This is a genomic window from Paenibacillus sp. P3E (genome assembly GCF_001909045.1).
Lineage (GTDB): Bacteria > Bacillota > Bacilli > Paenibacillales > Paenibacillaceae > Paenibacillus_AQ > Paenibacillus_AQ helianthi.
Genome location: NZ_LVWH01000180.1, coordinates 1 through 53,522, shown reverse-complemented (window position 1 = coordinate 53,522; position 53,522 = coordinate 1). Strand labels below are relative to the sequence as shown.

Below are 53,522 nucleotides of genomic sequence, written 5' to 3'. Positions count from 1 at the left end.
CATATAACAAGTAGAATATTCCATAGATTCCACAACTATCAAAAACATAAATTTACATGATTACTATTTTTATTAGCAAAGTTGTAAAAATAGCCTCTGATTTACCTTTCTTTATGAGGAAAAATAAGGTTGGGTATGTCGAAATTACACTTATTGGAGGCGATAACTTGAAGGACTATTTTACACCGGAGATCATCAATACCATTCTTACCGTACTGGTTATTCCACTGCTGGGTCTAATGGCGAAATCTATTATTGCGTATACCAAACGGGAAATTGCCCACTTGGAAGATAGGATAGGCGACGAGGCTGTGAACAAGCTTCTGAACCGGGCTTCAGATGCCATTGAATCTGCGGTAATTGCGGTGAACCAGACGTTCGTGGAAGGGCTGAAACAGCAGGGCTCTTTCGACGCAGCGGCGATGGAGAAATCGTTCAATCTTGCCAAAGAGAGGGCTGTAGCCATATTGGGGGAAGCCGCCAAAGAGGAGCTGAGTCTTGCAATCGGTGACCTCGAAGCCTGGATTGAAACGAAAATAGAAGTTTATGTGAACCGCAATAAACAGTTGTAAAAACCTGCTCTGATTTCCCTTTGTTAAGTAAAGGAGGAGCAAGGTTTCGCCATAATCGATACGCTTATCACTAAAAAAGTTAGGGGATGCATGATGAAACATTCGAAAAGAAGAGGAAAGCATGTACAGCAAAGAAGGCTAGGCATCATCACTAAATGGTTATGCCTCACGCTCCTGATCCTGATGCTGGCTCCCGGCGCTGTGTTTGGATCGGAGAAAATGTTCTCCACTAGCCCGCAGGATGCGGGAGCAGGCAAAGCATATGGGGCAGTGTATGGTACAGAGCCTCCCGCTGAACAGACAGGAAATGTCTTGTCAGTCAGGGATTCCGTCTACCAATCCGTATATGATTCGGTGTATGGGCTAGACCCAACACTCGGGGTTATCTTACATCATGGAGCCTATCAGATGAGTCTGCTCGCTGTGAGCAACGTGGAAGGGTCGATGACCGCAGCATCACCCCTGCTGCAGCAAATGAAGCTGTCGCAGGCTTCGGGTGTCATTCCCGGCGGACGCGGATTTATGCTGCCACAGGTTGTTGCGGTCAAGGATCTGGCCGGCAACCCGCTTGCCGGGGTTCCGGTTACCTTCACTGCTTCTGAAGACAGTACGATCACCGCGGTAATGCGCGGACTGAACAGTACCGGAATCACGGTTGTTACGGATGCGAATGGGTATGCTTCTGCGGCTAACACCTACACAAGTTACGCGGGAGAAGGGTACCAGGTCTATTCCAAGAGCACCGGGGTGATCAAGACGATGGAGGTCAAAGCCACGGTTCCGGGCCTTAAACCGGTCACCTTCCGCGTGGAGGTCGGGGCTGTGGGGTCAAACCTGATCGACACCACACCGCCGGCGATTACGGCATCTGCACTAACCGATGCGGGAGCGCCTTACATTGCCGGAACATGGACCAATCATTCGGTGACTGTTCACTACACGGCAATCGATACGCTGTCGGCGATCAGATCACTGACTTCGGACCAGAACTTTACCGCTGAAGGTGCGGGTCAGATCGCTACCGGTAAGGCGGTCGACAGCTCAGCTGCCAGTGATGAGGATAAGAACCATTATTCCATCGCCACTTTTGGTCCCATTAACATTGATAAAACAGCCCCGGTTACGACCGTAACTGCAGCAGGTGCGGAATCCGGCAGCTGGAGCCACGATAAGGTCACACTTCACTTTACCGCAGAAGATCCATATTCGGGTGTCCATTCCATCTACTATAAGCTGGGTGAAAATGATGCGGTGAAAACGGCGGGCGTAAGTGCGGATACTGAGATCAGCAAGGAAGGAACAACTACAGTCACCTATTGGTCTGTGGACAAAACCGGGAATACCGAGGCTGTCAAAACCGTAACAGTCAAAATTGACAAAAGCGGTCCGGTAATTGCCAGCATAATAAGCCCTGAGCCGAATACAAAAGGCTGGAATAGCGCCAATGTCACAGTCGCTCTCACCGCTTCCGATGTGAACTCAGGGGTCAAGGAAATTCATTATGCTCTGGGTGCATCCGGAGAAGAGAAGGTTGTAGCCGGAACAACGGCAACTTTTGCCGTTCAGACTGAGGGTGTCACACCGCTCGCGTTCTGGGCTGTAGACCAGGCGGGGAACAGTACTCCCGTGCAGAAAACTGAAGTGAAAATAGACAAAACGATTCCGGTGCTTACCGTACCGGCAGATATCAATACGGAGGCAACGGCAGTCCGTACACCTGTCGAAATTGGTAAAGCCTCCGTACAAGATGTATCCATCCCGGATGTCATCGTGACGAACGATGCCCCGGCCGATTTTCCCATAGGAACGACAACCGTGAAATGGACCGCTGTGGACCCGGTAGGGAACATCTCTTCACAAGTGCAGAAAGTAACGGTAAAAGATACAACCAAACCTGTACTCACTGTACAAGGGGATATCGTAGTCGAAGCGACCGCTGTAAAAACACCGGCTATCGTCAGCGGTGCATCGGCAAAGGATATTTTTCCGGTTATTGTAGTTAACAATGCTCCAAAGGAATTTCCCATGGGTACGACCAAGGTCACATGGACGGCTACGGATGCGAACAGCAACGTGATTACCGCGGCACAAAATGTTATCGTGGTTGACACGATCAAGCCGGTGCTTACCGTACCTGCAAACATCACGAAAGAAGCTTCGGGCAGAAGAACTCCGCTTTCTGTGGGTACGGCAACAGCGGAAGACATTTTCAAAGTGAATATTACAAATAATGCGCCAGCGGATTTCCCGGTGGGGACCACCAAGGTGATCTGGAGAGCTGAGGACGAGAATGGGAATGTCACGACAGCGGAACAGCTGATTACGATAACGGACATAACCAAGCCTGTATTGTCGCTTCCGCAGGATATCCGTATTGAAGCAACCGACACGCGGATGAAGCTGGAGGTTGGAGCGGCTAAGGCCACAGATTTGTTCGACGTTCTGTTAGTCAATGATGCCCCGGAATATTTTACGGTAGGGGTTACCAAGGTCACCTGGACAGCGACAGATGAGCATGGCAATGTAACGAAAGCCGTTCAGAATGTAACCGTTACGGATACCACCGTTCCGGTGCTGACGGTACCCAAGGATATTTCAGCAGAAGCCACCGGAATCAAGACGCCGGTAGCGCTCGGGCAGGCGTCTGCCACGGATATTTTCAAGGTCGTGATTACCAGCAATGCCCCGGATAGCTATACTGTCGGTAAAACACTGGTCACCTGGACAGCCACCGATGAGAATGGCAACAGCACCAAGGGGACACAGACGGTTACGATCACAGATACCACCAAGCCGCTAGTTACGCTGCCAGGTGATAAGACAGCAGAAGCGGCCGGAGAAAGAACGAAGGTAGACATCGGCGAACCGATAGTTACCGAGATTTTCCCGGTGACTATTACCAATAATGCACCCGTTGATTTCCCGCTGGGAACGACCGAGGTTACCTGGACAGTTACCGATGAGCACGGTAATGCAACCATAGGCACTCAAAAGATTAAGGTCGTGGATACGACCAAACCTGTTCTAGGCGTACCTGCAGATCTTACAGTTGAAGCGACGGCGGTCAGATCTATAGTCTCCCTCGGTCAGCCCACTGTAACTGATTTATTCAAAACTACTGTGATTAACGATGCGCCAGTTGATTTTGCGGTAGGCACCACCAAGGTGACATGGATGGCTACGGATGCGAGCGGTAATGTAGCCATAGGCACACAGAATGTAAAAGTTATGGATACTACAGATCCAGAAATTCATATCCCTGCAGATGTCCGGGTTGAAGCCACAGCAGTAAGATCACAGGTTCAGATTGGCATCGCCACGGCCACAGATATTTTTCCGGTTACGGTAACCAACAATGCTCCGGAAGATTATCCAGTGGGTACTACCGAGGTCACTTGGACGGCCAAGGATACCCACGGAAACCTAACTACAGGCAAACAAAAAGTGACGGTAGAAGATACAACACTTCCTGTTCTGAAAGTACCCGCAGATATCAGCAAAGAGGCTACAGCGGTAAATACACCGGTCAACATAGGACAAGCGACGGCAACGGATTTGTTTGCGGTAGAGATCGTAAGCAATGCTCCGGCAAGCTATCCGCTGGGGAAAACCATTGTGACCTGGAAAGCCACCGATGCCAATGGCAATATCAGCAGCGGAACACAGACCATTACCATAGTAGATACAACCGTACCTTCCATTGCCGAAGCAGCGGATCTGACGGTGGAAGCAACCAGCCGGGAAACTCAGGTTCAGCTGGCGGTGCCGGCGGTGACAGATATTTTTGGGATTGCATCGGTTACCCATAATGCTCCGTCTGCATTTCCAATTGGAGTTACCGAGGTACTCTGGACGGCCAAGGATAAGAACGGCAATCTGTCCACCCGTAAACAAAAGGTTACGGTAGTGGATACAACGAAGCCGGTGCTCAGCGTGCCTAAGGAGGTTCAGGTAGAGGCTTCGGCATTACAGACACCTGTGGAGATCGGGATGGCAACAGCTACAGATATTTTTAACGTTACTGTCAAAAGCAATGCCCCGGCAACCTTTCCTATTGGTGTAACAGAAGTCACCTGGACGGCTACGGATGAGCATGGCAATCTGTCCACCGGGGTGCAGAAAATTACTGTCGTAGATACAACAAAGCCGGTTCTGATTGTGCCGAAGGATCTGACGGTGGAAGCCACCGCAGTGAAAACCCCTGTAGAGATCGGGCAGGCGACAGGGACGGACATCTATAAAGTTACGATAACCAATAACGCACCTGATTCCTATCCATTAGGCGTAACTGAGGTTATTTGGACAGCAACAGATGCAAACGGCAATGTAACCACGCAGGTGCAAAAGATCACGGTGGTGGATACGACCCGTCCGGTGCTCAGCGTACCTGAGGATCAGACCGTTGAAGCGACTGCGGTGAAAACTGCGGTGAAGATCGGACTGGCAACAGCGTCAGATATTTTCAAATATACGATGGTAAGCAATGCTCCGGCAGACTATCCGCTGGGTACCACTGAGGTGACCTGGACCGTAACCGATGAGAACGGCAATGTCGCCACGAAGGTGCAAAAGATCACGGTGGTGGATACGACCCGTCCGGTGCTCAGCGTACCTAAGGATCAAACCGTGGAAGCCACGGCAGTGAAGACACCTGTGGAGATCGGGCAGGCAACGGCGTCAGATATTTTCAAATATACGATGGTAAGCAATGCCCCGGCAGACTATCCGCTGGGTACCACCGAGGTGACCTGGACTGCCACGGATGCGAACGGCAATGTGTCCACGGGTGTCCAAAAGATTACCGTAGTAGACACGACGAAGCCTACGCTTAGCGTACCTGAGGATCAGACGGTAGAAGCGACAGCGATTCGAACCACCGTCGAAATAGGGCAAGCCGCGGGACAAGACATTTTCCCCGTAACTGTGACATCGGATGCTCCGGCGGACTACCCGCTGGGCACTACGACAGTCACCTGGACGGCCAAGGACAAGAACGGTAATGAAGTCAGAGGCGTGCAGAAAATAACCGTAGTGGATACCACGCAGCCTGTGCTGAAATTCAAAGGATCTTTGCATCTGACCAAGGAAGCATCTGCGCTGGCAACGCCGGTGGAGCTGGAAGTGCCTGAGGTGCTGGAGCTGTTTCCGGTTATTTTAACTACGGATGCCCCGGGGTTTGGCAGTCAGGACCCGATCACTTCAGGGGAGAGCATTACTGCGAAATTCCCGCTGGGAACCACTAAAGTGACATGGACCGCTAAGGATGCGAACGGAAACGCGATGATCGGGATTGTAACAGTGACCATCACGGATACGGTCAAACCCGTACTCAAACTGCCGGCAGACATTGCTCTGGAAGCAACAGCGGTTCGAACTCCGGTTGAAATTGGACTGGCTACGGCAACGGATATCTATGATGTGACCGTGACCAGTAACGCTCCGGCGGATTACTCCCTGGGAACAACAGAAGTCACCTGGACCGCAAAAGATGCGAACGGCAATGTGACCACAGGTATACAGAAGATTACGGTAGTGGATACAACCAAACCGGATCTGATCTTGCCAGTCGACAAGACAGTCGAAGCGACCGCGCTGAAGACGCCAGTCGATATTGGTCAGGCAAAGGGCACAGATATTTACAAAGTAACCGTGATATCGGATGCCCCAACGGATTATGCACTGGGCACGACCGAAGTGAAATGGACGGCTACGGACGAGAATGGCAATGTAACTACGGGTGTCCAAAAGATTACGGTGGTGGATACGACGAAACCTGCTCTGACACTGCCAGCCGACAAGACAGTCGAAGCGACCGCGCTGAAGACGCCAGTTGATATTGGACTAGCCACAGGCACAGATATTTACAAAGTGAGTGTAATATCGGATGCCCCAACGGATTACGCACTGGGCACGACCGAAGTGAAATGGACGGCTACGGACGAGAATGGCAATGTAACTACCGGTATACAAAAGATTACCGTGGTGGATACGACGAAGCCCGCTCTGAAGCTGCCAGCCGATAAGACAGTCGAAGCAACTGCGCTGAAGACTCCGGTAGAGATTGGACTAGCCACAGGCACAGATATTTACAAAGTAACTGTAATATCGGATGCCCCAACGGATTATGCGCTAGGCACGACCGAAGTGAAATGGACGGTTACGGACGAGAACGGCAATGTAACTACCGGTATACAAAAGATTACAGTAGTGGATACGACGAAGCCCGCTCTGAAGCTGCCAGCCGATAAGACAGTCGAAGCAACTGCGCTGAAGACTCCGGTAGAGATCGGCATAGCCACAGGCTCGGATATTTACAAAGTAACTGTAATATCGGATGCCCCAACGGATTATGCATTGGGCACGACTGAAGTGAAATGGACGGCTACGGACGAGAACGGCAACGTAACTACCGGTATACAAAAGATTACGGTAGTGGATACGACGAAGCCTGCTCTGAAACTGCCAGCTGACAAGACAGTCGAAGCGACCGCATTAAAGACTCCGGTAGAGGCGGGACAAGCGACAGGCACAGATATTTACAAGGTAACTGTGACCAGCAACGCTCCGGCAGATTATGCGCTTGGCGTAACTGAAGTGAAATGGACGGCTACGGACGAGAACGGCAATGTAACTACCGGTGTGCAGAAGATTACCGTGGTAGATACGACGAAGCCTGTTCTGAAACTGCCAGCCGACAAGACGGTCGAAGCGACCGCATTGAAGACGCTGGTAGAGATCGGACAAGCGACAGGCACGGATATTTACAAGGTAACCGTAACCAGCAACGCTCCGGCAGATTATGCGCTGGGCACTACTGAAGTGAAATGGACGGCTACGGACGAGAACGGAAATGTGACCACAGGTATTCAGAAGATCACAGTGAAGGATACGACGAAGCCTGTGTTGAAAGCACCAACAGATGTATCCGTCATAGCTACAGGCGTCAAAACACAAGTGACCCTGGGCCAGGCTACAGTGAATGATATTTTCGGATACACGTTGAAAAATGATGCTCCTGCCGATGGATTTCCGGTAGGCAAGACAGCTGTCACCTGGACCGCTACCGATGCGAACGGGAATGTATCCACCGCTGTCCAGTATGTAACCGTTACTCAGTTATTTAAAGTCCAATCGTACAACGGTACTAGAACAAGCATCACGAATACGATTGCTCCGAGAATATCCTTTGAGAACACTAGCAGCAGCACCATTCAGCTCTCAAACATTAAGCTTAGATACTACTACACCATTGATGGAGAGAAACCTCAGGGCTTCTATGCTGATTACTCCCGGGTATCGGGTTCCAGCAGCAGCATTCAGTCCTATATCACAGGAAGCTTCCAAAAGACCACTAGCAAGACCGGTAGCGATTATTATCTGGAGATCAGCTTTTCCAGCGGTGCCGGAAGTCTGAAGCCGGGTGAAAAAGTAGAAATCCAATGCAGGTTCTGGAAATTGAATTATTCCAACTACACGCAGACTAATGACTATTCCTTCAATGCACCGGCAACAGATTATACAGATACCAATAAAATTACGGTCTACGCCTCCGGCAATCTGATTGCTGGTATGGAACCGTAAGCAAGTGAGAAGTAAGTAATTCATTGTAACAGCTTCCAGGCTGACGTCCGGTATGAATGGCTGCAGCCTGGAGTTATATCTATTAATGAGAGATTAACCAGCTCCATTCCGGGGGTACGATATGCCAGACGACATGAATGAAATTCTGCAAAGGTTGACCCGCGTAGAAACGAAGCTCGATATTATGAACAGCGCAAGGGATATTGCACTTGAGGCTATGCAGAGCAGCAAATCGGCACATCTGCGGATGGATGAAATACGGGATGAGCTGTCCAGATTGAAGGTCAGGCAAGGAGAAAGCCAACGGTGGCTGGTGGGAACCATCATCAGCAGCGCGGGGCTGTTTATTGCGGCAGTAGGGCTTTTGCTGAAGCTAGTGATCGGGTAGCAGAATAACAGCAGAAGAAGATTTTTAAAGAAGGAGGAGATGGATAATGGCCAAAGGGTTTGATTGCGCGGCACCGCTGACGAAGGCGTTAGCGAAGAAGTTCCGTGAGGACGGTTATGAATTCGTATGCCGGTACCTCGTACCATCTGGCTGGAAAAGACTCACAAAGACAGAGGCAGCAGCTATCAGCGCAGCCGGTCTGCAAATTGTCTCTGTATATGAAACCACTGCCAGCCGTGCATTGGGCGGGCGCGCTGCGGGACTGGCGGATGGAGCGATTGCTGCGCAAACGGCGTTAGCTGTTGGACAGCCGGCAGGAAGCCGGATTTACTTCGCAGTGGATTTCGACGCATCAGCAAGCCAGATGGACACAGTAATCCAGTATATCAAGGCTGCAGGTGAGGCTTCCTCGAAGTTCCGAACGGGTGTATACGGGAGCGCAGCAGTCGTTGAAGCGGCGATGGCAGCCAAGGCCTGCACAGGCTTTTGGCAGACCTATGCCTGGAGCAGAGGCCGGAAAGCAGAAGGAATACACCTCTATCAGTACGACAATGGTCCCAAAGGGCTGGGACAGCCGATCCATGGCGTGAATGTGGATATAAATCTGTCCAGCGGTGATGCGGGATGGTGGAACACGCTGGCAGCCGTTCCTTCAACGCCAACCCATTCGGACGGGGAGGTGAAGGAATACATGCTGAACCAAGAGGACGCGAAGAAGATCATCGCCTTCATTCAAGCCGCCTATATGGCGGCAGGAAGCCCGGAATCCAGAGAGGAGTTCCACCGTCTGGCAGATGAAATACGCAAAGCATCGGGTCAACCGGTGGAGGAGGAAAAGTAGGACCACCCACAAATAATATAGACTTGGCAAAAATGCTGTTAACGGCCACCTTTGGGTGGCTTTTTTACTTTAATTTTGAGGGGAATTGATACTTTTTCTTTTATCCGCCCCCCTTTTTTATGAATTGTTACAATAAGTGGATTTATTTTCCCGTTCGGCTGTAAAAAACGCTATGGATTTTACTTAATCTATAGAACCGATTTTTTACAGAAGGGGGAATCCGCTTGCAGACCCATGCAACCGTAAGCAAGGAAAAAGAGAAAACATCGGGTAGCCATCAACCATATAGCAATTCATTGGCTTTTGTGAAGCCAGCAGCAACCAAGCTGCCGGACCCGGTGGAGATCATCAGGCGTATCCGGCAGAATCCGGCTTCCTTAAGCCGGGAAGACAAGCTGGCGCTCCAGCGTACCCTGGGCAACCGGGCCGTGGTTCAGTTGTTATCCAGTTTGAAGGATAGCAAGGAAAGTAAGCAGACAAGTGAGGCGGGAGCGGCGAAGCGGGGTGAGCAAGGGGAGGGGATTGCGGGGGATTCCCAGGTTGAACAGGAGCCTGCTCTTGCGGCACCTGTTCAAGAGACACCGTCAGCCACCAAGGAGCCGTCAGTAAGTGAGCAGAAGCAACCTCAAGAGCAGAAACTGGAACGGGTACAAAGCGAGGTACAACAAGTCAGCGTTCAGACTGAACCGAAGGCGCAGCAGAATGAACAGTCCGGCAATAAGACAAAGGGCAACTTTGCATTCAAAAAGTGGGGCAAACCCCGGGCGAAGAGTTTTCCTTCCGCTACTGAAGAGAACAAGGGAACAGCAGATGGAGGGCAACTGGACGGGAAAGAGGAGGCAGCCGCTCCGCAGCCAGCCGAAGGCGAAGCAACGGGTTCGAAGGCTAACGAGACTGGGAAAGAACAGCCGGTGGAAGCTAAGGACACCAAGGACGCCAAGGACGGCAAGGACGCCAAGGACGCCAAGGACGCTAAGGACACCAAGGAAGGCAAAGATTCAAAGGAAGGCAAAGATTCCAAGGCAGATGTGGAATCGCAGTCGGGAAAGGAAGCGAAGGAAGCCCAAGGGGAACCCGCGCAAAAGGGAGCAGCGAAGGAACCTTCACTCGGAGATGCTCTAGGGGCTTTAGCCGGGGAGGGTAAGGAAGCACCCGCTAAAACCAAGAAGGTAAACATCCACGGCGAAGATCCGGGGCAAATCCTTGATCAGCTGACCCGGATTCAGCCGACAGAGATGGGAGACGCCTATGCCCAGGCGGTGGATGGTTCCGCAGAGGCTTTTGCGAAGCAGAAGCAGAAGACCCGGCAGGGGCTTCCGGTAATTCCTGCACCGACGGGACTGAAAGGCAAAGTCTTTCAAGCCCGTAAAAAGCCAGCGCCACTGAAACACTCTGCACCGGAGGGGTACAGAAGCGAGCGCACCGGCGGGACCGCGACTACGGGGAACCTGGAGCGAATGAACATCGGATCTTCCGGATCGGAAGGTAACCCTGAGGCTATGTTGGGCGAAATCCGTTCCGCTGTGGCTCAGCCGCCGGGCATCAGCATGACCGGCGAGGCGGATCCATCCCAGATCGAAGGCTTCAATCAGGAGGCCTCCCAGCAGGTAGGAGCAGCCAAGCAGGCGGAGATAGGCCAGATCCACACTCCGTTTGGTGAGAATGACATCTATCCCGAGCCGGACGGTTCTACGTTGAAGGCTTCCGCAGAGCTGCAAGGCGGAAATGCACCCGGAGCCAAAAAACTGCCTGTACTGGGAGTGCCTGCGGACATGACTGCCGGACTCAATCGCAGCCTTGCCCCAGAAATGAAGAAGCAGCTTGGCGCCAAGCAGGCTGAATATAGTAAAGAAAAAGCGAAGTTCGACAGCAAGGTGCTGATCTCCAAAGCAGACAGCCATGCGCAAATCCAGCAGGCGGAAGCTGATGCCAAGAACAAGCAGCTCAGCCAGCAGGCCGGGGCCAAGGCGGAAGTCGACAACCTTCGCGGCGAATGGAAAAACGAGCTGGATGCAGCCGAAGCCGACTATGCCGGACAGGCAGGAGCGGCTGCGCAGCAGAAAAAAGGCGAGATCAACAGCGTCCGGACCGAAAAAGAACGCGAAGCACAGAAAAAGCAGTCCGAAGCGGAGCGGGAAGCCACCCAGGCCTACAGCAAAGCCAAGAAGGATGCGGACGGGAAGCATGCAGAGGAAAAGGCAAAGGAAGAGAAAAAAGGCGGCTTCCTCGGCTGGGTGAAGGATAAGCTCGAAGCGGTGGTTGAGGTCGTTAAGAAGGCCGTCAACTTTATTTTCGAAGGCCTCCGCAAAGCGGTGAAGTTCATTTTTGAAAAAGCCAAACAAGCCGTGCTGGGCATTATTGAACTGGGCCGCAAGCTGATCACCACCCTCATCAAGGGACTGGGCACGCTGCTCAAAAAGCTGGTCTCCGTGGTATTTGCCAAATTTCCGGGCATCGCCGCCAAAATATGCAGCAAAATTGACGGAGTCGTCAACAAGGCCCTTAAGGCCGTCAACCAGCTGGCACAGAAGCTCAAAACCAAAGTCACACAGGTCATGGACTTCCTGGCTGCGAAAGTGGACCAGGCGCTGGCTGCGGTGCAGAACTTCTATACCAAGTTAATCTCAACCCTGGGGAATCTTCTCATTGCTACGTTTCTGGATGTGCTGGCCCGGATGGGAGCGCTCGGTAAGGCGGCGAAGCGTTCGCTCAGCCATTTGGAAGGCAAGATGTGGGAGTATCTGCTAGGAGTAGACATCTCCAAGCCGATGGGAGCAGGGGCGGCAGAAGGCGGAGCAGCGGAGCATACGCAGGACACCGGTCAGCCCCAAGCGGACGAGAAGCTCACCACAGACGACATCGAAATGGAGTCGGTCGAAGCGGGTGAGATGGACCCGGCACTGGTGCAGGAAGCAAACCTCAAGGACGGGGAGAGCAAGCAGGTGTCAGGCAGCCGCGATCCGGCCACCATGGACAGCATCATGGCGGAATTTGATACCGGAAAGGCGGATCAAAGCCTGGGTGGCAAAATTGCCGACGGCGCGAAGCTCCGTGCGGGCAATGCGAAAATGCTGTTTGACCAGATTAAATCATATGTAATAAAATGGATGAAGAGTAATGGATTGAAGCTTTTGGCTGCCATTGCAGGCATCTTGGTTGGCGTCGTGGCTGCAGAGATCATCACAGGCGGGGCTATTACCGCTGCACTCCCGATGATCATCAACCTGATCACGGTGTATCTGCAAGCAGATGCGATTAAATCCGTCGCCCAGACCCTAGTCCAAGCCTCGGGCTACATCGGCACCTATCTGAGCCAAGGCTGGCAGAAGATGATCGAGCCGGCCGCCATTGCGCTGGCAACCGCACTCGCGATGGGACTCGTGGAGCTGGCGATGGAGCTTGGCTTCAAAGCGATCGGCAAAGGGCTGAACAAAGCCGGACAAGCCGTGAAGAAAGGCGTTGGAGCTGCAGCCACTGGTGCGAAGACCTTAGCGGGTGCAGGAGTCAAGGGCATCAAGAGCTTGCTGAAAACCGGAGCCAAGCTTGCGTCCAAGAGCGGCAGCATGATCATACGCAATGGCAAAATCGTGATCAAGAGCCTGCAAAAGGGGCTCATGAAGGGGGCCAAAAAGCTCCAGGGTCTGGTGGACCGGATTCTGCAGAAGTTTAAGTTCAAGCGGTTCAAGCTTGAGCGCAAGGGTAAGCATATCCGTCTGTATGGCGAGGTTAATCCTTGGGTGCTGCTCATTGATGGGGAATTGCGGGACATCAAGGAGCAGAATCTCGAAACGGAATTAAAGAAACTAGAACTCGATGGCAAGAAACCGATCAAGCTCAGCGATGCGGAATATAGTAAACTTAGTAAACTAGAAGATACAGAACTAAATAATATCTCTAAGAATGCAGATGGAGATAAAAGTAAGATTGATTTTAATAGCGTTAAGGGAACGGATAAAATTCCTAAAGTAACAAAAGGTTATGATGTAACACCTTTGAAGAGCACTTATAAAGAAAGGTTGAATCAAACTCCCGTAAGTAATGGTAAATGGACTGGTGAAAGAGGTGAATCAACTTTTATTTCCGATAGTCCCGAAGTAAAACCATATTTTAATGATGCTGGCGTTCAAGGTGTAGAATATAAGAATGCAGTACCAGATTTATCTCCGTTTTCTAAGGCGGAATTTGAGATTACGGGTATGTCTGGTTCAAGAACTTCTAATTTTTCAAAAGCTGACGAATTGCTCGCAGAGCAGTGGTCAACACCAGAGAAGCAGTGGACAAAGGCTGAAGTGGCAAAATGGAGAACACAAAACAAGTACACTTGGCATGAACTTAATAATGGGAAAACCATACAATTGATTCCAAGTAGTATTAATTCTAAATTTGGTCACCTTGGTGGAGTAAGTGAAGTTAAATGAGAAAGGACGATACTCTGAAAATGGAAAAGGATGAGTTGTTTGGAGAAATTGTATATGAAGATTTGTGGATCGGTACAACTGAGATAACCATGTTTGGAGAAAATCAAAAAATACTTTTGAATATCTATGGTGAAGAGAATGAGGAAATTACGCCGAACCAACGGGACGCTTTTTCTCAATTCAAAGCAAAAATGCTTGACATAGTAAAGGAGAGCGAAGATAAGATTCTTGAGTATTATTTAGATAATTGTGAAGATTATCGAGCAATGCAAAGTAATAGTGAAGAACTTGAAAAAATTGCTCCAAAGATTTCATCACTAGACGAGTTGGGGAAACTTGTTACGCCTACAAGTTTGCTAATAAGATATGATTTCGAAGATGGTATTAGACGAGTAGGAATATTATGTGATTGTACATGGGAACGAGAACATGGATTGGGTATTAGTGTTGAAAATGAAGAAGTAGTAGAAATAGGTCTTCAAGATATTGTTCTTTAGCCTTAGGATATGTCAAGGTTTTGTGTAACCTCACTTTGAGGGATACAAATTGAATTACGAAAAGTTAAGGAGATTTTAATAAAAAGAATTCTGATGAAGGAATAATTATGGTTCATTTTCTATGATTTTTTATTCAATAGACTCAGTGATGCTAAAGCGAACTGGGAAGAAAAACTAGTGCTTTGAACAGATGGGGTTTCAGTATTCAAAACTCTAGCTTGCCACGTGCCTGCTAAGTGGTTCCTTAAAAGAGGCGGTTGAGGCAATAAATTGTCATTATACTGAGTTCAATCTCAGTGATTTCCACCGTTTCAATGCTTTAGGGGAGGTATTTCCACCGTTTCGACTCAGGGTAATGGACTTCCAGCATTCTCTGGATCTCCTACCCAGGCGAATCTGGTGTGTCATCCGTAGCGACCCTCTACATGGAACAGAACCTCGTATTTTTTGTTTATTTGCTAGTCCTCCTGAATATTTCCTAATAGGGAGGTGGTGAAATCTGAATAGGTCAAGGCTAACCAGTTAGCCCCACCCGGGTGTAAACGCACCCGGGTGTTTTGTTTTTTGACTTATTCCTAAATAGTAACTCTCCTCAAAAATCCCCTCTCTCACACAGTTGTTATGAAGCCTCAAACAGCCCTCTTCTTGGTGTCAAAGTGTGAGTTATTTGACGCTTACGGTCTCCGTGGTGTTTGCCAAATTCCCGGGCATCGCTGCCAAAATATGCAGCAAAATTGACGGAGTCGTCAATAAGGCCGTGAAGGCCGTCAACCAGCTGGCAGAGAAGCTCAAAACCAAAGTCACACAGGTCATGGACTTCCTGCCGCCAAGGTGGATCAGGCGCTGGCTGCGATACAGAACTTCTATACCAAGTTAATCTCAACCCTGGGCAACCTGCTCATTGCTACGTTTCTGGATGTGCTTGCCCGGATGGGAGCGCTCGGCAAGGCGGCGAAGCGTTCGCTCAGTCATTTGGAAGGCAAGATGTGGGAATATCTGCTCGGAGTAGACATCTCCAAGCCTATGGGGGCAGGAGCGGCAGAAGGCGGAGCAGCGGAGCATACGCAGGACACCGGTCAGCCACAAGCGGACGAGAAGCTCACCGCAGGCTACTTTTTGCTTTCTTACACAAACTTCTTGACGCTACCTTATAACCAGAGTTGGCCTTTATTTACTTCCATTTTTGATTATCAATTTTAATAAATACTGTAAAATGGATGAAGAGTGATAGGTTGAATCTTATGGATTAGACTCGTGGAGCTGGCGATGGAGCTTGGCTTCAAAGCGATCGGCAAAGGGCTGAATAAAGCCGGACAAGCCGTGAAGAAAGGCGTTGGAGCTGCGGCCAAAGGTGCTAAAAAGGTAGCGGGAGCAGGAGTCAAGGGCATCAAGAGCTTACTGAAATCCGGAGCCAAGCTCGCATCCAAAAGCGGCAGCATGATCATCCGTAATGGCAAAATCGTGATCAAGAGCCTGCAAAAGGGGCTCATGAAGGGGGCCAAAAAGCTCCAGGGTTTGGTGGACCGGATTCTGCAGAAGTTTAAGTTCAAGTGGTTCAAGCTGGAGCGCAAGGGCAAGCATATCCGTCTGTATGGGGCTGCTAATAAATCTTATTCAGCAGCCCAATCACTTCATCAAGGGTGAGGCCAAAGGACTTGTAGTAGGATGTATCGCCCTCCATTTGCTTTAGGACCATTTCGTTACGTATCCGCAGCATCTCGTCGGGCGAGAATTCGGCTACGAAACATCCTTTACCCGTTACCGTATTGATCAAACCGCTCCGCTCAAGTTCCTCCCAAGCTTTCTTAACGGTAATGACACTAACATGAAGCTCCAGGGCTGCCTGACGAATGGGTGGTAGACAATAGCCGCTTTCTAGCTCGCCTTTCAGGATTTGTGCGCTGATCTGTTCGTAAAGCTGCTGATAAATCGGTTTCTCGGAAGTATTCGAAATCGTTACGTTCATATTATCTCCACTCTTTGGAATCTCTTTACCGCAATCCGATAGGCAATCAGGGTGAATGCAATGAAAATTACGAGGCCCGCCATCAGAATAGATAGTTGAAGCGCGATATTATCCGTCCCTGAGCCATAGAAAATGTCGTTTACCCAAGGACTTTGGATTCCGGCCCATTGGGCAACTCCGGCAAATAGTATAGCGGCCGTAGTGGATGCGGTCGTTGCCGCGCCATACTTATACGCTGTCTTGTAGTACATGGATATAAATACGATGTTGAAGATCGCCAGCATGATGAAACATAATCCCCAAAAACCCATATGCGGCGGATAGAAAATGTAAGTCAGATGAGGATACAAACGAAAAGTAAATATACTGAAGATCATTGCAACGAGAAGATGCATGAGTTCAAGAATGACAATAACGGTTATCCTGGACTTCACGATGTCTGTTTTGGTCACAGGCATCATCGTACTAAACATCAAATCATTCTGGCTTTTAAATCCGCTAAACATATTCGGTATCGTTATGAAGCAGAAATATAGCGGTACAATAAAGTAGACCCAGCCGGGAATAAGCATTAAGCAGCCAATAATTAAAGGTAATACGAAGAACCAAGGGTTTACTCCTAATTTCAAATCTTTCATCACCAAATTATACATATACATCCTCCTTTTTTTTCGCGAAGTAGATCATGATTTCATCGAGGCTCGGCGTGGTTCCCCTTAGGTTGGAGAGTGGATCAATGTCTTTGGCATGAATCAATCCGGTAAAGCCGAAAGAGTTGATTTTGTAGGAAATCAAATGTTCCTTCACTTCGCCCAATTGGGCTTCGCTGCCACTGAGTAAACGGTAGGACTCCTTAAACTCGTTTTTCTCGGAACTGGCAATGATTTGCCCGTGTTCAATGTAGGTTATAAAATCCGCACACCGCTCCAAGTCGGATGTAATATGAGTAGAGAAAAGAATGCTAATCTCGCCGCCAATAACGAGCTCCTGAAAGATATCCAGCAGATCGTCTCTTGAGACAGGATCGAGTCCGCTGGTCGGTTCATCTAGGATGAGCAGCTTGGCGCCATGCGATAAAGCAAGGGCTAAGTTGTACTTTACTTTCATGCCTGTAGACAGCTCTGCTATTTTTTTGTTTTCATCCAATTTGAATCTCTTCAGATAGTTGTAGTAGGCTTCATCGTTCCAATTCTTATAGAACTTCTTTGTAGCATTGGTCAGCGTTTTGAGCTTGCTGCGGGTATAGAAATCAATATCACCGAAGGCGCATCCGATTTCCTGCTTCAATTCGATTTCGTGTTCAGCGATGTTCTTGCCCAAAATGCATATTTCGCCACTATCGACTTGAACCATGTTCAAGATCGATTTGATCGTGGTCGTTTTTCCCGCGCCGTTGACCCCGATAAAACCCATAATATAGCCCTGCTCCAATTGAAAAGATACATCTTTGATCTGAAAATGGGGATATTTTTTATTTAAATTTCTAATATCTAATGCCAGCATACCCTACCTCCTCGAAAATTGTGTATTCCGTGTATGCACAATGTATCACGAGGCTTTTACGAAAGTCAATTAGTATTTCGCATACTCTTCCAAAATTTCCTACCCACCCAGTTGTAATTCCCCTCCCCAAACTTACTTTATATATGAACGAGAAAAATATAGAGTGAGGACAGAAACAGGCGATGAAATTCAAAAAATTGGCCAGAACCTTTCGTCAGGAAACACGGGAAGCCGAGTGTAGGGAACGAGAAGCTGCACCTGCTCTTAATCCGGCATCCGATTGTACTCTTGCTTCCGAAGCCATTCCCGAACCGGAGGACAATGAGGCTGCCCCACCCTACAGCTCCAACCACGAGTATCTGGCAGAGGAATTGCAGCGGCTGGAGCTTCGGCTCAAACTCAGGATGCTGGATGCGCCCCAGCTGGACTCCGGGTTGTCTCCAATGGACGAAGAGATCCACTATTTGCTGGATGTCCAGTCCACGGATGAAGACGACACAAATCTGCTAACAGCGAAGATTAATGAGTTAGAGCAACGTATCGCTTCCAGACTGAGGGCCAGTCATGGGCAAGAGGTCCGTCTGATCCTCCCGCAGGTGGCTTCTACGCTTAACCTGTCTTCTCTAGAGGTAAACATCGTTATTGCATGTCTGGCAGCTGAACTGGACCGCAAGTATGAACGGATCTACGCCTTTTTACAGAATGATATGACGGACAGGCGCCCTTCGGTTGAGTTTGTCCTGGGGTTGTTTACCGGGTCAGAGGAGGAGAGGGTTGCGGCCCGATTGCTGTTCGATGCCCATGCCCCTTTAATGAAATTTCTGCTGGAACGAAAAGGCGAATTCGGTGACAGCCGCACACCGCTGATCGCCAGACCGTTGAAGCTGGAGGATTGGGCGGTGAACCTGTTGCTCGGTTATGAGGTGCTGGACGAGCGGTTGACGAAGGCAGCAAGCCTGGACACTCTGGTCATTCCGCAGCGGACAGGATTCCCTGAAGAGCTGGAGCAGAACCTGCTGCGGTTTGTGAAGCATTACAGCAGCGGCGAGGAACGCAGGGCCGGCAGTCTCCTGTACTGCAGTGGTCCGGATGAAGCCGGGAAGCTTAGCGGCATTCGAGGTGTCTGCAGCAAGCTGGGATTATCTGTGTTGGTTGCCGATATGGACAAGCTGCTGCTTCCAGAGGTGGATTTCAGCGAAATGCTGAAGCTGCTCGGACGGCATGCGCTCCTGGAACATGCGGCTCTTTGCTTCACAGGCTTCGACAGCATGGTGACCGAAGACGACCGTTACCGCGTGAAGATCCGGCTTCTAGTGGAAATGCTCGATACTTATGCACCTCTGACTTTTATCCTTGGAGAAGCAGAGTGGGGTATAAGCTTAACCGGGGTTCAACTGAATTTCATGCAGATCGAATTCCCCTTTCCGGACGCAGCGGCCCGCAAGCAGGCTTGGACGAACTTTGGTCAGGACTACAGGCTGTCTCCGAAGATCGAGCTGGCGGATTTCAGCGGCAGCTTCCGATTCACTTCCGGACAGATCCGGGCCGCGCTGAACGGCGGCGAGAATATCGCCGTATGGAACGGTTCCAGCGGGGCTGAGGTAAGCGCCAAAGATCTGTACGAGGCTTGTTACTTCCAGTCCAGCCGCAAAATCCAGGCGCTGGCAACGAAGATCCGGGCCATGTATACATGGGACATGCTGGTGCTTCCTGGCGAACAGCTAAGCCAGCTGCGGGAAATTTGCCACCAGGTGAAGTACCGCTCGCTTGTCTATGGGGAGTGGGGCTTCGCGGGACGGCTGTCCCTGGGCAGAGGGCTCAACATTCTGTTTTCCGGCCCGCCGGGCTCCGGGAAGACGATGGCAGCTGAGGTGATCGCCACTGAGCTGAACCTGGAAATCTACAAAATCGATGTCTCGCAGATTGTAAGCAAGTACATCGGGGAGACAGAGAAGAATCTGTCGCGGATTTTTGATGAGGCAGAGACCTCCAATGCCATTCTCTTTTTTGATGAAGCGGATGCCTTGTTCGGCAAGCGTTCAGAGGTCAAGGATGCCCATGACCGGTATGCGAATGTGGAGATCAGCTATCTGCTGCAGAAGATGGAGGAGTATACCGGGATCGTGATCCTGGCTACCAATTTGAATCAGAACCTGGATGATGCCTTTGCGCGCAGGCTGCATTTCAAGCTGGAATTTCCTTTCCCGGAAGAAAATCAGCGTGCGCAGATCTGGCGGGGCATGTTCCCGGCGGGAGCGCCGCTTGATCCGGACATGGATTACGATTTCATGGCGGAGAAGTTCATTCTTGCCGGAGGCAATATCAAGAACATTGCCTTGAACGCTGCCTTTTATGCCGCACACGAGGGCTGTGCAATCGGGATGAAGCAGATCATGCTGGCAGCGAAGCGGGAATATCTCAAGCTGGGCAAAACCTTTTTGCAATCCGATTATGCTCCGTATCACAAACTGATCGAGGTGAAATAAGCATGGCTGTGGATACCGGTACAGTAATTAGAGATGTCAGCACCAGTCTGAAAGCACTGCTTAAGGCACAAGTGCCTGAGCTGAACGATGACAGCTTCATCAGCTTTGGCTCCCCAAGCGACATCGACAGCTCCACAATGAAGCTCTCGATGTGCCTATATTATTTGAGCCACAGTCCGAGCATGCGCAACAGTGAGAAGGAAGAGATCAGCGGCACGAACCAGTTCAATTATCCGCCCGCTTACCTCGATTTGTATTATCTGCTCACCCCGTATGCTAAGGACAGAGAAACGGAGCAGCTCATACTGGGCAGAATTTTTCAGCTGTTCCATGAGCACCCGGTGCTCAGCGGCACAGACCTCAGGGGAAACCTCGCCGCCTGCGGTAATGACAAGATCCGGATTTCGTACAACAATCTGACGATTCAGGATATCAAGCAGCTGTGGGAGGTTTTTCCCGGCAAGCCTGCCAAGGTAAGCCTGTCTTATCTGGTATCTCCGGTAAGGCTGCCTGCGGATAAGTCGATTACGATTCCTCGGGTACAGGTAAAGGATCTGGGCATTCACCCCATTTAAATAGACAGGTCCAGGCTTCTTCTTTGAAAGGAGTGATTCATGGAGGGAACCCGTTGCAAGTCAACCGGAAAAGCGGATTTTCCGCAAAATCCAGCACATGCTCAACAGGAGCATAGGCTAACAAAACTTAGGCGTATGCTTTCGAAGCGAGTTTTGTACGTAGCTCAGTCATTGGAGCATAGGCTAACAAAACTTTTAGGAGGGTAAAAGATGGCAAATTATTTATCGCCAGGTGTGTATGTAGAGGAAGTCTCAAGCGGTGTCAAACCGATTGCCGGCGTAGGCACATCTGTAGGGGCTTTTGTAGGGATTTCAGAGAAGGGCGTGATCGGCAAAGCAGTGCTGGTCACGAACTGGAGCCAATTCGTCAACGAATTCGGCCAATTTATTCCGAATGGCTATCTGGCTTATGCCGTGTATAATTTTTTCGCTGAAGGCGGTACCTCCTGCTATGTGGTAAGAGCGGCACCTACAGATATTCAGCCTGCCTCCCTTGCGATCAGAGACACCGATAACCTGGATCTGTTCAAGGTAGTAGCACGCTCGGAAGGGGTATGGGGCAACCGGATTTCGGTCAAGGTCAGCCAGTCCTCCAATAAGCAGCAATTCGGTTTCAAAATGGTCGTGCAATATTTGGAAGACAGTGATTTTAATGATGAATACAACGGGGAAGATGAAGCCGGCAAAATCGTCGAAATCTTCGACAATATGCTGCTGATCAATTTCGTGGAGAAGGTCAACGAGGTTTCTGCTTTTGTAAAAGTGAAGCCGCTGGTCGATCTGACCATCCTGGAGAACATGGAGAAAACCCCGGCCTTTAATGAAACGGCCTTGTCGCTCAGCGGCGGTGTGAACGGGATGTCTCCGATTGATTTCCTGGGAGATTCGGTTAGACGGGCCGGGATTCACGCCTTTGACACCATTGACGGCATCAATATTGTGGCTGCTCCAGACCTTGCGGATATGGCCTACAGCCGGGGCACGATCCTGGACATGCTCAATTATTGCAAGCTGCGAAAAGACTGCATCTTCATTGTTGACCCTCCACATGGGCTGACCCCGATGCAGGTCAAGGATTTCAAGGAAGGCGCAGGCAACTATTCAGGTAATTCGTTCAACACCTCCTATGGTGCCCTGTATTATCCTTGGGTCTACATTAACGATCCGCTCACAGGCAAGCAAAAGCTCGTACCGCCGTCAGGCGCGATTGCCGGAACCTATGCTTATGTGGATTCTGTTCGCGGTGTTCATAAAGCACCAGCCGGAACTACAGATGGCTATCTGGATACGGTTGTGGGCATTGAGAAGATCATCACCAAAGCAGAGCAGGAGCTGCTCAACCCGGAAGGCATCAACGTGATCCGTTCCCTGCCGGAAGGCATCTGTGTATGGGGGGCCAGAACCCTGTCCTCCGATTCCGAATGGAATTATGTCAACGTCCGGCGGCTGATGATGTACATTGAGGAATCCCTTGACGAGGGCAGCCAATGGGTGGTGTTTGAACCGAATGATCCAAGCCTCTGGGGCAAGGTGAAACGCAACCTGACAGCCTTCCTGACCCGGGTCTGGAGAGACGGCGCTTTGTACGGAACTACGCAGGAAGAGGCCTTTTTCGTTAAAGTGGACGAGGAGAATAATCCTCCGGCTGTACGGGATGCCGGCCAGCTGATTATCGAGGTCGGTGTGGCACCGGTCAAACCTGCTGAATTCGTAGTCATTCGGGTCAGCCAGAAAACCCTATCCAAATAAGAGATTGAGAGGAGATTTATCCTATGGCAACCGGCAAAAGAATGGACCCCTACCGCAATTACCGCTTCCGCGTCGTGATTGATGGTATTCAAACTGCAGCATTCGCTGATGCGACAATTCCAGATACCTCTACTGAGGCTGTGGATTACCGTGAGGGCATTGATGCTCCGCATGCACGCAAGCTTTCAGGGCTGACCAAATTCGGCAACATTACCTTGAAAAAAGGTCTGACCGACTCCCTGGAGCTCTACAACTGGCGCAAGTCGATTGAAGACAAGGGTGCCCTGAAGAACCGCAAGAGCTTGTCGATCATCCTGGTGGATGAAGAAGGCAATGACAAGGCGCAGTGGGATATCCTCGAAGCCTGGCCGATCAAGTATGATGTCAGTGCACTCAGCGCCAAAGGGAACGAAGTCTCCGTTGAATCCATGGAGCTGGTTCATGAAGGTGTACGCAGAGTGAAATAGCTTTTTGCTTTTTCCCCATCGTCACAAGGAATTTGATACGATACGCCAAAACATGAGATGGCCGGTATAGGGATCAAATTCACAGCCTGAGGATGCGGGCGAAGTGAAGGAACCAGAATTTTCTGAAGCGAGGGATAACACTTGGAACTATTGCAAACCGAATTCAGCTTCACATTGCCTAAGGGCTATGTGGATGAGGCAGGCACTCTCCATAAGCAGGGAACGATGCGCCTGGCCACCGCAGCGGATGAAATTACGCCGCTCCGGGATTCCCGGGTCCAGTCCAACCCGGCGTATTTGACGGTCATCCTGCTCTCCAGAGTGGTAACCAGCCTGGGCGGGCTTGGCATGATCACGCCGCGAGTGATTGAAGAATTGTATACTTCGGATTTTGCCTATCTGCAGGATATGTATAACCGGATTAACCAGAACGGCACCAATACCGTACATGCCAAATGCCCCAAATGCGAGCAGCCGTTTGAGATTGAACTGGAACCGCCGGGGGAATAATCGGCTACCCCCTTGACCGCCTCTATGAGGAGGTAGCCTTTCTAACCTACTATCTGCATTGGGACTATCCAGCCGTGCTGAACCTCGAACACGCTGAACGGGACCGCTGGTGCAGGGAAGTCAGCAAAATCAACCAAAAGCTGGGTGGCGGGGAAGAGAAGAAGAACTTCTTTGAGGCTTAGGAGGATAACATGAAGGCGAATATTTTGAATATCGGTGCAAAAAGCAATTGGGTGCCCGGGTATCGGGAGGATCCCTATCTTGCCTATAACTTCATCGTGGAGATTGACGGGATATCCGTCGCCGGTTTCTCCGATGTCTCAGGTCTCAGTATTGAGACACAGGTGGAACGGAAGAACTTCGGAGGCGAGAACCACAAGGAATTTGTCTTCCTCGGCCAGACGAAATATTCCGACCTGACGCTGAAAAATGGGGTCACGAACGACGAATTTCTATGGAACTGGTATCAGAATGTGATCAATGGAGTCGTGAAACGCCGCAACGGGTCTATCTGCCTGCTGGATCATTCCGGCACACCAAAGGTGTGGTGGAACTTCATCGAAGCCTGTCCCATCAAGTGGGAAGGACCGGCATTCAGCGCCAGCAGCAGTGCAGTGGCAGTGGAAAGTCTGGTGCTGACCCATAACGGGCTGTACAGGTACCGGTAAATGGATACAGTAACATCTGATCAGAAAAGGCAGGATTTCGTCCAGTCCATTCTGGGGAAGTATGGCATCACCAGATGGCGGAGCCGGTTTCAGAATCTGATCCTGCGGCAATTCCCTTTGCTGTTCACAGAGCCTGAGGTGGTGAAATCCGCAGGTGCAGTTATTCATCAGGTGAGCCTGATTCAGCACACGCATATCCATCAGTCAATCATCCATCCGCTGACACAGGTTATGCTGCAGCAGCAATCTCCAAATCGAAAGTTGCAGATCAGTACAGGCAGCAGTGGAGCTGCAAAGGGCATTCCTGATTCCTATCCGGGAAACCAGGGTAGCGAACAGAATACGCTTCACGGAGAGAACGGTAATCTGAACCTCATCCATGCCTTACAGGCGAGAGTCAGCAAGCAACAAAACAGGGATGTAATTCATGTAACAACGGCATATCGAACTATCGGGCTAGCTGAAAGTGAACCGGAACCTATAAGCCCGCAAGATACACGGGCTCTGAAGAGAACAGCTGAAACAAGGCAGTTGCACCTGTCACCCGTGCCGGAATCCCCGGCAGGCGGAACAGAGCAGGTAGAGCAGCACCAGGAAGATGGGATTGTACCGCATGCCCGGAAATCCCGGCAGCATGAATTCCTCAAGGACGATATCCCGCAGCCATTGCGGGCCGTCCATCAACAGTTGCATACGCTGCGGACCCACACCTTGTTCCATGCTGTTGACGCCTTGAACACTCAGCGTCATCGGTCGCTGAAACGGGATCTGGCGGCTAATCGGGATGTGCAGTCAGGGCAAGCTCCTGCAGGGGTGCTAAAGAATAGCATGGAGGTTGACTCCAGCTCTGGCGGGACCGCTGTGAATGCACAGCATAACTCTTCTCCATGGATCTTCATGCCAAGTCAGGATTTTCTCCCTTCCGCAAGCCCCGGTATTCATCTGGGCTTAGGCCCAGGGATTGCGGCAGTGCTGGAGAAAATGGAGAGCAGACAGGTTCCCCGGAATCCGCTGCCGCAGGAGTCTGCTTCACTTCTCAACAGGCTGCAGCCCTTGGCCGTCCAGCCCATTCTGCTTCTTGCCGCTCTGCGGCAGGCTTCAACCCTGCTCAGCAGCACTGCACGCCAAGGGAACGCTAAGGGCCTTCCGGCAAATGATCCGATCCCCGGCTTGATCCATATGGCTGAGGAGCTCGGAGTGCGTTCCGCACAGCGGAGGAGCGGACGCGGGAGCTGGTCTTACATTGCTGCTCCGTTGCTAGAGGAGATGCACCCGCCCGCAGGCAGACATTCCAGCCTGATTCTGCGGAAGCAGGAAGCACCCAAGGCTAGAGGGCAGGAGACGGTCCAGCAGCTGCAGGAGGTGATGCCCCAGGGGCAGGCCGCCCAGCAGATTAAGGCTCAGCCATCCCCCAGAGCGGCAGCCCCTGCCGCAAAGATGGACACTGCGGAACTGAATCAGCTGGCTGAACGGGTCTATCAGGTGCTGGAGAAGAAAATGGCGATCCGCAAGGATCGGAGGGGGCTTAGATAATGGCGGAAAAGGCAAAGATTATCCCCCTGGATATGGGCGGCGGAGCCATTGAGGTGATGTTCAACCCCAATGAGTACACCGTTTCCTTCGAAGGAAAATATACCGGGGAGAAGAACAACAAGCAATTTCAAATCACGGAGACACCGGAATTCAAGGTTTCTTTATTCTATGACACATATGAAAAACGCACGGATGTGCGCAAGAAAACCAGGCTGCTGACCTCGCTGCTTGATCCCAAGGTCAGCGGGAAAAGCACGAAAAAGCCGCCGGTCTGCATGTTCGTCTGGGGCGGCTTCACCTACCGGGGCCTCCTCAGCAAAATTGAGCAGAAGTTCACAATGTTCATGGAGAATGGCACACCGGTCCGCTCTCTGCTTGACGTTACCTTCATCACGGACGAGCCGGACAAAACCGTGGAGGACAGCCAGGGCCTGAATGCCTGCCGTAAGCTATGGGTGGTTAAAAGCGGTGACCGGCTGGACCTGATCGCGAATGAGGCGCTGAAGGAGCCGCTGGCATGGCGCAGGATTGCCGAGCTGAACCGGATTGTGAATCCCGTCGGCTTTCCTGGAAAAAACGATATCGGGAGGACCTTGGTCATCCCGGATTAAGGCGGGGGTTGCATGGGCACCAGTGTAGCGAATTATAAGATAGAGCTGAATGGAAGCAAGCTGTCCGCAGAGCTTACTGCCGCGGTCGAGGGAGTTACGCTGGAGGATGAGATCAATCTGCCGGCTTTATTTTCCATTCAGATGAATATGGTCAATTCCGGCAGCGGGATGTGGCGGGGAACTGATCTGAAGAGCATCAAGCCGGGGGACAAAGTGAAGCTGTCGCTTGGTCTCGACAAGCCCCAGCCGCTGATCAGCGGAGAGGTTACTTCGCTGGATCTGAATTTCTCGGAGCACTCTGTACTGGAGATTCGCGGGTATGACCTGCTGCACAGGCTTCGGATGGGGACGAGAAGCAAAGTGTTTGCGAAGAAAAAGCTCAGTGATATCGCCTCGGAAATCGCTAAGGAGCATGGCCTCACCCCAGTGGTTGATGATACGGGCACCGTCTATCCCTACCTGTTCCAGAACAATCAGAGCAACTACGAGTTTCTGCTGGAGCGGGCGGCCATGCTGGATTATGAGCTCTATGTAGACGACAAAAAGCTGTATTTTGTCAAGTCGCGGTCTGTGAAAGCTCCAGGGCTTCCCGAGATGACCTTCAAGAAGGATTTTGAACGACTGAACCTGGAGCTTCGGACACTTACGCGGGGGAGTAAGGTGAAGGTCAAGGGCTGGGACGTGAAGGAGAAAAAAGAGCTGGAAGCCGAAGCGAAAACCGGAGACGAGACGACCAAGATGGGCGGCACCGAATCTGGGTTCTCTATAAGCGCCAAAGCCATCCAGGAATCACCAATCTCCATCATGGCTGAAAATTTGCTCGATATGAGCGAGGCCAAAACACTGGCTTCTGCCGCCTATAACAGCCGTCTGCGCGATTTCATTGCCGGTGAGGGGATGTGCTGGGGGAATCCGCTGCTCCGGTCCGGCCAGACGGTGAAGCTGATGGGCATGGGCGACCGCTTCAGCGGTATTTACTATATTGTCTCTACGGTTCACAAGATTGACAGCAAGGGGTATACAACGACTTTTAAGGTGAAGAGGACTGGCCTATGAATGAGGGACCCGGAATTACCAGTTTTGTCGATAGCATCATCAGCGAAGGACGGCTCTTCGGGGTCATGGTGGGGATTGTGATCAACAATGACTCCGCGAACCATGCGGATAAACCGGGACCTGGACGGGTGAAGGTGAAGATCCCGCTGATGGGCATGCCGGAATCCAACTGGGCCCGGATGGCCTCATGGATGGCCGGGAAGGAGCGGGGGGCTTTTTACCTGCCTGAGGTGGAAGATGAGGTGCTGGTGGTCTTTGAGAACGGAGATGTTAACCGCCCCTATGTGATTGGGTCTCTGTGGAACGGGAAGGATGCTCCGCCGGAGACCAACAAGGACGGCAAGAATAATATCCGAATGTTCAAGTCACGCAGCGGACATATCCTGCAGTTTGCCGATACCGAGGGGAAAGAGAACATTACGCTCACTTCCTCCAAAGGTCATGTAATCAGGCTGGATGACAAAGGCGGCGCAGAGCAAATCCAGATCATGGATAAATCAGGAAAAAACAAAATCGTTTTTGACACCAAAGCCAATAAGATATCGGTCCTGTCGGGACAGGATATTGAAATTTCCGCCCCGAGCGGCAAACTGTCCCTCTCCGCCAAAACCATTGAAATGAAATCATCAGCGGACACCAAGATTGAAGCGTCGGCGGGCATGGATGTCAAAGCAGCGGCCAGTATGACGATCAAAGGGGCAACGGTCAACATCAATTAATAAGGAGGCTAAATGATGGGACAGCCTGCCGCGAAAAAAGGCGACCGCATTCTGGCCACCGATACGCATATCGTGATGCTTCCTGCCGGAGCTGCGCTTGTACCGACACCTCTGCCTCATCCGTTTACGGGGATTCTGGACGGTGCGCTCAGCACGAACGTCAAGATTATGGGCCAGCCGGCAGCTACAGTGGACTCCACGGCAACCAATACACCGGCACATGTCCCGCAGGGAGGCCCGTTTCAAAAACCTCCCAAAAATCAGGGGAAAATCATCGCCGGAAGCGCAACAGTAAAAATCAACGGGAAAATGGCCGCCAGAAACAGTGATCCGGCGCTGACGTGCAATGATCCGGCCGACCTGCCGGTAGGCAAGGTGGTTGCGGCGGGAACGGTCTTAATAGGAGGCTGAGTTATGGAAGTCGTAGATTTTTTGGGACGGGGCTGGAAGTATCCCTTCGCTGTCCAAAGAGGCAGAATCAACGCATCGGAGGGAGAAGACTCCATCCGGGAATCGGTCATTCTGATCCTTTCCACCGCCCGTGGCGAACGGGTAATGAGACCGGACTTTGGCTGCCGGCTGAACGAGCTGGTATTTGCGCCGAACACGATGAGCACTGCCACATTGTTAAGAAGTTTTATTGAAGAAGCACTGTTGAACTGGGAGCCGCGGATCGAAGTGGATGATATTACAGTCACACCGCGCTCCGACCAGTCTGAGCTGGAAGTGTCCATTGACTATACCATCAGGGCCAGCAACAGCAAATATAATCTCGTCTATCCATTCTTCCTTGAAAGCGTGGGGAAATAATGACAAACATTGTACCTACCATTGACAAGCGGAATCAGGAACAGCTGGTTCCAGAGCTGAGACGCTTAATCTACCAATACTGCAGCAGGGAATGGACAGATTTGACGGAGCTGGAAGCGGACAAGAAGGTGGACGCTCTGGTTCATATCTTTACCAATATGACGGGTAAGGTCATCGACCGGCTGAACAAGGCACCCGAGAAAAACTTCATCTCCTTTCTGAATCTGATCGGCATTCATCCTACACCGCCGAGAGCAGCCAAAGTACCGCTGCTGTTCAAGCAAAAGCCGGATGCGGACCCTATTAATACGATTCCGGCAGGGACCAAGGTATCGGCACAGCCTGAGAATCAGGCGGAGGTTATTTTTGAAACGGAAAAGGATCTGACGGTCATCCAGCCGCGGCTGGTGAGAGCCGTTAGCCTTGATCCAAAAGAGGACCAGTGGAGCAATCAGGATTACCTCTTCTCAGAGGAGCCTTCCGGCCAAAGCGCCAAATTGTTCCGAGGTGATTCGACGGTAATCCACAGGCTGTATCTGGGACAATCGGAGCTGCTGGGGTTCGGGGAAGAGAACAGCCGCTTGTCTGTGTACTTCAACAAGCCGGAAGCGGCATTGTCTATGGCTGTGCAGAATCAAGGTGTGACCGAAGCTCTGGTGCTGAATATGGATTGGTTCTGCTTCGATGAAGAGGGCAATACTGTTCAGCTCCATCCGGAGATGTCCGGGACCCTGGAGGATACTGCATGGAGGGCTGTGTTCCGGTTCAATCATCTGTCCGGGGTTCATGCGAAGACGATTACCGGCTATGAACAAGCCGAAGTTCGGCGTAAATGGTCCAATAAGTGGATATTTGCCGAACTGAAGACACCTATAACAGCCTCTACATTGATGCCGGATATCGAGGACATCCGTATGGAGCTGAATGTAGCAAGTCCACTGCCGCTGACTCCGGATTTGACGGTCCACAACGGCAACCTGCTGGATATGGGCAAGGATTATTATCCTTTCGGGGAGAAGCCCAAAGTGAACGATACTTTTTACATCGCTTGCAGGGAAGCTTTCTCCAAAGCAAATGCACAGATTACGCTGACGATTGAGCTGTCTGATCCGGAGATCAGCAAGCTGCCGGATACTTCATACGTGCGGCTGGGCTGGGAGTACTGGAATGGCAAGGAATGGCTCGTGATCGGCAGCCTGGAAGAGCTTCCGGGTAATGATGCTTCTGCTGAAATCGGTAACAAAGGAAGTGTAGCCAGTCTTACAGCAAGCGGAACCCTGAGATTTCAGTGTCCCGGGATCAAACCGCTGACCCTGAACGGTGAGGAAGGCTACTGGATTCGTGTCCGCATCACCGGCGGCAATTATGGTGAGGAAGCGAAATATGAATACGAAGATGAAGCGGTCAAGCTGGGAGAGGGAAGCATCACCGTAGCCCAGCTGAAGGTTACGCAAGCGACTTATGCGCCACCTTCGATCCGCAAACTGGGTATTGCCTACAGCTACACGCTGGAGGCGCATCCGCAAACAGTGCTCACAGAGAATAATTTCAGCTTTGAGGACAAGACAGCCGAATGCCTGAAGGCCGGGGAATTTTTCAAGCCCTTCTATCCCTGTACCGAGCTTGCACCTACATTCTACCTGGGCTTTGACCGTGACATCCGCAATCTTCCGGTTTCGCTCTTTTTCCCGTTAACCGGTGAACAGCTCGGGCGTCCGGTTGTGGCCTGGGAATACTGGGACGGCAGAAGATGGCTGGCCTTAAGTGTCAATGACGAGATCCGGGGCTTCACCCGCAGGGAGATTCTGCAGTTTGCCGTGCCATCGGATATCGAGAAACGCGCGCTGTTTGGAACCGAGCAGTATTGGATTCGCGCCCGGCTGGATGAAGGACACTTTGAGATCTTTCCCCAGGTAGATGCTATCCCCTCTAATGTGGTGTGGGCCCGCAATTCTTATTCAGTTGCAGGCGAGATCCCGGGATCAAGCAACGGTGAAGAGAACCAGAGCTTTCAGTTGTCGAAGTCACCTGTTCTGCCTGGCCAGAGTCTTCGCGTCCGGGAGGCCTCGGGCCAAGGGGAATGGGTGCTGTGGGAGGAAGTCGCCACCTTCTCCTTGTCTACATCGGACGGCAGGCACTATATGCTGGACAGAAGCAGCGGAGCAATTATTTTCGGTGACGGCAGGAATGGGATGATCCCGCCTACCGGAATTGATAATATCCAGTGCGACTACAAGCATGGAGGCGGGGCTGCCGGCAATGTTGCGGCAGGTGCAATAACGAAGATATGGGACAGCTTCAGCTGGCTGGATTCGGTGACCAATCCGGTGGCGGCAGACGGCGGATTTGACCAGGAGGAGGCGGATCAGGCTGAGATCCGCGGGCCGCATACGCTGAAAAGCTGGGACCGGGGCGTTACCGCAGAGGATATGGAGTGGCTGGTGCGCGAGGCCATGCCCCAGATTGCCAAGGTAAAATGTCTCAGCGCCATGAATCGTGACCTGGAGTTCGTTCCCGGCACAGCCACAATCATTGTGGTCCCGGATACAGACGAGCCGAAGCCGGTTCCCAGCCAGGAATTGCTCAGTGAGATTGAAGCCTATCTATGTGACAGAGCTTCAGCGACGCTGGACACGAATGTGCCGGGTATCGCAGTGATTGGCCCGGATTATGTACAGATCGGCGTAGAGGCAGCAGTTGCTTTTACCTCGGTAGAGCAGCGTAAAGTGGCGGAGGGCCGGATTATAGATAACCTGAAGCAGTTTTTTCATCCGCTCTATGGAGGGGACGGGAATAAGGGCTGGGAGCTGGGCCAAAACCTGTATATTTCCGAGGTCTATGCTGTGATTAAGAATACGCCAGGCGTTGATTATGTTTCCGGTATTGTCATCAAAGCTTCGGTGCAATGCTTCACTGTAAGTCTTGAACCCTTGGAGAACGGACCTTATAAACCTCTTGCCCCTTACCCGAAATACAGCGCGGTCCGGTCTGACGATAATTCCATTCAGTACGCGCTTGCTGAGCGGGTGGAGGCTGGAAGCGGGGTGAAATCGCTGGTGATTAAGGGCTTCAAGAAGAATGGGGTGATCAGGCTCCGCTACAGAACCTATGAACCGGTACAACTGATCGTTGTCTCCATTGACGGTGACATTCTAGAATGCCAGACTCTGGACGGACAACCGCTGGAGCGCAGCTATCCTGAGGGCAGTGACCTAGAATTTGATATCACCGATGATTTGACGGTCCGTACCTATATTCTTAACAGTCTGGCTTCGGGTGCAACTTCGTTTTTTGTGAAAATCGCTGTGTTTGAGCGGGGGGACATCGTTTTTTTAAGCCGGGCCGATGAGTATGTCAACACTACGCCGCTTAAGATCCGTGGAATCCACTCGGAGAATATCTTCCTTGAGGAAGACGAGCTGATCTATGGAGGGACACACCTGATCAACAAGCCGGAGGAACATCTCTTTTCATATCTTCTGGATAAGAACACGGGCCTATTGCATGATTTGACCGGGACAACGGCAGATTGCAGGCTTGCGGCGATCCTCAAGGAGGACCGGAAGTTTCTGACCGAACGGGCTGCTGCTCCGGGGTCAGCGGTACATTGCCCTTATTGTTTTCCGGCGGAGCAGTAAATTGACCATAGAAAGGAAGAAGACTTATGCCGCTTCCAGTACCGAGTCTGGATGATCTGGGCTTTGACGAGCTTGTGGCGGATGCCAAAACGCTGATTCCGCTCTACGATCCGGACTGGACGAATTATAACCCCTCGGATCCCGGCATTACGCTGATTGAGCTGTTTGCATGGTTCAGTGAAATGGTTCTCTACCGGATTGACCAGGTGACAGAAGCAAGCCAAGTGCAGTTTCTCAAACTGCTGGGTGTAACCTTGACTGAGGAAGAAGAGCTGACAAGCGGGATACGGCGCGGGGTGAAGCAATTCTCAGAGTGCTATAGAGCAGTAACTTCGGCGGATTTTCAGCTTTTGGCGGAACAAGGCTTGCTGGAAATCCCAGGCATCCGGGAGACATATCCTGACCTAGCGGTGCGTATCCTCTGTCTGATCAATACGGACATGGAGAACGGCACTGGCGTGAACAAAGAGGCTTTCGGTCATGTCTCAGTAATCTTGGTTCTGCAGACTGCGAATCAGAAGGATCTGCTCAGAGAAATGACGGCAATGAAGCAGAGTGTCAAAGCCTATCTGGATGCCCGCAAGCTGCTGACCACCCGTGTCCATGTGGTAGAGCCCGATTACCGGGATGTTGCGATCGAAATGGTAGTTTCAGCCATGGACAAAAGCATCGGCAGCACGGTTACCGACAGCATTACACGTTTTTTAGACCCGGTAAGCGGAGGAGAGGAAGGCCTGGGCTGGCTTCCGGGAAGAAAACTGTACGCCTCCGATTTGTATCATCTTGTAGAAGGCCTATCCGGAATCGATCATGTGACGAGTGTGACGCTGGACTCTCCTGACCTGCTGCCGTATCAATTATTTAAGCTGAAGGATCTGAAGGTTGAGGTGGAATCATGAGCAGTCCGAACGATTACAGCTATGTGCAGTATCTTCCAAGAGTATTCCAGCAGAAAGCGGGGGAATCCGACGAGAAGTTTTTTCTGGGCCGGTTCCTGAAGGCCTTTGAAGCCATGCTCTCTGGTAAAACAGGCGCAGCAGGTCAAGAGTCACTTGGAATTGAAGCGCTGCTGGATAACTTGCATCAATATTTTGACCCGGGCAGGGCTCCCTCCCAGTTTCTTCCTTGGCTGGCAGGCTGGGTGGGCCTGGAGCTGGAAGAAGGGCTCGAATATGACGGAGAACAGGATAACCGGGAAAGAATGCTTTCCCCCCGGCAGATTTTGCCGCTTCCAGCCGCCCGCAGTACGGTCAACCGTAATTTGATCGGCAGCATTGTCCAGCTCTACAAAAAACGCGGAACCCTGGATGGGCTCGCGAAATACTTGCAGGTGTATGCGGGGGAAGAGGCTGCCATTCACATCAGTGATTTCGAAGAGCCTGTCCGCTGTGGCCAGTCGCAACGTGTGGGAATCAATACGATGGTTGGAGCGGCGGAGCCAAGCTACTTTTCTGTTCATGTCATCCTTCCCGCATACAGCCGGAGCCTTCTGCAGAACAAAGTGCAAATCCTGCAGGAGGTCATCAGGAAGGAAAAACCTTTTCACACCAATTCAAGCCTGAATATTGAAGTTCCGCACATGTGCCTGGGGGTATATGGACGCGTGGGAATGGAGACCTTGCTCGGGGGTATGACAGAGGAATAGAGAATAGAGAACGGAGGCAAGCGAATCATGGGAAAAGAATTTGCAAGAATGCGTTACTTTGACGGGCTCTTCCTGAATGCGGAGGATTATAGGCTGGACCAGGATTTCTACCTGCGTCTGCAGCGGCTGCATAACCGTTATCTGCATACCTGGGGCATTGTTTGCGGCTTGAAGGTGCTGCCTTTGCTGGATCAGGGCGAATACATGAAGGTAAAGATTGCGGAAGGCCTGGCCTTGAATCAGGCAGTGATTAAGGGGACCACCCCCCAGAAGAATGAGAGCATCAGCCAGGAGATCCTTATTTATGAGGGGCATCCGGACAATCCGGTGGATCTTTCCGAGTATAACGCTAACGAAAGTATCTATATCTGGGTTAGTTATGAAGAGATGGAGACCGACCGCAATATTGAACGGGGGCAGGGTGAAAAGATTCATATCTGGGAGCGGGGACGGATCAGCCACGGTACCGTGAAGCCCGATAGCTCTGAACATATTGTTCTGGCCCGGGTCGTCCCGCGCAAACAGGGAATTGAAACGGTAATCGACAGCGCATGTATCTTTGACTACGACAGTGACGCTGCCCGCACGCCCCTTCGAACCTACGCAGGCGCAGCCGGTAAGAAGATGGTGACAGAGAAACTGATTATCAAAGCAAAAAGTGAAGACAGCATCGACAATATGCAATTAAATGAAGAAACGCTCGCTGCGATGCCATCAGTCTATACGCTGCAGGAAGGCAAGGTGCTGGAGGTCAACGCCCCGGATACCCGGTTTACAGGAAACCTCATGATTGCCGGTGACTTAACCCTCCAGGGAGAACTCATTCTGCAGAGCAAGGATAAATCGCAAAGTGAAATGCGGATCATGAACAGCTTCGTTGAGGTTAACAGTCCTAATACGGATGATCCGAACTATGAATTTCCCGGCCCGCGGGACGGCGGACTTGAGGTCTACCGCGGCGATGGCGGCACTCATGACGCACGGATTGTCTGGGTAGAGGCGGATCAATGCTTCAAGGCCGGGATTGGCACGGATCTCAAAAAAATCGCTTATGGCAACGAGTGGGACAGTCTGATCAAGTATGAGTTCGCTGACCTGCTGCACAGACACAGCAAGCTCTCGTCGCCGGGCGGATCGTCGGTTGGCTTCAACAGCTCCGGCAAGCTGTACAGCGATGCAGATCTGGCGCTGAAGGACGGGACCACCTTATGGCTGAAAGGCACAAATCCGGACACCATTGACAGCTCGCATGGGCTGGGCTGGTTCGGAACCGGCAAGCCTTTTGCCGCTGCTGAGGTGGACGGGCCCGTATTATTCGGGAACAGCGGCGGTGTTCTGGGCACCAGAACGGCAAATAGTGACGGCTCCCGGACAGACAAGACGGTACTTTCCTGGAACAAGACCGGGTATGTCGGGATCGGCCCCCGCAAAGCTTTGGAGGATTCGCTGGATGTCGATGGCAGCCTGCGGATTCTTAGCGGTAAAAATCCGGTCCGGTTCACTTCCGTATGGTCAGGCTTCCCCGATAATCAAATGAATGGCGCAGAGATCAGCAATGACATCACCGATCACAAAGCATTGATGATTGTGGGCAACCAGTCCGCCGGGCAGGGGAGAAAGGTTGCGATCTGGGACCGCCTCGATGTGAACGGATTTCTGTATGTGAACGGTAAAATGCAGGCATCACAAGAAATCATTCCAAGTGCAGGGAAAGGTGAGCACAACGGCATCATTTTCCCGGCCAACCCGGGAGGCGGCGGTTCGGACCTTGCCTGGATCAAATACTATCCGCGCACAGGCGAGGATTGCACGCTGGAAATCGGCACCTCGAATGATGCCAATGATCACATCTCACTGAATGCTTCCGGGAATGTCGGAATCGGTACGCTGACCCCGTCGGACAAGATGGATGTCGCCGGGGAACTGCGTGTCCTGAGCGGCAAGAATCCGATCCGGTTCACATCAGCCTGGTCAGGATTTCCGGACCAGGCCCGGAACCAGGCGGAGATCAGCAATGACACCACAACCTACAAATCCTTGATGCTTGTGGGCAATTCCTCCTCTCCGGACGGCAAACGGAAGGTTTCGGTCTGGGACCAGCTGGATGTGAACGGATTTCTGCAGGTGAACGGCGGTGCCCGCATAACGGGAGATCTGCAGATTACAGGCAGCATCAAGACAGATGTGTTCAACTTTGACGGCAGATTCAAAAAGCTGGATGTCGCTGATAATTTTGCAGCCTATGTACGTTGTGCCGATTTCTATATCGGCTACTCGGGCCGCCGCGGAACGCCCGGCAGAGCCTTAGTCGATAACGGAAGCCATCTGGTGCTTAATTACGGCAACGACTGGTCTTATGCTTCCGTACACAGCAGTCTTGAAGTGAAGAATGCGCTGAATCCCAGTGCGGGCAGCGGGAATAACGGTATTATCTTTCCATCCGACCCCGGCGGCGGCAGCGGTGACTCGGCTTGGATCAAGTTCTATCCGACCAGCGGGGAGAACTGTGTGTTGGATATCGGTGTATCTAATGACGCCGGGGACCGCATCTATCTGCATGCCAGCGGCGGCGTTTATGCGAACGGCAGTATGTACTGGTGGTCCTCACGCGAACTCAAGGACAACATCGCCGATATTCCTGTCAAAGAAGCAAAGCAGCTGCTCGACGGGCTGAACCCGGTTTCTTTTAAGTACAAAGGAAGTACGAAGGAAAGAACCCTTGGTTTTATCGCTGAAGAGGTGCCTGCAGTTCTGGCGGACCCTGATCAGCGGGCTATCAGCGGGATGGATATCATCGCCGTTCTGACCAGTGTGATGAAAGATCAGCAGAAGGCTATTGCAAGAATGCAAAAACAAATCGCAACCCTGCAGGGTGCGTAAAAATTGGAGGATAAAAAGATGAAGGAACAACTGGAAGCACGCATGAACGAATTGAAGGCAGAACTCGAATCCGGCCGGCAGATGTTGCAGGAGCTGGACGAGAAACGCAGTAATCTGGGCTATGCCATGACACGGATCAGCGGGGCCATTCAGGTACTGGAGGAGCTGGCTGCGGGGGAAGAAGAGTCCGTTCAAGCCTGAACAAGCTGTAACTATGAAAGCCGGGAGGAGTGGGATTGTGCCAAAGGATATGAAACGCATGAATTATTTCAACGGGCTGCTGCTAAAAGAAGAGGACTTAACACTGGATCAGAAATATCATAAGCGCGCACGCGGGCTGCATAACCGTTATTTTCATAATTGGGGAGTCGTAACCGGACTGAAGGTTAATCCAAAAGAGTTGACCAAAGTAGAAATTGATCCGGGGCTTGCCTTGAACCGAGTTACGGACCCGGACAACAATGAAGAGATCAGCCAGGAGATTCTGGTCAGTGACACCCATCCGGCGAGGATTCTGGATCTGTCCGGATACAGCACCTCGGATCAGATCTATATTTCAGTCAGCTATAAGGAAGAGCTGGCAGACCCTGATCTGCTTAAGGGGGGCGGGAATAAAATTCATGTGTGGGAGATCGCGGATATCAAAGCCAGCTCCCTGAAGCCTGAGGATGTGCGCAAGGATATTCTGTTGGCCCGTGTAACCCTGAAGCATAATCAGGACGGAGCGCTTAGCATCGACCGGATATATGAGACTGACGTGGATGGAACGCTGCTTGTGACCAGAGCCGTGGGCGGCGAAACGCTGAAGGCTAACAAAATTATTCTCGGTTCGAAGGAAGATCCCGACCAGCCCTTCTTGAGCAACTCTGTGAAAGAGGATGGTAAAGAGGGGAATAAGCTTAATGTTCATGCAGGCCTGACCGAATTTACGGGCAATCTGAGAACCGGTGCGATTAGTACCTACGGGACTCTGGATGTAAACGGCGAGCTTATTGTCACTGCCGGCAGTGAGCAGGTGTTCAAGGTCAATGATTCCGGGGACGTGGATATGACGGGCTCCGTTGCCGTAGCAGGGCCTTTGTCCGCAAAAAGCGGGATCGAAGTCAGCGGAGGCATGGCTGTACTGGATGTATCTCAGGTTATGGTTGGCGGAAATATGGTGACGATCAACAAAAATGCCAGTGCGGAAAATAGCAGCGGCATTGAAATCATCCGCAAGGACCAGCCCAGTGCCAAGCTGCTGTGGGATGAAAAAAGCAACGGGTGGATGATAGGGACTGCTGAGAAAGAGGGTGACCCGGCCAGCGGCATGTTCCATGTAGCCTATGGCCACGAGTGGGAGCAGCTGCATGGGGGCGCGATAGCGGATAGCCTGCATACCCACAGTCAGCTGCATTCAGCAGACGGAAAGCCGGCTCTCCGTACCGACAAAGCGGGAAATATCCAGATTGACCAGACATTGACGGTGTCCGGAAGTCTGGTGTCCAAGCGGGACGGCTTGGAAGTCTTCCGGGGAGAAACGCTGCCCAATGCCAAGATTGCCTGGAACGAGAAGGCCAAATCCTGGCAGATCGGTACGGTTAACGGGGATATGTCCAACATTCCTGACGGGAAGCAGTGGGATGAGCTGACCGGTGGCAGTAATGCGGATGCTCTGCATACCCACCGACAATTTCATAATGAAGACAAGACCCTGCTGGCTCTGGAAATTGGTGCGGACGGGAATGTGAATATCCCTCATGAGCTGATGGTCGGTGAGACACTTACGGTCAATAAGCTGATTGTCAGAGAAGAAGAGATCGTCATCAAAAAAGTCGAGCAAGAGGTGACGGACAGCTTCCTGACCGTAAACAAGGCGGAGACTGACGCGGCACTCAGCAGCAAGGGTGGTCTGGACGTGTACCGGGGCAGCCACAATCCGAAGGCCCGGATGGAATGGAATGAGACAGACCGCAAATGGAAAATCGGAATTGAAGGCAGTATGTCTGACATTCCGTATGGAACCCAATGGGATTCCTTGACAAACGGTTCAGTGGCCGACACCGCTCATAAGCACAGCTCCCTAAGTACCCCTTCAGGCGGAACCGTACTGTCTGCCGACGAGCAGGGAAAGCTGTCAGCTTCAGGGAATATAGAGATTGCCGGAACCCTGAAGGGCAAAGGCAATGCGGATCTGAATGCCGATCTGAAAGTAGGCGGTTCTGCTACTATCGAAGGCAACCTTACGGTAAAAGGTAAAACCACCTATGTCAATAAAGAAGATATGGTTGTCGTCAGCAACCGGATTGAACTGAACAAGTTCGAAGGCAACAGCTCTGCCTTGAAGCAGAGCAGCATTGAAGTCTACCGGGGCAAGCTGAATCCGAGCGCCAAGCTGGTCTGGAGCGAGACGGACGGCAGATGGAAGCTGGGGCTCGGAGATGAGCTATCCAATATTGCCTACGGCAGCAATTGGGATGCACTGACCGGAGGAGTGAGCTCGGATGCGGACGGTCTGCATCGTCACAATTCGCTGAGTGACAGTAAGGGGAAGACTGTCCTCCAGGCAACCGCTGATGGCAATATCGAGATTGCAAACAGTGCGGAGGTACAGGGAACCCTTACTGTCAACAATGGCGCGGATATCAGCGGCGGACTGGCCGTGGAGGGCTTGCTGAAGGTAGACGGCAACCTGATTGTCAAAGGTACCACGACGACCGTTAAGCGCGACGATCTCGTCGTTACCAATAATGTGATCGAGATTAACAAGTTCGAAGGCGAAAAGCCACCCGCGAACGAGAGTGGTATTGAGGTTTACAGGGGTGAATCACAGCCAGCCGCCAGACTTATCTGGAATGAGAGTGAACGGAAATGGAAGGTGGGCATTGGCGCTGCGCTGGAAAATATCGCAAGCGGTAGCTCCTGGGACAAGCTGACACAAATGGTTAGTGCGGACTCCCTGCATATCCACAGCCAGCTGTATAATCCGCAGACCGATATTCTGGCGCTTAGCGCCAGTGCCGAGGGTGATGTGGATGTTCATCATGACCTGACAGTCGGCAGCAAACTTACCGTGGCCGGTGATCTGGAGGTCCGGGGGAAATCTGCCAGTATTCATACGGATGAGCTTGAAATCGGAAGTCCATGGATCACGATCAATCAAGAGGGTGATCATGTCTCTTCCCTTTCCGGCGGAGGATTGGAGATTTATCGCGGCCTGAATGCGCCGGCAGCCTCCATCTCATGGAACGAGGATAAGGATCAGTGGCAGCTTGCAACCCCTACGGAATCCGCCGCATTGGTTGTAGATACATCCGGCAATGTCAATGCAACCGGGGGGCTGAAGGCGGTGAACGCCAATATCCTTGGTGCCGTTACCGCAGCCAGTGCTGCTATTGCCGGAACGGTAACCGTCGGTGATGGGCTTGAAGTTCTCCAGGGAACGGAGACCAGTGCACAGATCAAATGGGCGAAGGACCGCTGGAAGCTGGGGACCGCCGGCAAGACCGTACTCAGTCTGACACGCAGCGGGAAAATGGGTGTGGGCACGGATAATCCCACCGAGGTGTTGGATGTAGCCGGGAAGGCGATCTTCCGGACGGAGGCAGAAATCGCCGGTGCAGCAACTTTTTCAGGCAAGGTCACTGCAACAAATGAAGCGGTCTTCGAAGGAGATACTTCATTTAACAAGGCACTGAGTGCTGTAAATGTTGCAGTAAGCAAGAATGCAATTGTAGCTGGCAGTGTTGTGGCAGGTGGATTTGAAGCCCCTCGCGGGCTGGACAGCAACGGTAAAGCCCTGCCGAATGCGCGGATCGTCTGGAATAACGTCCAGAAGGCCTGGTTCTATGGCGACGGAGATACGCTATCGGAATTTGGAACAGGCAAAGGCGGCCAGAACAAGCTCTATAACGCGCTTGGAGATACGATTGCCTTGTTTGCCGATTCCGAAGGCAAGGTAGGGATAGGTACCAACACCCCGCTATCACTGCTGGATGTGAAGATCAAGGGCGGGAATACAGCTTTCAGTGTAACCGGAACCGGGAATGTCGGCATCGGGACCTATGCTCCCAAAGTGAAGCTTGATGTACAAGGCGACACATCAGTTACAGGAAACCTTACGACTACAGGAACTGTTACTGCGGCTAATGCGGTCATCTCTAAGGATTTAACTGTAACCGGCAATCTAACCGTGAACGGTGATACGGTAACCCTCAACGCCGCTACGCTGGAAGTGGAAGACAATATCATCAGGGTCAACAAATATACACCACAGGCAACCCCGATTGTGGCAAATGCCGGGCTGGAAGTATTCCGCGGCGGGACTGCACTTCCTGCCCAGCTTCTGTGGGATGAAACCGCTGATCAGTGGCTGGCTGGTCTCTCCAATTCGCTGAAGGCGGTTGAATTCAAAGGCCATACTCATCCGGAGTTTGCCGAATTATCCGGCGCATTTACAGTGGAGTCCGGGAATATCGGGATCGGCACGGCGACACCAGCCGCCAAGCTGGATGTCAATGGCAATGTGGCTGTCTCCGGTAAGCTGAACGCTGCAGACGTTGCTGTTAGTGGTATATTAACTGCCAAAGATGTTGCGCTAACCGGTACGGCAGCCTTAAAAGACGCAACGGTAAGCGGTGTACTTACTGCAAAGGATGCCGTACTCAGTGGTTCATTGACGACTAAGGATGCGGAGGTTAGCGGCAAGCTAACCGTTAAGGATGTTACCCTCAACGGTAGCCTTACGCTCAGCCAGGGCATCGAAGTGAACAGGGGAACAGATCCGAAAGCGCAGATTCTCTGGGACGAGTCCACGGATGCCTGGCAGGTGGGCGTAGCTGGCAGTCTGAAACAGCTTGCCTATAACGGCCATACCCACCAGGAGCTGACAGATTTGACCGCAGTTCTGAAGATTGCCTCCGGGAATCTCGGGATTGGCACTGCATCGCCAGCCGCCAAGCTGGATGTGAACGGCAATGCGGCTGTCTCTGGCAAGTTGACCGTCGCCGACGCCAGCCTCAGCGGTACATTAACCGCTAAGGACGCTACAGTGAGCGGCATATTCACAACGGCCAATGCCTCGGTCACCGGTAATCTGTCAGCCAAGGATGCATCCATCAGCGGCAGCCTTACGCTTACCCAGGGCATTGAAGTAGGCCGAGGTACAGGCGCGAAAGCCCAGATTTTATGGAACGAGGCTCTGGACGAATGGCAGGCGGGCACGGCCGGGAGCATGAAACAGCTCTCGTACAGCGGACACACGCACCAAGAGCTTACAGATCTGGCTGGAGTGCTGAAGATTGCTTCCGGAAATGTCGGAATCGGCACCGCAGCACCAACTGCCAAGCTGGACGTAACCGGCAATGTGGCAGTATCCGGTAAGCTCTTGGCAGCCGACGCCGAACTAAGCGGGAAGCTGACTGCGAAGGAGGCTTCGCTAACCGGTCTTCTGAAGGTGAAGGAAGCTGAGATCAGCGGCAGTCTGACGGTTAGCCAAGGCATCGAGGTGAACCGGGGGACGGATAAGAAAGCCCGGATTTTCTGGGATGCATCCAATAATGTATGGCAGGCTGGAATGGAAGACAATATGCAGACCCTGGTCTGCAAAGATGCCGTCTATGACGAGCTCATCCAGTTGGCCGATGTGGTAACCGTAGACTCCAAAAGCAATATAGGGATCGGCAAAATCCCAACTGATGATTACAAGCTGGACGTGAACGGCAACCTGCGGGCGACCAATTTTGCACAAACCTCTTCCAGAACCTTCAAAGAGAACATCACCAGTCTTCCGGTGAAAAAAGCTATGGAGCTGCTGAACAAACTGAAGCCCGTTACCTTCAACTACAAAGCAGAAAATGCCAAGCAACAGAACATCGGCTTCATCGCCGAGGATGTACCGCAGATCTTCTCGACCGCTGATCACAAGTCGGTTGTCCTGATGGATATCATCGGTGTACTGACTACTGTTGTACAGAAGCAGCAAAGAGATGCCCAAGACATGCGAAAGCAGGTGAATGAACTTCAGATTCAGGTGGCAGCCCTCGCTGGTGCGTAACCCGATAGTCACTTCTAAGAATTAGATTAAGCAGCTCCTTCAGCCATAGTGCTGTGGGGCTTCTTTGTTTTTTCATGAGTATGGTCATTCAGGCTATGAAAACAGGCAAATGATTTGAAAGTTTGATAACATATATGCGTAGCTACGGAGTGAAAAGTGTGATGAATTGGGCACACAGGGTAAATGGGAAATAGGTGTTGTTTTCAAGGAGGTAAGACATGGAGTACATTTCTCCGAAAGAAGCGGGAGAACAGGGGGAACGCTGGCCTAAAGATGCCATTGCGGCGGGGCATCGTCATACCGCCCTGCTTAAATCTGACGGTACGGTGATGGCTGCGGGAGATAATAAATATGGCCAATGTGATGTGAGCGGCTGGCGCGATATTGTGGCAGTTGCGGCTGGTAATGTTCATATGGCGACGAATACGGGTAATGCTCACACCATTGGTCTTAAATCTGACAGAACTGTGGTAGCTGTGGGTTGGAACAAGCATGACCAATGCAATGTAAGCGACTGGGGCGATATTGTAGCGGTTGCGGCGGGTTGGCGTCGTACCATTGGGCTTAGATTGGATGGCACGGTGGTAGCAGTAGGCCGAAATCATGAAGGCGAATGCAATGTAAGCAGCTGGAATGATATGGTGGCGGTCGCGGCGGGGGACTGGCATACTATCGGTCTTAAATGGGACGGCACGGTGACGGCTACCGGCAATAACCGGTATCGGCAATGCAATGTAAGCGGCTGGTGCGATATGGTTGCGGTTGCGGCGGGTTATCTTCATACCATCGGTCTTCGATCGGACGGTACGGTGACGGCTGTGGGTTTGAATAAACATGACCAATGCGATGTAAGCAGCTGGAGCGGTATTGTGGCGATAGCGGCGGGAAGTAATCATACCGTGGGCCTCAGATCAGACGGTACGGCGATGGCTGTGGGCTCCAATGAGTATGGTCAATGTAATGTAAGTGATTGGCGCGATATGGTGGCGATTGCGGCAGGTTGTGCCCATACCGCCGGGCTTAAGTTAGACGGCACAGTAGTTGCTACGGGTAATAATGAATATGGCCAATGCGAGGTAAGCGGCTGGTGCGGCCTCCAACTACCCGGCAATTAGTTTTGCAGTCTGTTTTCTCATGAGCTAGTCAGTCTCTGGAGTGTGAATTCACAGAATAAAAGTGTAAAATGGGCAGTAGAAGAACACCGCAGGAGGAACAAGGGATGTCAAAAGAGTATTCGCGCACGTATATTGAGAGTGTAAAGCTGGAATTGCTGAGTAGGCTTGGCCTGAAGCAGGTATACTATAAGGGACAGGCAGGCGATGATCTTCTTTATGAAGCCACGGGCTTTGACAAAAAGACACAGCATAAATTCTGTGTCAGAACCAAAACCGGGACCATCGACGAGTTCGTAGCCGGGAAATGGATGAAGGTCCGCAGCTTTGAGATTAAGAGCAAGCAACAATAGCAGAGAGTTAAGGCATTTGCACACTCCGATAAAATAAAACAAGCCGCCAAACCCTGATCATGGGCTGGCGGCTTGTTTTGCTGCATTTTACATAGAGAAGTCATTGCCCAGATACACATTCGGCGCAGTCAGATACAGTTCACGGACCACTACGTTCTGCGGCTGCTGCAACGCGTAGACTACGGCTCTCGCGATATCATCACCACTCAAAAAAGTCTGTCCCATCGCCCCGCGAATCCGGGCAATCAGCTCTTCCGGCAGATGGTCTCCCTGGTTGAACTCCACCTCCATCCCCAGCTTGCGGGCAAGCTCCACGACCGTCTCAGGCTCCAGGTTGCGGCCAAAGTTCGTCGCCACAGCACCGGGGAGAATGGTTGTTACCTGAATCGGTTCTTTGGCCAGTTCATGTGTCAGTGCTTGTCCGATGGCATTCACCATATGTTTGGTGGCACTGTAGAAATCCCTGCCAGGTTCGTAGGCGTTGCCTGAAGAGATGTTAATAATATGCCCTGGCACACTGCCTTCGTTGAGTCGCATTTCATGGACCGCTGCCTGTGACCCGGCTAGAAGCGCGACGATATTGACATCGATCATCTCCCGCCAGTCGTCTACCTGTGTATCCACAATATTACCATGAATATGCAGGCCCGCATTGTTGACCATGATATCCAAATGACCGGTCTGCTCGCGGGCCTGATGGATAAAGCTCTGAAGCTTGCCAGTATCGCGGAGATCAAATGCACTATATGTCGCCTGACCGCCGGACTGTTCGATTTGCGATTTCAAGTCCTCAAGCTGCTCTTGGCTTCTTCCAGTGATGAAGACATGTACACCTTTCGCTGCAAGCTGGCTCGCAATGGCGCGGCCAATGCCGCTGGATGCTCCTGTAATGACGGCTGTTTTATGGTTTAACATGAATTTTCCCTCCTTCAAATAATGAACATTGTGTTGATTTATGAACCCTGTGTTTATTATAATCAGAGTAAAATACACTTACAATCGTCACTATTTCGAATAGTGTTCATTAAGGCTAACAGGAATGAATGGAGGAGACTCTCATGGAAAAAGCCGCTGACCTGCGTGTAATCCGAACGAGAAAACTGATTGATGAAGCTTTCCTCTCGCTAGTGGAAGAGAAGGGGCTAGCAGGCGTGAATGTAAGGAGTCTGACCGCCAAGGCGGGTATTAACCGGGGTACCTTCTATCTGCATTATCAGGATATTTATGACCTGATGGACAAAATGGAGGATCAGATTATTGAAGAGATGGATCGCCTTCCTGCCCGAAGTGAACCGGAACAACTGCTCACCAGCGGGTATGTAGAAGAACCTTATCCATCGATTGTGGAGTTTATCCGGTTTATGAATGAGCAGCACCGTTTTTTTGCAATTTTTTTCACTCAGGAAGGAACGGCATTTGGCAAAAGGTTAAAAGCCCTCATTCGCAGCCGCATGTATGAAAAACTCCCCCGGCAGGTCTTGAGTCCGGATGCGCTCTCCGTCCCTGACGAATATATTGTCGCTTATTTCAGCTCAGCACATTTTGGGGTCATCCGGCACTGGTTTGAAACCGGAAGAATATTGCCTCCGGAGCAAGTGGCCTTGATCTTAACCCGTCTGGTCCGTGATGGTCCGCTGATGACTGCCTTTAACCGCAAGCCGGAGCAGCAGCTTAAGTGATTGGTCCTCGAAAAAAGGAAAGATAGCCATCGCTAATCGTCACTATTCTAGAGAGTGTCTGATAACAGACAGTTTGTCAGGCATTGTACTTTGTCTTTTGGGCTGAACGGCAGTACACTGATTCCACGACGTCGTGCTACTATTATCTAGAGGATGAGTGGAGATGAGTGTAGACAACATACAAGTCCATATAAAAAAGGGCCCGCTGCTGTTTGTTATGATTCTGGGCGCGTTTATTGCAGTGCTGAATCAGACAATTATGAGTGTGGCCACCCCTGAGCTGATGGGGGATTTTCAGATTTCGGCGGCTACCGCTCAGTGGCTGACCACCGGATATATGCTGGTTAACGGGGTATTTATTCCTGTTACTGCTTATTTTATGCAGCGTTTCACAACACGCGAGCTGTTCCTGTCGGCAATGCTGATTTTCCTTGCGGGTTCGATTCTCTCCGGAGCGGCTCCGAGTTTCGAACTGCTGCTGACAGGACGTCTGGTTCAGGCTGCCGGAGCAGGGATTATAATGCCCCTGCTGATGAATGTCGTACTCGCGGTATATCCTGTCGAGAAGCGCGGAGGAGCGATGGGGATGATCGGATTTGCCATCATCTTTGCTCCTGCAATCGGGCCAACCTATGCTGGCTACATGCTGGATCACTATTCCTGGCGATCGCTTTTCTATATCATTATTCCTTTTGCCCTTATGGTGGTGGTTCTCGCCTGGTTCTACCTAAGGAACGTGACGGAGCGGAGCTATCCCAAACTGGATGTATGGGGGCTGATTTTATCAACCCTAGGCTTCGGAACATTATTGTACAGTTTCAGCAGAGCGGGAAGTATCGGATGGTCAAGTACCGAAGTGCATTCTACGCTTGCTGCAGGCGTGGGGCTGCTAATCCTATTCTCTTGGCGACAGCTCACCGGAAGCAATCCGTTACTGGAGTTAAAAGCATTCAAATATAGCATGTTCACGTTAACGACCCTGATTAATGTGGCGGTAACCGTGGTCATGTATGCGGATATGATGCTGCTGCCGTTGTACCTGCAGAATATGAGAGGCTATTCCGCTCTCGACTCAGGGCTGCTTATGCTTCCAGGTGCGCTGCTGATGGGTGTGATGATGCCGCTCGCCGGGAGATTGTTTGACCGCTTTGGCGCCAAATGGCTATCCATTATCGGGATTACTATAACAATTCTAACTACATTCGGCTTCATCCACCTTACTGATTCTACGGGGTACGCATATCTTCTGCTGATGTCAACCGGGAGACGGCTCGGTATGGCGCTATTCCTTATGCCGGTCACAACCGCAGGGCTGAACCAGCTTCCGGAATCCATGAATGCACACGGTACCGCAATCGCGAATACCGTGAAGCAGGTAGCCGGTGCGATCGGAACGTCACTGCTGGTCACGATTTTAACGAATCGTACCCAATTTCATTTGGCGGATATGACAGCTTCTGGAGCTTCGGGCGAGCCCAAGCATATGCTGCTGCAGGCTTCCATTTCCGGGATGAACGATGCCTACCTCGCTGTTATTGTGTTTGGAGGGATCGGACTGATTCTTTCATTCTTTATCAAGCGGACGGGCGGCGTGGATACAGGGGAGCAGGAGCTAGTTCCGGTGCGGTAACTCTGATTAGCAGAAAAACATATAGGATTTCATAAAAAAGCAACCCCGTGAACCTGAACAGAGTTGCTTTTTTTATGAAATAGAAGAATTTATATGCTTCGCGCTATAAATTTCCTTCTATTTCTCGCTAAAACGATACCGTCCTTTTAAAGGACAGCGAAGCTGTGTCTGCTTGTCACCTGCCGTAGATAAGTCAATTTGGGGGAATATTCAATAATAGGTTGACTGGGTCAACTTATAGCGGTATAACATAGTTGACTAGATCAACCATGGAGGCGGTAAAATGGAGCTTTTAACTCTGGCAAGAAATGTAGGTATACTCCACAGACAAACTCAGGCGTACATAACGGCGGTTTCCAGTCCTATGGGTATTAGCTTCTCTGAGTGCATTCTTCTGATGAATATTTACGACAATGAGGGGATCAATCAGGAAAAGTTGTCCACCTTGCTGTTTATTGATAAGGCGGCTACGACGAGGTCGATCCAATCTCTTGAGAAGAAGGGAGTGATCAGGCGGGTAACGGGAAATGAGGACAAAAGAGCCAAGAAACTCTTTGTTACGGGTAAAGGAAGAGAATATCAAGCTTATATCTTCAAGTGTTTGGAAGCGTGGGAAAAGGTTACGACCGAGGGAATGGATGAAGCGGTAAAGGACCAGGTTTTCAAAGGGCTGCAGATGATGGCAGAGCAATCCATGCGGACAGACCTAAGTGAATGTTCAGAATTCAAGGAAGAAGGCCATAAGGATGCCATTGAACCCGAAGTTGAGTAAATTGCTGGAGACTGATTTTGCCCAAATCTATGCGCTACCGCTGGAGCAGCAGAGAGATTGGTACGACCATAGCTGGGACGATTGCAAAGGGAGTCTAGTAGAGGTTGGCAATGTACAAGATATTACCGTCACCACTTCTATCAGAGATACCCGGATTCGAGTTTATTCTCCCAAAGGCGATGGCCCTTATCCAGCATTCATTTGGATTCATGGCGGCGGTTTTGTGTTTGGAAATATTGAGGTGTATGACCCGATATGCTGCAGGATAACAGCTGCTGTGAAGTGTACGGTGATTTCCATCGAATACGGCTTGGCGCCTGAGCATAAGTTTCCCCAGCCAGTGGAAGAGTGCTATCAGACAGTACATTGGATATTCGAGCATGCGGAACGCTTGAACATTCTCGCTAGCCAGATCGCGGTTGGAGGCGACAGTGTCGGCGGGACCCTGGCGGCAGTCATTTGCCAGCTATCCCGGGATTCAGGAGAATTCAAGCTTGTGTATCAGGTCATCATCAACGCCATGCTGGATTTACTGGGTGCCACAGAGCCAAAATCACGCGTGGAGAATGTCGAAGGTTATAGACTGACCACCAAAGGCATCAAATGGTTTGTGTCCCAGTACTTGAATGAAGCAAGCGAAGCACGGGATCCCCTGGCTTCACCGTTGCTTGCTGAATATTTTGGAGAGCTTCCTGCCGCTTGTATAATTACCTCGGAATATGATCCGCTGAGAGATGAAGGGGAGATGTATGCGCGGCGCCTGAATGCGGCAGGGGTTGAGGTGTGCTTGAAAAGATACGATGGCGTTATTCATGGTTTCTTCAACATGCAGGAGACTTTGGAAGAAGCGCAGAATGCCCTGGCGCTGGTATGTGCGAAGCTGACGGAAGTATTCGGGAAGGAGTTGCAATGATGTTTGAACTTAAGGAATTACGTGCAGGGAAAATCGATCTTCACAGTCATTACCTGCCGCCGGGATACAGGGAAGCACTGCTGAAATACGCTGAACCCAATCCCGATGGGTTTCCAACTCCCGCATGGAGTGCGGAGCTTCATTTGGAGGCGATGGAGCATTTAGGGATTGCGACCTCACTGTTGTCTCTGTCTTCTCCCCATATTCATTTGGGGGACAGAAATGCTGCCAAAGAATTGGCCCGAAGCGTGAATGAGTACGGTGCGGACCTTGTGCGGAAATATCCCGGGAAGTTTCGCTTGCTGGCCTCATTGCCTGTGCCGGAGACTTGTGATTCAATTGCGGAGATTAAATACGCACTGGAAGCCCTGCACGTTGACGGATTTACACTGCCTACCAATGTTCTGGGGGTATATCTGGGCAATCCCTGCTTGAATGATATTTTTGCAGAGCTGAACATGCGAAAAGCCATTGTCGCCCTTCATCCCAATAGACCCGCTCTTGTTCCAGAGCATGTTCTGGAAGGATTGCCTGCTCCAATGATGGAGTTTTTCTTCGATACAACCCGCACGGTCATGAACCTTATCTTAACCGGAACCTTAAGCCGCTTCCCCGGCATTACCTTTATTGTCCCGCATGCTGGCGCGTTTCTGCCGATACTTGCCGACCGGATCGCACCAGCCCTGCATATGATGCCTTCGATATTTGGAGAGCACATGGGGGATGCTGGGGTGGATATATATGCCTCTCTAAAAGGACTGTATTATGATCTGGCCGGAGGGTGCCTGCCCAGACAACTGGGTAACCTGCTGCAATTGGTTGGCACGGACCATCTCTTATACGGCAGCGACTACCCGTACACCCCTGATCTCGCCTGCAAATCTTTAGCGGATGACCTGGACAGCACGGACTTGCTGACGGACGAAGCGCGCGGTCAGATCTATTGCGCGAATGCGCTGCGTTTGTTTCCAGGGCTGTAACCGGTTTCCTCCGAGATTCCGGCCGGATTTGCATGAACCCCGCTTTGATCATAGGATCAAGGCGTTTTTTTATTGTATAGGAAATTATACAATGCAAAAAAATGTGGATGCTGGAATGATTGTTTTTTGGAGTGTGGCGGTTCTTCTGCTTCTGCTTGTGATCCTTCGGCAATACCTGCGTTTGCGGGAGCATTTCCCAGCTCGACTATATCCATACCAAGCTGACGGACATTATGGACCGGGGGCTTTCTTCTCGCAGGCAGACCTGCAGAATGCTCTTATTGGTCCGGCGGCTTCGCCAGGGCTTATGTCTGCAGCTTAAGAATTTTGTAAGGTTCAGGTAATAAAAAAGAAAATTCCGCTGTGTACAATAAGAACCAGGAAGACAAACGAAGAAGCCAAAGGGGATAACGGGAATGACAACCATATTGCGGACATGGGAGTTAACCAAGGAGTATCAAGGCAAAGAGGCTGTTAGCGGTGTGAACATGAATATCAAGCAAGGCGAAATTTACGGGTTCCTGGGACCGAACGGAGCGGGCAAAACCACGGTAATGAAAATGATCACCAATCTGGTGAAGCCGACAGAGGGGTATATCGAATTTTTTGGAGTGAGCATGACAGACCATTCCTATGAATTGCTGAAACGCATGGGCTGCATTATTGAATATCCGGTGTTCTACGACAAGCTGACGGCGAGAGAAAATCTTCAGCTGCACAGAGAGTACATGGGGTATTACGATGCGAAGGCTATGGAAGAAGCACTGGAGCTGGTCAAGCTGAAGGGCGTGGACAAAAAGCCGGTCAAGCAGTTCTCCCTGGGGATGAAGCAGCGGCTGGGCATCGCCCGGGCGCTAATGACCAGACCGGAGCTGCTCATTCTGGATGAGCCGATCAACGGGCTGGACCCCATGGGCATCAAGGAAATGCGTGAAGTATTCCGCATGCTGAGCCGGGAATATGGAATGACGCTGCGGATCTCCAGCCACATTCTGGGGGAGATTGAACAGGTCGCCGACACCATCGGCGTGATCCGTGACGGAGTTTTGCTGGAGGAAGTGGCGATGGATATGATCCGCAGCCGGAACACGCAATACATCGAACTGATTACCGGAGAGAGCAGTAAAGCGGTGTATGTGTTGGAGTACAATCTGGGCCTCACCAACTTCAAGATGCTGGACCCCAAGACAATCCGCATTTACGATGCCGTACAGCAGCTTGAACTGACTAAAGCCCTGATAGAAGCGGGCGTGGAGCTGGAAAGCTTGAGTAAAAAGAATCATTCGCTCGAAGATCATTTTGTGGAACTGATGGGGTGGTGAGGGCATTGCTTAAGCTGAAAACACTGGTGATTTCAAGTCCTATGGGAAAATGTTCGAAGGTGTCTAAGTCCTGCTGTGCTTTTTTGTAATTTTCATATTATTAATTTGCAGGCAGGGAATAATCATCCGGAAGCGTCAAACAGAGGAAAGGTTCTTATTGAAAATAGATTTTATTAGTTGTTGGAGGAAGGATGAATGAATTGGAACTGAAAATTGGAAAAAATATGGTGCAGTCGCTCTGGATGGCATGGGAAAAGGTATTTGCGCTGGGTTCACATTTTCGCGGGGCCGGGACTTTACACTTTGGGATTTGCAGCGTGATGCTCAAAAAACACAGAGGGCAGGCTATCGTATGCGAGGATTCTACGGTGATTCATGATGGGGAATGGGTAGGCGAGCTGCACCTTGATAATGGCAGCATCCTGAAGCTGATTCAGTCGGAAGGTTCAGACCGGGCTGCACTGCGCACGGCAAGAATGCTGCGTCAATCGATGCTCCAGATTAATGAAGCCTTCGAATCGCAGTCAGAGTTCAAGCAGGTCAAGGCGCTCCTGGGGATCACGCTGCTGCACCGGGGAATCACGCATGGTCTAGGCTTTGAGCAGCAGGCGATGCAGCCGGGATTGTTCAGACGGATGACGACGATTTATCTCCGCCTGCTGCTGTCTGCACTGCACCCGGAAGGGAAGCACAGAGTCAGTCAACACACCGAAAAGCTGGTTCCGATGCTGCTAATCCATTCGCGCTCTTCGATGAAAAACCGTTTTTCCCCCGGAGAGGAGCTGCCAGGCTAATCTAATATACATAACGGATGAAGGAGGAAGCGATGCTCATTTATCTAGCAATTGGAATGGTCACTATCTTTTTTCTGTACATGTTAGCACCAAGTCTGATCACAAGGTTGACCGGATATGGTGTATTGCGCCAAGGGACGACTCCCAAACAGGTGGCCTTTACATTTGATGACGGGCCGCATCCGGAGTATACGCCCAGGCTGCTGGATCTTCTGAAGCTGCATCAAGTGAAAGCCACCTTTTTCGTCCTTGGTGCTCAAGCGGAACAATACCCCGAGCTGATCCGAAGAATGGACCGTGAAGGCCACCAGATTGGTATTCACAACTATGTTCATACGTCCAATTGGCTGATGCTTCCAGGCACCATCCGGCACAGACACCTGGAGCGGACTGCAGATATTGTGGAGTCTATTATCGGAACCAGGCCCAATCATTACCGTCCGCCCTGGGGACTCATCAATGTGTTTGATTTCTTGCGGCTCAGGCAGTACCGGATTGTGCTGTGGTCAATAATGGGACATGATTGGAGCCGCGAGAGATGTCAGACCTCCCTGCGCTCCACATTGTTAGACCGGATGAAAGACGGGTCGATTATTTTATTGCATGACAGCGGGGATACACTGGGGGCAGATGGCAATGCTCCGCATTATATGCTGCAGGCTTTGGAGGAAGTATTGCTGCAGCTGAAGACCAGAAATCTGAGATGTGTAAGGCTGGATGAAATGGCTTAACCTGTTAGCGTCTATTCGTCCAATGCCTTAATTTTATAAAGATAAAAAGTGATAGACACAATTTCGTGAAATTAATCACGTTGTTATTA

The 53,522-nt window shown here is 51.2% G+C and carries 43 protein-coding genes; 39 read left to right on the top strand and 4 right to left on the bottom strand.

All coding sequences use genetic code 11. From position 1 onward, the window contains the following. Positions 1 to 167: 167 nt before the first annotated feature. From A3842_RS20195 to A3842_RS20155, 9 genes are all read left to right on the top strand, one after another. Positions 168 to 572 carry a hypothetical protein gene (locus tag A3842_RS20195; RefSeq protein ID WP_074087014.1) on the top strand — a complete coding sequence of 135 codons (405 nt, stop codon included), beginning with the start codon at positions 168 to 170 and terminating at the stop codon, positions 570 to 572. 93 nt (positions 573 to 665) lie between these two features. Continuing rightward, entirely contained in the window at positions 666 to 8,153 is a 7,488-nt protein-coding gene (locus tag A3842_RS20190) for an HYR domain-containing protein (protein WP_256701778.1), read from the top strand. A gap of 121 nt (positions 8,154 to 8,274) precedes the next feature. Next, positions 8,275 to 8,541, top strand: a complete 267-nt coding sequence (locus A3842_RS32625; protein ID WP_074087015.1) for a hypothetical protein — start codon at positions 8,275 to 8,277, stop codon at positions 8,539 to 8,541. Positions 8,542 to 8,587: 46 nt separating this feature from the next. Next, positions 8,588 to 9,382, top strand: a complete 795-nt coding sequence (locus tag A3842_RS20180) for a DUF1906 domain-containing protein (RefSeq protein WP_074102522.1) — start codon at positions 8,588 to 8,590, stop codon at positions 9,380 to 9,382. 224 nt (positions 9,383 to 9,606) lie between these two features. Beyond that, entirely contained in the window at positions 9,607 to 13,800 is a 4,194-nt protein-coding gene (locus A3842_RS20175) for an HNH endonuclease (protein ID WP_083609663.1), read from the top strand. Between the two features lie 20 nt (positions 13,801 to 13,820). Next, positions 13,821 to 14,297, top strand: coding sequence for a DUF6985 domain-containing protein (locus A3842_RS20165; RefSeq protein ID WP_083609666.1), 477 nt, complete (start codon positions 13,821 to 13,823; stop codon positions 14,295 to 14,297). Positions 14,298 to 14,955: 658 nt separating this feature from the next. Next, complete coding sequence (locus tag A3842_RS33395) at positions 14,956 to 15,174, top strand: hypothetical protein (RefSeq protein ID WP_256701776.1); 219 nt, start codon at positions 14,956 to 14,958, stop codon at positions 15,172 to 15,174. After that, positions 15,129 to 15,497, top strand: coding sequence for a hypothetical protein (locus A3842_RS33390; protein ID WP_074102520.1), 369 nt, complete (start codon positions 15,129 to 15,131; stop codon positions 15,495 to 15,497). The genes A3842_RS33395 and A3842_RS33390 overlap by 46 nt, the downstream gene beginning before the upstream one ends. A gap of 54 nt (positions 15,498 to 15,551) precedes the next feature. Then, complete coding sequence (locus tag A3842_RS20155) at positions 15,552 to 15,941, top strand: hypothetical protein (RefSeq protein WP_143186325.1); 390 nt, start codon at positions 15,552 to 15,554, stop codon at positions 15,939 to 15,941. Here the strand turns inward: A3842_RS20155 and A3842_RS20150 are convergent. Genes A3842_RS20150 through A3842_RS20140 form a run of 3 tightly spaced genes read right to left on the bottom strand, consistent with a single transcriptional unit; the run spans position 15,898 to position 17,766 of the window. After that, positions 15,898 to 16,263, bottom strand: a complete 366-nt coding sequence (locus A3842_RS20150; protein ID WP_074102518.1) for a GntR family transcriptional regulator — start codon at positions 16,261 to 16,263, stop codon at positions 15,898 to 15,900. The genes A3842_RS20155 and A3842_RS20150 overlap by 44 nt on opposite strands. Further along, complete coding sequence (locus A3842_RS20145; RefSeq protein WP_074102517.1) at positions 16,260 to 16,916, bottom strand: ABC-2 transporter permease; 657 nt, start codon at positions 16,914 to 16,916, stop codon at positions 16,260 to 16,262. Before A3842_RS20145 ends, A3842_RS20150 begins: the two co-directional genes overlap by 4 nt. After that, complete coding sequence (locus A3842_RS20140) at positions 16,909 to 17,766, bottom strand: ABC transporter ATP-binding protein (RefSeq protein WP_074087853.1); 858 nt, start codon at positions 17,764 to 17,766, stop codon at positions 16,909 to 16,911. The genes A3842_RS20145 and A3842_RS20140 overlap by 8 nt, the downstream gene beginning before the upstream one ends. Positions 17,767 to 17,948: 182 nt before the next feature. On the opposite strand from A3842_RS20140, the gene A3842_RS20135 reads away from it, so the two are divergent. From A3842_RS20135 to A3842_RS20035, 21 genes are all read left to right on the top strand, one after another. Further along, a complete protein-coding gene (locus tag A3842_RS20135) occupies positions 17,949 to 20,252 on the top strand; it encodes an ATP-binding protein (RefSeq protein ID WP_083609662.1) in 2,304 nt (767 codons plus the stop codon). A gap of 2 nt (positions 20,253 to 20,254) precedes the next feature. After that, the gene (locus A3842_RS20130; protein ID WP_074102516.1) at positions 20,255 to 20,827 is read left to right on the top strand and encodes a Pvc16 family protein; all 573 of its coding nucleotides are present in this window, start codon (positions 20,255 to 20,257) and stop codon (positions 20,825 to 20,827) included. Positions 20,828 to 21,037: 210 nt separating this feature from the next. Further along, complete coding sequence (locus tag A3842_RS20125) at positions 21,038 to 22,576, top strand: phage tail sheath family protein (protein ID WP_074087857.1); 1,539 nt, start codon at positions 21,038 to 21,040, stop codon at positions 22,574 to 22,576. 23 nt (positions 22,577 to 22,599) lie between these two features. Beyond that, on the top strand, positions 22,600 to 23,043 hold the full coding sequence (locus A3842_RS20120) for a phage tail protein (protein ID WP_074087859.1): 444 nt from the start codon (positions 22,600 to 22,602) through the stop codon (positions 23,041 to 23,043). 141 nt (positions 23,044 to 23,184) lie between these two features. Further along, positions 23,185 to 23,553, top strand: a complete 369-nt coding sequence (locus A3842_RS20115) for a hypothetical protein (RefSeq protein ID WP_074087861.1) — start codon at positions 23,185 to 23,187, stop codon at positions 23,551 to 23,553. Next, positions 23,550 to 23,735 carry a DUF6760 family protein gene (locus A3842_RS33795; protein ID WP_074087862.1) on the top strand — a complete coding sequence of 62 codons (186 nt, stop codon included), beginning with the start codon at positions 23,550 to 23,552 and terminating at the stop codon, positions 23,733 to 23,735. Before A3842_RS20115 ends, A3842_RS33795 begins: the two co-directional genes overlap by 4 nt. A 9-nt stretch (positions 23,736 to 23,744) precedes the next feature. Then, on the top strand, positions 23,745 to 24,221 hold the full coding sequence (locus A3842_RS20105) for a phage tail protein (RefSeq protein WP_074087863.1): 477 nt from the start codon (positions 23,745 to 23,747) through the stop codon (positions 24,219 to 24,221). Beyond that, positions 24,222 to 25,754, top strand: coding sequence for a hypothetical protein (locus A3842_RS20100; RefSeq protein ID WP_074102515.1), 1,533 nt, complete (start codon positions 24,222 to 24,224; stop codon positions 25,752 to 25,754). It begins immediately after the preceding gene. Next, positions 25,754 to 26,365 (top strand): CIS tube protein, encoded by a 612-nt coding sequence (locus A3842_RS20095; RefSeq protein WP_074087865.1) that lies wholly within the window; start codon positions 25,754 to 25,756, stop codon positions 26,363 to 26,365. Before A3842_RS20100 ends, A3842_RS20095 begins: the two co-directional genes overlap by 1 nt. A gap of 12 nt (positions 26,366 to 26,377) precedes the next feature. Next, positions 26,378 to 27,421 carry a phage late control D family protein gene (locus A3842_RS20090; RefSeq protein WP_074102514.1) on the top strand — a complete coding sequence of 348 codons (1,044 nt, stop codon included), beginning with the start codon at positions 26,378 to 26,380 and terminating at the stop codon, positions 27,419 to 27,421. Then, positions 27,418 to 28,140: a phage baseplate assembly protein V gene (locus A3842_RS20085; RefSeq protein WP_074102513.1), complete on the top strand. Its 723-nt coding sequence runs from the start codon at positions 27,418 to 27,420 to the stop codon at positions 28,138 to 28,140. The genes A3842_RS20090 and A3842_RS20085 overlap by 4 nt, the downstream gene beginning before the upstream one ends. Positions 28,141 to 28,155: 15 nt before the next feature. Continuing rightward, positions 28,156 to 28,551, top strand: a complete 396-nt coding sequence (locus A3842_RS20080) for a PAAR domain-containing protein (RefSeq protein WP_074087868.1) — start codon at positions 28,156 to 28,158, stop codon at positions 28,549 to 28,551. Positions 28,552 to 28,554: 3 nt separating this feature from the next. Further along, positions 28,555 to 28,950, top strand: coding sequence for a GPW/gp25 family protein (locus A3842_RS20075; protein WP_074087870.1), 396 nt, complete (start codon positions 28,555 to 28,557; stop codon positions 28,948 to 28,950). Beyond that, positions 28,950 to 32,588 (top strand): putative baseplate assembly protein, encoded by a 3,639-nt coding sequence (locus A3842_RS20070; protein ID WP_074102512.1) that lies wholly within the window; start codon positions 28,950 to 28,952, stop codon positions 32,586 to 32,588. Before A3842_RS20075 ends, A3842_RS20070 begins: the two co-directional genes overlap by 1 nt. 26 nt (positions 32,589 to 32,614) lie before the next feature. Next, a complete protein-coding gene (locus A3842_RS20065) occupies positions 32,615 to 33,487 on the top strand; it encodes a baseplate J/gp47 family protein (protein ID WP_074102511.1) in 873 nt (290 codons plus the stop codon). Then, complete coding sequence (locus tag A3842_RS20060) at positions 33,484 to 34,233, top strand: phage tail protein (RefSeq protein WP_074102510.1); 750 nt, start codon at positions 33,484 to 33,486, stop codon at positions 34,231 to 34,233. Before A3842_RS20065 ends, A3842_RS20060 begins: the two co-directional genes overlap by 4 nt. A 27-nt stretch (positions 34,234 to 34,260) precedes the next feature. Continuing rightward, positions 34,261 to 37,113, top strand: coding sequence for a tail fiber domain-containing protein (locus A3842_RS20055; RefSeq protein WP_074102509.1), 2,853 nt, complete (start codon positions 34,261 to 34,263; stop codon positions 37,111 to 37,113). Between the two features lie 18 nt (positions 37,114 to 37,131). Next, on the top strand, positions 37,132 to 37,314 hold the full coding sequence (locus A3842_RS20050; RefSeq protein ID WP_074087879.1) for a hypothetical protein: 183 nt from the start codon (positions 37,132 to 37,134) through the stop codon (positions 37,312 to 37,314). A gap of 37 nt (positions 37,315 to 37,351) precedes the next feature. Beyond that, complete coding sequence (locus A3842_RS20045; protein ID WP_074102508.1) at positions 37,352 to 43,147, top strand: tail fiber domain-containing protein; 5,796 nt, start codon at positions 37,352 to 37,354, stop codon at positions 43,145 to 43,147. 218 nt (positions 43,148 to 43,365) lie between these two features. Beyond that, positions 43,366 to 44,262, top strand: a complete 897-nt coding sequence (locus A3842_RS20040) for an RCC1 domain-containing protein (protein WP_074102507.1) — start codon at positions 43,366 to 43,368, stop codon at positions 44,260 to 44,262. 104 nt (positions 44,263 to 44,366) lie between these two features. Beyond that, positions 44,367 to 44,612, top strand: a complete 246-nt coding sequence (locus tag A3842_RS20035) for a hypothetical protein (protein ID WP_074087884.1) — start codon at positions 44,367 to 44,369, stop codon at positions 44,610 to 44,612. 87 nt (positions 44,613 to 44,699) lie between these two features. Here the strand turns inward: A3842_RS20035 and A3842_RS20030 are convergent, their stop codons facing one another. Then, a complete protein-coding gene (locus A3842_RS20030) occupies positions 44,700 to 45,527 on the bottom strand; it encodes an SDR family oxidoreductase (protein WP_074102506.1) in 828 nt (275 codons plus the stop codon). A gap of 143 nt (positions 45,528 to 45,670) precedes the next feature. On the opposite strand from A3842_RS20030, the gene A3842_RS20025 reads away from it, so the two are divergent. From A3842_RS20025 to A3842_RS19985, 9 genes are all read left to right on the top strand, one after another. Further along, a complete protein-coding gene (locus tag A3842_RS20025) occupies positions 45,671 to 46,291 on the top strand; it encodes a TetR/AcrR family transcriptional regulator (protein WP_074102505.1) in 621 nt (206 codons plus the stop codon). Between the two features lie 163 nt (positions 46,292 to 46,454). Beyond that, entirely contained in the window at positions 46,455 to 47,921 is a 1,467-nt protein-coding gene (locus A3842_RS20020; RefSeq protein ID WP_074102504.1) for a DHA2 family efflux MFS transporter permease subunit, read from the top strand. 283 nt (positions 47,922 to 48,204) lie between these two features. Continuing rightward, entirely contained in the window at positions 48,205 to 48,693 is a 489-nt protein-coding gene (locus tag A3842_RS20015) for a MarR family winged helix-turn-helix transcriptional regulator (protein ID WP_074102503.1), read from the top strand. Next, positions 48,686 to 49,606 carry an alpha/beta hydrolase gene (locus tag A3842_RS20010; protein ID WP_256701774.1) on the top strand — a complete coding sequence of 307 codons (921 nt, stop codon included), beginning with the start codon at positions 48,686 to 48,688 and terminating at the stop codon, positions 49,604 to 49,606. The genes A3842_RS20015 and A3842_RS20010 overlap by 8 nt, the downstream gene beginning before the upstream one ends. Continuing rightward, positions 49,606 to 50,586, top strand: coding sequence for an amidohydrolase family protein (locus A3842_RS20005; RefSeq protein WP_218618691.1), 981 nt, complete (start codon positions 49,606 to 49,608; stop codon positions 50,584 to 50,586). Before A3842_RS20010 ends, A3842_RS20005 begins: the two co-directional genes overlap by 1 nt. Before the next feature lie 91 nt (positions 50,587 to 50,677). Continuing rightward, on the top strand, positions 50,678 to 50,908 hold the full coding sequence (locus A3842_RS20000; protein WP_074102501.1) for a hypothetical protein: 231 nt from the start codon (positions 50,678 to 50,680) through the stop codon (positions 50,906 to 50,908). A gap of 94 nt (positions 50,909 to 51,002) precedes the next feature. After that, positions 51,003 to 51,908: an ABC transporter ATP-binding protein gene (locus tag A3842_RS19995; protein ID WP_074102500.1), complete on the top strand. Its 906-nt coding sequence runs from the start codon at positions 51,003 to 51,005 to the stop codon at positions 51,906 to 51,908. Between the two features lie 191 nt (positions 51,909 to 52,099). Next, positions 52,100 to 52,702: a YkoP family protein gene (locus tag A3842_RS19990; protein WP_074102499.1), complete on the top strand. Its 603-nt coding sequence runs from the start codon at positions 52,100 to 52,102 to the stop codon at positions 52,700 to 52,702. 32 nt (positions 52,703 to 52,734) lie between these two features. After that, positions 52,735 to 53,433 carry a polysaccharide deacetylase family protein gene (locus A3842_RS19985; protein ID WP_074102498.1) on the top strand — a complete coding sequence of 233 codons (699 nt, stop codon included), beginning with the start codon at positions 52,735 to 52,737 and terminating at the stop codon, positions 53,431 to 53,433. Positions 53,434 to 53,522 lie beyond the last annotated feature (89 nt).

Coding starts and splice junctions, on each gene's coding strand:
- A3842_RS20120 (WP_074087859.1), top strand. CDS start 22,600: ATGGCAACCGGCAAAAGAATGGACCCCTACCGCAATTACCGCTTCCGC.
- A3842_RS20165 (WP_083609666.1), top strand. CDS start 13,821: ATGGAAAAGGATGAGTTGTTTGGAGAAATTGTATATGAAGATTTGTGG.
- A3842_RS20070 (WP_074102512.1), top strand. CDS start 28,950: ATGACAAACATTGTACCTACCATTGACAAGCGGAATCAGGAACAGCTG.
- A3842_RS20180 (WP_074102522.1), top strand. CDS start 8,588: ATGGCCAAAGGGTTTGATTGCGCGGCACCGCTGACGAAGGCGTTAGCG.
- A3842_RS20125 (WP_074087857.1), top strand. CDS start 21,038: ATGGCAAATTATTTATCGCCAGGTGTGTATGTAGAGGAAGTCTCAAGC.
- A3842_RS20080 (WP_074087868.1), top strand. CDS start 28,156: ATGGGACAGCCTGCCGCGAAAAAAGGCGACCGCATTCTGGCCACCGAT.
- A3842_RS20135 (WP_083609662.1), top strand. CDS start 17,949: ATGAAATTCAAAAAATTGGCCAGAACCTTTCGTCAGGAAACACGGGAA.
- A3842_RS20095 (WP_074087865.1), top strand. CDS start 25,754: ATGGCGGAAAAGGCAAAGATTATCCCCCTGGATATGGGCGGCGGAGCC.
- A3842_RS20065 (WP_074102511.1), top strand. CDS start 32,615: ATGCCGCTTCCAGTACCGAGTCTGGATGATCTGGGCTTTGACGAGCTT.
- A3842_RS32625 (WP_074087015.1), top strand. CDS start 8,275: ATGCCAGACGACATGAATGAAATTCTGCAAAGGTTGACCCGCGTAGAA.
- A3842_RS20055 (WP_074102509.1), top strand. CDS start 34,261: ATGGGAAAAGAATTTGCAAGAATGCGTTACTTTGACGGGCTCTTCCTG.
- A3842_RS20000 (WP_074102501.1), top strand. CDS start 50,678: ATGCAAAAAAATGTGGATGCTGGAATGATTGTTTTTTGGAGTGTGGCG.
- A3842_RS20060 (WP_074102510.1), top strand. CDS start 33,484: ATGAGCAGTCCGAACGATTACAGCTATGTGCAGTATCTTCCAAGAGTA.
- A3842_RS20075 (WP_074087870.1), top strand. CDS start 28,555: ATGGAAGTCGTAGATTTTTTGGGACGGGGCTGGAAGTATCCCTTCGCT.
- A3842_RS20140 (WP_074087853.1), bottom strand. CDS start 17,766: ATGCTGGCATTAGATATTAGAAATTTAAATAAAAAATATCCCCATTTT.
- A3842_RS20025 (WP_074102505.1), top strand. CDS start 45,671: ATGGAAAAAGCCGCTGACCTGCGTGTAATCCGAACGAGAAAACTGATT.
- A3842_RS20190 (WP_256701778.1), top strand. CDS start 666: ATGAAACATTCGAAAAGAAGAGGAAAGCATGTACAGCAAAGAAGGCTA.
- A3842_RS20030 (WP_074102506.1), bottom strand. CDS start 45,527: ATGTTAAACCATAAAACAGCCGTCATTACAGGAGCATCCAGCGGCATT.
- A3842_RS20145 (WP_074102517.1), bottom strand. CDS start 16,916: ATGTATAATTTGGTGATGAAAGATTTGAAATTAGGAGTAAACCCTTGG.
- A3842_RS20105 (WP_074087863.1), top strand. CDS start 23,745: ATGAAGGCGAATATTTTGAATATCGGTGCAAAAAGCAATTGGGTGCCC.
- A3842_RS19985 (WP_074102498.1), top strand. CDS start 52,735: ATGCTCATTTATCTAGCAATTGGAATGGTCACTATCTTTTTTCTGTAC.
- A3842_RS20130 (WP_074102516.1), top strand. CDS start 20,255: ATGGCTGTGGATACCGGTACAGTAATTAGAGATGTCAGCACCAGTCTG.
- A3842_RS20050 (WP_074087879.1), top strand. CDS start 37,132: ATGAAGGAACAACTGGAAGCACGCATGAACGAATTGAAGGCAGAACTC.
- A3842_RS20020 (WP_074102504.1), top strand. CDS start 46,455: ATGAGTGTAGACAACATACAAGTCCATATAAAAAAGGGCCCGCTGCTG.
- A3842_RS20015 (WP_074102503.1), top strand. CDS start 48,205: ATGGAGCTTTTAACTCTGGCAAGAAATGTAGGTATACTCCACAGACAA.
- A3842_RS20085 (WP_074102513.1), top strand. CDS start 27,418: ATGAATGAGGGACCCGGAATTACCAGTTTTGTCGATAGCATCATCAGC.
- A3842_RS20040 (WP_074102507.1), top strand. CDS start 43,366: ATGGAGTACATTTCTCCGAAAGAAGCGGGAGAACAGGGGGAACGCTGG.
- A3842_RS20035 (WP_074087884.1), top strand. CDS start 44,367: ATGTCAAAAGAGTATTCGCGCACGTATATTGAGAGTGTAAAGCTGGAA.
- A3842_RS20150 (WP_074102518.1), bottom strand. CDS start 16,263: ATGAACGTAACGATTTCGAATACTTCCGAGAAACCGATTTATCAGCAG.
- A3842_RS19990 (WP_074102499.1), top strand. CDS start 52,100: ATGAATGAATTGGAACTGAAAATTGGAAAAAATATGGTGCAGTCGCTC.
- A3842_RS19995 (WP_074102500.1), top strand. CDS start 51,003: ATGACAACCATATTGCGGACATGGGAGTTAACCAAGGAGTATCAAGGC.
- A3842_RS20100 (WP_074102515.1), top strand. CDS start 24,222: ATGGATACAGTAACATCTGATCAGAAAAGGCAGGATTTCGTCCAGTCC.
- A3842_RS20090 (WP_074102514.1), top strand. CDS start 26,378: ATGGGCACCAGTGTAGCGAATTATAAGATAGAGCTGAATGGAAGCAAG.
- A3842_RS20005 (WP_218618691.1), top strand. CDS start 49,606: ATGTTTGAACTTAAGGAATTACGTGCAGGGAAAATCGATCTTCACAGT.